Below are 44,783 nucleotides of genomic sequence, written 5' to 3'. Positions count from 1 at the left end.
GGTGTGCATCTGTGTTCGCCTTTCAAAACATTTCTTTCTGTGAAATCGTAGCGACTTTAAACCCATGCGTACTGTGGAATAAGCACACCACAGACGCAGAGAATTCGCTACAAACCATGAAAAATCGTACTAAGGACGATGATTTCCTGAGTTATTACCCTGAAGCTTGTTGTACTTACCTGGATATTTCTTGTAAAAATAACTTTCCATCACTTGTAACGCCATAGGTCCAGCAACACTACCGCCGCCACCACCAGAATGTTCTGCAAATGCGACAACCAAAATTTCTGGTTTATCGGCGGGAGCATAACCACCAAACCATGCATGATTGGCTTTGACACCGTGACGTAACCAAGCTTCGGCGGTTCCTGTTTTACCAGCTACAGGAGGAAGAGTCGGTACATTTAAAGCTTTACCCGTACCTTCACTTACCACCTTGCGTAGTCCATCCCGCAGAACTCGGACTGTGGAGGCTTTCATGTTGACTGGCTCACGCCAAGATTTGGCTTGCTTGTTGTCTTCAAGTAAATGGGGTTGAACTCTGTAACCACCATTAGCAGGTACAGCAAACATCACAGCAACTTGCAAAGGAGTGGCAAGTAGCGCTCCTTGACCAATTGACATATTCACAGAATCACCTACAGTCCAAGGCATTTTCCAGACTTTGCGTTTCCATGCTTCATCAGGAACAAAACCTTTTGATTCCTCTGAGGTAAATTCAAACCCAGTTTTTTTACCAAACCCATACTTGCGCGTCCATTCAATTAAAGTCGGGCCACCAACTCTAGCACCAACTTGATAGAAAAAGGTATCGCTACTCATCGCGATCGCTCGTGCAAATCCCAATGGTCCAAATCCAGCATGGTTCCACTCATTAAAACGAGTACCGCCAAAATTTAGATAACCATAGGTTGGTAGTATTGTGTCAGGAGAAAATTCACCCGACTCTAACCCGGCGGTAGTAGTGACAATTTTAAATGTACTTGCTGGGGGATAGGCTCTCAAAGCACGATTGAGTAAGGGATGATTTGCACCCAACAAAATTTCTTCCAATTCTTTTTGGGAAGCTTTTGGCTTGGAGAAAACATTGGGGTCAAAGGTAGGGTGAGACACCATTGCTAAGATTGCACCATTGTAGGGGTTCATGGCGATGATAGTTCCATTGCGATCGCCTAAAGCTTTTGCTGCTGCCATTTGTAAATCCGCATCTAGGGTTAATCGCAGATCCTCACCAGCTTTTGCCTGTTTCTGTCCCAAAATCCGTAATGGACGCCCGCTACCATCTACTTCCAATTGCTGACCACCCCATTCACCCCGGAGTAAGTCCTCATAAGCCTTCTCAACTCCCATCTGACCAATCACATCTCCGAGACGGTAGCCTTCGTCTCTTTTTTGTTGCAACTGTTCGGGTGTCAATTCCCGAGTATAACCTAGTACATGGGCAAATTCTTTTCCATGTGGATAATAACGAACTGCATCCGTATGTATTTCTACATTATCTAGTTCGCTTTCATACTCTTTTAAGGCAGTAATTTCATCTAAACTTAAATCGTGTTTGATCCGCACTAATCCAGAATAGTTAGGTTCTTTCTTAGCTTCTTCAAGTTTCTTTTCTATCTCATCTAAGGGGATATGAAGAATTTGAGATAAACGCGGCCCTACTCTCGACCATGAATCCTTATTCTTGTGAGCCATCGGCCACAAATATACAGAATGAGGATAGCGAGTAGTAGCTAAAAGTTTGCCATTGCGGTCAAAAATATTACCCCGTTCTGGTTGTTTGTGTAAAAGCCGAATTCGATTAGACTCAGCCCTTTCTCGGAGAGTGGGGCCTTGAACAATTTGCAAATACACCAACCGCGCTAGAATACCGTTTGTCATTAAGAGGGTAAACACAATCAAAAAGATAGACTGTACACCCCGTCCAACGGTACGTGATTGCTTATTATTGCTGGCTAGAGGAGATTGTAATAAGGACATACTATTAACTTTAATTACGACTCACTTGATTCTGTATACGATTACGCTCTATTACTACCCGTATTGAAAGAAAATAATTCGAGTAGTGTAGACTTGGTATTTTTTCCCGGTATAGAATAAACCAAAATATGGTTCAGTATGGAAGCCAATAGACTATAATAATTTGTTTTTTTACAAAAAAATAAGGTTCATTTGTCACTTTCGACAAATCTCGCAGAAAAACCTTGCTTCTAAGTTCTTAATATTGTCTGTATTTTGGCGCATTCCTGAAAACTCTAAAATGACTTACAGTAAAGCTGCTCCAGTTGTAAATCCCCCAAAAAGTAAAAATTTACCTCTGAGTTTGGCTGTAAGTTTTATTATTATTTTATTTCTTTTAATTTTTCAGGATAATGCTACCGTCATTCCTATTTTGGGGTTTCATGGTGTAATTAATAATAAAAATTCTGTTACCCAGCTTGAACAAGGTAGAATGCATTATCCCCAAAAAAATTTAGAAAGATTTTTAGAATACCTGCTGATTAACGATTATTGGTTTATAACTTCACAAGATTTATATGAAATTTTATCAAATCAAAATCATACAAATTCAGATTTATTTGTGAAGAAAAAGCCTATTATGATTTCTTTTGACGATGGCTATAGAACAGTATACACAAATTTACTACCTGTATTAAAAAAACTAGAAAAAAAATATGGCAAGAAAGTAAAAGTAGTTTTGTTTATCAATCCAGGTGCTTTATCTAAGAAAAGTAGTGTTAATTCCACTAATCTAAGTTGTCAGGAGTTAAGAGATGGATTACAACAAGGTTTTTATGATATTCAATCTCATGGATTAAATCATAAAGATTTAACAAGACTAAGTAATAAAAACTTGATCGAGGAATTACTAGAATCCCAGAATGAATTAAGAAAATGTACACATGATTTAGATCCGCAGCAAAAAGTAGCTTCTCATTTTGCGTATCCTTATGGTGCTTATAATCAACGAGTCCAAAAATATGTATCTAAATATTATTTATCAGGGTATTTATACAATAATAAGATTTTAAATAGAAGTTTTTTAAAAAATCAGTATGAAATACCTCGTTTAACAGTTAATCGACAAGAATCAGTCCAAGATTTAATAGAAAAATTTGATACAACATTCAACGAAAAATCAATGAAATTTCTAGATAAAAAATTGAATTAAGAAAAAATAAAAGCTGAAGAGTAGCAAGAATTAAAATTCTCTTTTTATCTGTGTGTATCGGTGTGTATCGGTGGTTGAGTTTTCAACAAGATTATGGGGCAATGAGGGGGTAATGATTATCGAACACAGATGAACACAGATGAACACCGATTCGATGACTGGGTTGTCTTTTTATCGGTGTGTATCGGTGTGTATCGGTGGTCGAGTTTTCAACAAGATTATGGGGCAATGAGGGGGTAATGATTATCGAACACAGATGAACACAGATGAACACCGATTCGATGACTGGGTTGTCTTTTTATCGGTGTGTATCGGTATCGATGTGTAAACCTCTTTTTCAATTAACGATCAATCACCAACCACCAACAACTAACAAATATTAAGGTACTTCCATCGAAATCAAACCATTCTCCGGCAAATAATTGCAAAAACGCCCTTCATCTGCAAACGCTAGAATTAAGCGCAGGGTATAGTCTGGTGGCACTTGTAAATCAGCCCACGGAATCGCAATCTCTAAACAACGGTCTAAAGCAACTTGCGCCCGACTAGTACGAGGATGCCATTGATAATGTTCCCCTGCTTCCCGAAATTGAACCGATTGCGTCAGTAAATTGATTTCTAAATGATGATGGAATAGGTAATTCACTGGTGCAATATCTGGCACTTCCGCTAAGGGAATAGGGCTATTGTGCATCGTCTTGTCAGGATAAAACCACAGCAAATTTAACTCTGGTGGCAAATCCTGTCCTGGCTGACTACCTGCTTTGAAGTCTAGCCTCAGATACAAATTCAAGTGATCTACCCCATACCACAGACGTTGGATGACGCTGCTGTTGTGCATTGTTCCCCGTGCGCCACCTATTTCGATACGTCCAGCTTTATCCCAGTCTTGTTCATCTCCTTTACCGTCTATATTGGGATGAATAAAGCTTTCTGGACGATGATCTGTGCGTGCAGCATGAACTTCTACAGGCTGACGTAAGTAGGGAGGTATGGGTTCATTTAAAGCTTTGTAAATACCACACAGATGTTCGCGAAATAATTGATCGAAAATCGCGTCTTGGTTGGAAGAATGCCCTTCACCAAACCACCAAAACCAGTCAGAACCTTCTGCTGCGTACAATGCTTCCCAAACTGCTGGGTTGTTTTCTTCGGTTGCTTCTGGATGATTTGCTAAGGTGGCACGTGCCTGTGTCAAGTAATCCCAAGCACGATTTTTGGCAGGATCACCAATCCAAGTGGTAAAACTACCATCTACCCAAGAACCACTGTGTAGTTGTTTTCCAGGAATAGTTGCTGTTGGTGGGTACTGTTCGAGGAATTCTGAGACGGTGACGAGTTTGAGATGTGGTTCTCGTTCTAGGGTTGCATACAAAGCTTCTAAAAAGGGTTTGCCATCTTGAGCATAAAATTCCCAACAATTTTCGCCGTCTAAGGCGATGGTGACTAACCAAGGTTGTTCGCTTTGATGTTCTCTTTGCATTTTTGCGATCGCTTGCAGGTGTCCTACCAAGTCGGCGGCTGCTTGTTTCGGTGGCATGGAACCATAGGTAAAGCCAATTAAATCTGATAATCTATGGTCACGGAAGACGATCGCTAAATCACCGGCAGGGGTTTCTAAACGGTACGGTCGATACAATAACTCTGGTTGTTGCACATTTCCCGCCCCGTCCCGGTGGAAAAAGTGTCGCAGCGTCCATCCCAGGACAGCTTCATCTGAGCAAATCCACTTAAATCCTTGTTTGACAATATACGGTAAAATTTCTGGGCTAACTGACTGTTCCGAGGGCCATAGACCACGGGGTTCTTGCCCAAATCTATCTATGTATAAATTCCAAGCTTTTTGTAAATGTCGGGGAATATCTTCTGGCCACTGAAATCGATACTGAGGCAATGTCATATTTGGTACAGCTACTCTGCCGGAATCAGTATCAGCAAGTAAGGGCAAAATCGGGTGAGTGTAGGGCGAAGTGAGTACTTCAATTTGCCCTGTTTGTTGCATTTTCCGATGTTGGGGGATAATGCGGCTAATGATGTCTCGTTGTTTAGAATAAATACGCTGGCGATCGCTTAAAGTAAAATTTCGACCTTGTTTTAACCACGCAGCAATTTCTGGGTCATCCCAAAACAAGGGATCAATCCAAGCCAAATTGTGCCAAGCCAATAAATCGCTATAATCTTGTGCTTGCCAATTTTCCAAACACCAAGCTTGTCCTTTCTCTTGCTTTTGCCTATATAACTCACTATAGCGGGGATGAGGATCAATCATCGTATGATGATTGGCATCAAAAAAGTGTTGGATAATAAATTCTCGCTGTTGCTGAGTGAGTTGTTCTGTGGGTGTGAGACTAACTTCTAAGTAAGGATCAAAAGCTGCACCAGCGATATAATCTTCTAGTTGTAAGATTAGTGATGGTACTAAATTCACGGTTTGGTGTAACTTAGGATACCTCTCTAAAAGCAGTACTAAATCCAGATAATCCTTAGTACCGTGTAGACGTACCCAAGGCAAGCGATAATTCTGAGACAAAGAAAGCGAAACGCCGCTGCGGGATTTATACAGCGGCTGATGTTGATGCCAGATAAAAGCGATGTAGAGCAGATGAGACATAGGCTTATTTGGGCATGGGACATGAGGATCGGCATTGGGTGTTGGGCATTGGATATTGGGCATCGGGTATTGGGCATCGGGCATAGTAATATCCCAATTACCAATTACCCATTACCAATTACCCATTACCAATTACCAATTACCCATTACCCATTCCTAAATTACTTGCTCAACTTCTGCAATTTCAGGAATCATTTCCTTGAGACGACGTTCAATACCCATTCTCAAGGTCATTGTGGAACTTGGGCAAGAACCGCAAGCGCCTTGCAACCGCAGTTTAACAATGGGGCCATCGAGTTCTACAAGTTCCACGTTACCACCATCAGACATCAGATAAGGGCGCATCTCATCCAAAACAGTTTCTACGTTGTCAGCTGTCAATTCCATTTTTCAGACCTCATTTTGAGCAGAAATATTTATTTCTATATTTGTTAACTACATCCTAGTACAAGAAGGGTGGGGATTAGGGAAGTGTGGGGTGATGGGGGGCAATGGGGAGAGTATGAGGAGTATGTAGACGCGTAGCGGCTTAAGGTAAGGGTGGGGTAGAGGAATTACCACTAACTACTAACCACTAACAAACAACAATCAACCACTAATTAAGAACAATATTTGAGTACTTGAAATCAGTATTAGTAGTATTTTTGTCATCTATATACTCTTGCACAACTTGCTTGGTCATGATATAATAGTCGCCTATTTTCTCATAGGTATCTTCAAACTTCAGAATGCTGGTGACTTTGTTGGTTTGAGTGTTGCGGAAAGTAGCCTGATAGGAAATGGGAATATAGCCTTCACCTGTATCCAAACTTTTATAAGTATCAATTACAAAAGCCATACGACCCATTGTTCGATTTACCTGACAAACTTGCTTATCCCGGATTTTGTAATTAGAATCTATTGAGTTGCCCTTGACCAAAATTTCCACTGCATCGGTGTTGTCTCTTTCACCGAGAACGAATTCGTGATTGCCGTGTGACTCCTCAAAAGAAATACGTTGGCGGTGAGTGACCATATCCTGTAATTGAGTGTAAATACCTTCTGCAACTTGCTGATCACTGACTCTTGTAACTTCTATACTCATGTCGTGGTTAATGCGAACTTGACCTGTGTAAACCTCCGCACCCTGCACCACTTGTACATCTGCACTGTAACCGGGAAAGTTTTTGTCCCAAGTGTAACGGCTTTCGTAAGCAGTTTGGAATAACTTGCGGGCTGTGTCTGGAGTTGTCATACCACCACATTGACTTCACTTTTCTTAGTTTAATCCGCTTTGTAGTGTCCAGAGTCAATAGTCAATTGTTTTAACTGGTAACAATTGACGATGGACAATTAGCAATTGACAAATGACTATTCTTGTGCATTGACCTCACTTGGTGAAACCATCACTGGTTGCTGATACAGTGGTACATTGAAAGTTACTGTGGAGCCAAGCCCTTCACCCAAGCTATAAAAATGTACTTCTCCACCCATAGCTTCTACAAGTTTTTGAGAAATGACTAGTCCTAAACCTGTACCACCATATTGACGAGTGCGGGAACCATCCACTTGTGAAAATAGTTGAAACAGTTTGTCTTGTTGATCTAGAGAAACGCCAATACCAGTATCTGCCACACGTACTTTTACCATGCCGGGGAATTCTCGGTCTTGAAATATTATTGTTTTGCGAACTACATCGGCGTTGACAGTCACACCACCTTCGTGGGTAAATTTAATGGCGTTGCCGACTAAATTCAGCATTACTTGCTTGAGGCGTTGGTAGTCACCGTAGACAAGAATATCATCCGATGTATCTGGCAAATGCATCTGGAAGCTCAGGTTTTTTTGTTCGGCTTGCAAGCGCATAAAGTTGCCTACATCGCTGAAGAGTTCTGCAATACTGACTGGCACTAGTTCCAGTTCCATTTTGTCTGCTTCGATTTTGGCAAAGTCTAAAATGTCACTGATGACATCCAGCAGATGGAGTGATGATTTATGAGCCTCCAATATAAACTGCTTTTGTTCCTCTGGATCATCAGCCATTCCGTCCAAAATTAATTTTAAAAAGCCGATCATCCCGTTCAGCGGCGTTCTAATTTCGTGGGACACGTTAGCGAGAAACTCACTTTTGAGGCGGGATGCTTCTTCTGCTTGTTGGCGTGCGGCTTCTAGTTCTCTATACAAAGTCGCATGAGCGATCGCAGTCCCTAACTGATCTGCCACTTCTTTTGCTAGTTCAAGTTCTGTGGCTGTTACACCATAACATTTATCGCACAGAGTCACAGCAATCAATCCGTTGGGCTGATCTTGATAGCAGGTTGCTACTACCAACATTGTTTCTTGCCCAAATAGCGGATGTTTGGGGTTTTCTTCTAAAATTGGTTCTAGGGTAGTCAAAGCTCTAGCAAATGCTGGCTCAGCAGCAATATCCACTTCTAAACCCAACACAGAACTTAATGCTGGTTGACGATACTCTGCTATTACCTTGAGTTTGTTATTTGACGGTTGGTATGGACAAATAATTGAACGCTTCAGTTGTAGCAGTTCTCCTAAACTATCAACCGTTTGTTGCCAAATTATATCCAAATCTAGAGTGCGGCGGATATTTCTGGTAATTTGCGTTACCAATTGTTGATTTTGCTGTGAACGTAAGGCTAATTCCAATTCTGTGGTGCTTTGTGCGATCGCTTCCATTTCTGTTTTGTTGACTGTAGCTTGTAGTAGCCGTCCAATCACCAAAACAGCGATCGCAGGATTACCCAACGTCGGCAAAATTGGGCTAATAATTAACTCCAACTCTATCAACTGCTCTTGATAGCGAAACCAGTATTGACACTTTTCTGGCACTAAAGTTGTAAGTATCCGGTGCAACCTTTCTAGGTAAGCAACCTTATCTACTGGGGCAAAAACCGCATCGACATTGGCATCAACAACTTGCTGAGGATCAATACCGAACCTTTGGCAGTGTTGCCAATGAAAGGAAAGATATCGCCCTATCCCATCTTGCGTATACACCAACTCGGCTCCGAAATTGGCTGATGAGCCATTAGCGTTACTGGTAAAAGTTTCCAGATGTTCAGACACAAAATTTGGCTGTTGGGAATTAGCAGCAATACTCATGACTCGAGTTGGATAAGACAAATGGCAACCCAAAAAATATTTTTGGCTGAAGCTGTTTATAGCTTGGCATAAATTTTTACAGCTTTAGCACTTTTGATGAGTAAATTTTTGGCTGACAGCCTTAGAAAATATACACTTTCTCACTCTCCCTTAACACTTAATTTTTTCTCTCATGTAGTTACTAATCATTCCATTCGCCTCGTGGTGGTACTGGCATACGTCTAGGAGTGCGTGTAAGTTCATCATCTCTGGGAACTTCACCTCGTAACCACTGACGAATTGCCACTTCAATTACTTTACTGGGGTCATTGGTTAAATGGCGAATTTGCTCCACCAAATCAGAGTCTAGACGAATTGCAATTTCTACCTTATCGGCTGGAGATTCTTCCACGTCGGTAATCTTATCTTTCATATTCATAGTTTCTAACTCTCAATTCGTTTATCAAAAGCTTTGTGATGAGCTTGTTTTTGGTTCTAGGCAATTGTCACCTGCAATCAGCTTCTTTTGTCTGCATTTTGCAGTTCTAGATGTTTATTGTACGCTCCCAACCGATCAATACCAGATGCCATAGATAGACCTTTATATTTTGTCAATATTAGTGGTTATTTGTTGGTGGTTAGTGGTTAGTTAATGATCTACTACTTCTCACACTCCCCACCTCCCCACCTCCCCACACTCCCCCTTAACCTTTCTCCTCCAATTACACCGTCTGAGCTAAGAAACCATTAAAATACGTTAAGTATATTTCTGTTTAACCTTGGTTGCTGCTAAAGCAAAAAAGTATTATGACTGACGTTCCCGCAGTTCGTATTCGGAATTTTTGTATTATTGCTCACATTGACCATGGCAAATCTACTCTTGCTGACCGCTTGCTGCAAGTTACTGGCACGGTGGACGATCGCTTAATGAAAGAACAGTTCCTTGACAATATGGATCTGGAACGGGAGCGCGGCATTACCATTAAGCTGCAAGCAGCCCGGATGAACTACACGGCAAAAGATGGTCAGCAGTATGTACTAAATCTAATTGATACTCCTGGTCATGTGGATTTTTCGTATGAAGTATCCCGCAGTCTGGCAGCTTGCGAAGGTGCATTGTTGGTAGTAGATGCTTCCCAAGGTGTAGAAGCACAAACTCTTGCCAATGTTTATTTAGCACTAGAACACAACCTGGAAATTATTCCGGTGTTGAATAAAATTGACTTACCGGGAGCAGAACCAGATAGAGTCATTGGAGAAATTGAAGAAATTATTGGCTTGGATTGCAGTGGTGCGATTCTTGCTTCTGCCAAAGAGGGAATTGGGATTGATGAAATTTTAGAAGCGATTGTAGAACGTATTCCACCACCACGAAATACAGTCAACGAACCTTTAAGAGCATTGATTTTTGATAGCTACTATGACAGCTACCGGGGTGTAATTGTATATTTCCGGGTGATGGATGGGACTTTGAAGAAAGGCGATCGCATTTACCTGATGGCGTCTGGCAAGGAGTACGAAATTGACGAGTTAGGTGTACTTTCTCCCAACCAAAAGCAAGTTACAGACTTACACGCTGGAGAAGTCGGTTACTTGGCAGCAGCCATTAAAGCTGTAGCTGATGCCCGTGTCGGCGACACTATTACCCTGACTAATGCCAAGGCTGCTGAACCCCTATCTGGTTACAAAGAAGCTAATCCAATGGTGTTCTGTGGCATGTTTCCCATCGATGCAGACCAATTTGAGGACTTGCGGGAAGCATTAGAAAAGCTCAAACTCAATGATGCAGCCTTGCATTATGAACCAGAAACTTCTAGTGCGATGGGTTTTGGCTTTCGTTGTGGTTTCTTGGGATTGCTGCACATGGAAATTGTGCAAGAACGCTTGGAACGAGAATACAACCTAGATTTAATTATTACTGCCCCTTCAGTAGTTTATCGAGTTACCACCAACAAAGGCGAAGTACTCTACATCGATAACCCCAGTCACTTACCCCCTCCCAACGAACGAGAGAAAATAGAAGAACCCTATGTCCAAGTAGAAATGATTACACCAGAGACTTACGTAGGTACTCTGATGGAATTATCACAAAACCGACGTGGTGTGTTTAAAGATATGAAATATCTCACCCAAGGACGTACCACCCTGACTTACGAATTACCCTTGGCAGAAGTCGTCACTGACTTTTTTGATCAGATGAAATCGCGATCGCGTGGTTATGCCAGTATGGAATATCACCTGATCGGCTACCGCGAGAATCCTTTGGTGAAGCTAGATATCATGATTAACGGCGAACCAGTTGATTCTTTGGCGATGATTGTCCACCGTGATAAAGCCTATGGTGTTGGGCGTTCAATGGCTGAGAAGTTAAAAGAACTCATTCCTCGCCATCAATTCAAAGTGCCAATTCAAGCCGCTATTGGTAGCAAGATAATTGCCAGTGAACACATTCCCGCTTTACGAAAAGACGTACTTGCCAAGTGTTACGGTGGTGACATTAGCCGGAAGAAAAAACTGTTACAGAAGCAAGCCAAGGGTAAAAAGCGGATGAAAGCTGTAGGTACAGTTGATGTTCCCCAAGAAGCTTTTATGGCAGTGTTGCGGTTGGATCAGCAGTAATGCTTGCAAAAAAAGGGTGTAGGAGTGTAAGGGTGTGGGGATGTAGGAAGAGCCAAATTTTCATGTTTGGTTGTGGGATTTTCCCATAATTGACTCTCTTGAAAATAGGGATTGGGGAGCAACTTAACAGCAAACCCATAATCCATCGGTGTGCATCGGTGTACCCTGCGGGAAGCCGCCCTTACGGGCGTCTACATCCGTGTTCGTTTTATTTTTAATCAAATGGTCGCTGGTGTAGCGACCAAGCCTGTGGGGAAAGGTACTGGATTGGGTTTATCAATCAGTTATCAGATTGTGACGGAAAAACATCATGGTAGGCTTTACTGTAATACAACGCCAGGACAAGGTACAAAGTTTGTGATTGAAATTCCAATTCGGCAATTCAGCCATGCTGCTGCTTGATGATAAAAATGCTCGATCAACATCAAACACCTTTATTAGACACCTTAAAAGTTTGTGCTGAACATCCCCATGCACCTTTTTACACTCCAGGACATAAACGAGGTGTGGGAGTTTCCCAGAAAATAGCTGATGTTTTTGGTAAAACTGTATTTCGCCACGATTTACCAGAATTAACAGAGTTAGATAATCTGTTTGCACCAGCAGGCGTGATTCAACAAGCACAAGAATTAGCAGCAGAAGTCTTCGGTGCTGCACAAACATGGTTTCTTGTCAATGGTTCTACTTGTGGAATTCAGGCAGCAATTCTTGCTACTTGCGGCGCTGGCGATAAAATTATTCTGCCACGCAATGTTCATTCCTCTGCGATCGCAGGATTAATTCTCTCTGGAGCCATACCAATTTTTGTCAATCCAGAATACGACCCTGTTTTAGATATTGCTCACAGTATCACTCCCAGCGCAGTAGCAGCAGCACTCTTGGAGCATCCCGACGCCAAAGCCGTGTTCATGGTTTATCCTACATACTACGGTGTTTGTGGAGATGTCAGAGCGATCGCCCAAATTACCCACCAATACAATATTCCTTTACTGGTAGACGAAGCCCACGGCGCACATTTTGCTTTTCATCCCCAACTACCCACCCCGGCTTTAAAAGCAGGTGCAGATTTATCTGTACAATCGATTCATAAAACCTTGGGTGCAATGACTCAAGCATCAATGTTACATATCCAAGGTGAGAGGATAGTTCGCGATCGCCTCAACAAAGCTTTGCAGCTAGTACAATCTACTAGTCCTAGTTATTTACTCTTAGCTTCCTTGGATGCCGCCCGTCAACAAATGGCGCTGCACGGGAAAGAGTTAATGTCTCACACACTGCAACTTGCCGAGGAGGCGAGAACTAGAATTACACAAATTCCCGGATTGTCGATTTTACAAAGCCCCCCTTTGCAAGGGAAGTTGGGAAAATCCCCTGGTTTTATAACATTAGATCAAACACGCTTGAGTGTAAATGTTTCCGGTTTAGGTATAACAGGCTTTACTGCCGAAGAAATTCTCAATGAGCAGCTCAGTGTAACTGCGGAATTTGCTTCTTTGCAACATCTCACATTTATTATCAGTTTGGGCAACACCCAAGAAGACATGGAGCAGTTGGTACAAGCTTTTACTAAACTTACTGAGATCACCTCACCCTCCAGCCCCCTCTCCCATAAAGCAGAGGGGGAGAAAATATGGGATGATGTTTTTACTATGGGAGATTTTGCGCGTATCTCGCCTCGTGAAGCTTTTTTTGCTGCGACAGAAGTATTACCAATACTAGAAACTACTGGACGTATTTGTGCTGAAATCCTCTGTCCTTATCCCCCCGGTATTCCTGTGTTAATGCCAGGAGAAGTTATTACTAAACATGCGTTGGAATATTTGCAACAAATCCAGGCTATGGGAGGATTTATTAGCGGTTGTGCGGATAATAGTTTAAGTACAATTACAGTTGTTAAGAGTAAATTTTGATTGCTCTGTATTTAGGAGTGTTTGTCTAACAACTTTTGAAGGCTTGGCTCAGATCTTGCACCTAATTTTTCTTCTGCCAATAAATAAATCTCCAGAGTATTGAGTTCAAGTAATATCAAGTTCGGCTAATTGCTTACAATATTATACTTCGCTGTTGGATATCGGGCATTGGGCATTGGAAAATTATCAGTATCTTGATTACCAATTACCCATTACCCATTACCAATTACCAACCCGTGGGAGAGTATAGGTACGTAAGCGAACATGATATTAGCTAATTAAAATCTTGCCCAATCTGTGCCTTTCCAAAAACCAAAAAATAGAAATGCAGATACTAAAGCACCAAGAATCCATTTCGTAGAGGTCTTGATTAAGCTTAGACCACGCAAAGATTGGGTAGCTTCTGCTTGCTCCTTGATTTGTACTTTTGCTCTAGAAACTTGAGACAAAAGTTGATCCTTTAGTTCTTCTGGTTTTTTACCATATAGGGAACCACCCCGGCTTTTTAAAAGATCATCTAATTGTTCAGGAGTCGCTTGACTAAGTTGCTTTTGTAACTGTTCAGCACGAGAAATTTGCTGTGTAGATATATTATTGATTTGGGCAATATTTTCTTTATTAAGCCGAATAGTATTAACAATCCCTAAAGGTATCATTAATATAAACAACGCTGAAAACAATATAGTCAGCCAAGACAATAATTTTAAAACGGGAAATTCCCATCTATTGCGCGAATGCAATTCACCATAAAAAATTAGTGCCAACCCAATTAAAGGTACAGGTACACGTTCAACTATTGCTCCTATAGTTTGTAATTCCCAAGCAGGGTTGAAAAAGTTTGATGGCAGAAAAATTGCTACCCAATCAAACACAGATAATATCAATAGGCCATAGCCTAGCGATCGCACAATAGTTAATGAACTTTCCTGCGTTAAAACAAATTGGTGGGAAGCAGATGTTTCAATTTTTGATTTAGTCATAACTTATTGTAAAAAATCACAACAATTCTAAAAGACAAAACTTTAAGGTTTATGCAAACGAGAATGCCAGTATTTATGCCAAGAAAACCAGGCAGATTCCAGGACTTGATAAGTAGCTTCTGGGGAAGAATTTCTTAAGGGAATCGACAAATGTGACCAAAGACAGTGCTCGTCTTTTATTACCTGTTTTTGAGCAAATAACCAAGACAATAAAAGTTCCCAAGATAGGTTGTTTGGGCGTTGACTTTGGTTAAATTGGGTATTCGTAAAAGTGCTATAACCTTGCAGGTTAATACAAGCACTTAGGAAGGCTGTTTGTTGTTCAACTCCTAATCCGTAATAGCCTACACCTTCTCTTTTTCGTACGATGACAGATGATGAAATCTGAGTATATTTTTTAATCAGTTGATTAACATCTCCTATTTTTACATAACGCATTTCAATTTCTAAAGGTAAATCTCTATGAATATATTGATAGTTCCTTTGAACTAACAATTCAGAATTATTTTGTATCTGCTGAGATAAATCTCTGCTAGATTTTAGTTGCCACTGGGGTAAATTTACAACTTCTGGAAAAACAAAATCATCGACTGTGCTTTTGTCTCGTTTGGGCAGCAGTGTAACCTGTCCCAATACAAATAACACGTTACTAAGGCATAATATTAACAATAAAATACGAATTTTTTTCCAATTCATCATATCTTAATTATGACAACTTAGAATCTTGATTTTTAGATTCATTGTGTCCAATTAAAAACCAACAGAATAAACCAAAAATTAGTACAGAAATTATTGAAAATAAAAGAGAGCCATTTCCACTATGCCAGTAATCAAAAGCATTCATATTATCTTTTGCTACGATGACAGTCATCAGTGCCACTCGTCCAGCATTCATCATAAATCCCACCGTAGCAGCGACAATTGGAACCAATACTTTGTACTGCCAACTCTGAGGAAAGACTAGCAGAAAAAGTATTGCTAAACCCAACATTTGGGAAATTAATTCTACACCAGAACAACCACGAAGTACTTCTACACTGCCATTTGGTAGATAAATATTGATTCCAGTAAGAGTGACATCAAAACCGATGTACCAAAGTATAAAAGCTGATGATTTGGCAGTGAGTAATGTAATCTTATAAATAGCCCATTCTGGTAATAGCTTGGGTATACTGAGAAAAAGCAGGGTTATTAACTCACCGATGTATTGCTTTAGTCCTTGAAAACCAGAAGCTATTAAAGCAAGACCTAAGCCAAAAATAAAGGGTGAAGCATACAAAAAACCTCCAAAGCTATTCATAGATGCACTTCTGATCAGTGCTATCCAGATGAAAGCTAAACCCAAAAAACTGGATAAAATGTCACTTTCAAGACTTAGATTGTCTCGTTTTTCCCAAACTATAAAAGATACAGCCGCCCAAGACAAAAAACTAGTACCGAATAGGTTAGTATTTTCCGCTTTCCAAACCAGGGTTAGATGAATTGCAATTAAACCTGAACCTATTGTTAATAGCCAGAACTGTGGATGAGCCAGTCGTATGACTGTAGCCAGTTGATTAGTTTTCATTATCTAATTTAGTGGCAGCTTTCCGAGCAATTTTGTAAAACTTGGATTTTTCAGGTAATATTTTTAGATTGAGCTAAACAACTTCTAAAAATAACTTATTGTTTTATATTTTTTTGTTGCTTGAATTTTCGATGTAAAGCCAAACCCATTCCACCTGCTGCTAACGAACCAAATATAGTTATAGGTTCAGGGACAGGTTTAGTTTTTTTATTAAAAGAAAAGTTATCCATTGCAAAATGCGTACCTTTTCCGTTGTAGCCAGCGTTATTACCACCAGAAGATGTAAACCTTAAATAATCTATTCCCAAAAAATCAAATCTAAATAGTGTAGGAGCTTGGGTATTTAAAAGAACTGTCTGTGAATACTTTCTTTGCCCTGATTCTCCTCCTATAAAACCTTCTACTAACACAGTCAAATTCTCATTCCAAGCAGCTGTTAAATAAGCACTATTAAAATCGAAAATATCATCAACAGTACTTATAGCAACAGTTTTTTCAAAGCCATTATAGGCTACGTTTTCTGGTGATACTGTGCCATTAACATAGCCAGAAGGAGTAAAAGAGGTTGTATTGAGGTAATAAAAGTTTTCCCAATTCAATCCAGCATAGCCGTTAGCAATTGGATTTTGAGATCCAGGTAAATCGTCAAAGGTAATAGTAACAGCTTGAGCTTGTTTTGTATGAGCGATCGCAGCTGCAATACCAAAAGATACAGCTATTGTTGCAATCTTCAGCAACTTCTTTGTTGACTGAAATTTGCTCAGTGTTATACCTGAACTAGCTTTGTCTCGCGTCTTTGCGAATTGAAACCCTATCATTAAACTCACTCCCACAACATGACAAAAAGTGATGGTAGACTTTCCCTGGAGTGAGATTTGTAATTACCCTTGAGCTGCTGCAATTTCAAAATTACAGCTACAGCGCTTAACTCTCCTGTCGGGTTCTATACAGAAGGACTTAATATAATATATACTGTGAAGCCTACAGATTGCTTAACTTGTTAATTTTTCCAAGAATTCAAGTAATAAGCGATACTAATCATATAGTATAAATAAAACTTCACCACTAAAGTTTACAAAAACTTTACAGTTAAAACTTGTTAATTTGTGTCGGACGTAAGATTTGACAAGCTCCTTACAAATATAACTTGCCTAGACAGCTAGATAAATTTTTTATAAAGCGAAAATAATTGCTGACAATGGAGTATGCGATCGCAAGCAATGGGGAGATGATGCAGATGCGATCGAAAGCACAACAAGACCATTTTCTGGTAGTACTGGTATTGCTAATGCTATTGATTTTGCAGTTAATCTTCTCAACACCAATGATTACGATGGTACAAGGAGAGTCATTGATATATCAGGTGATGGCGTTGAAAATGTTAGCTCAGATGATGGTTTAAAAACAGCACGAGATAATGCAGTTCAAGCAGGGATTATCATCAACGGTCTACCGATTTTGACCGGAGATCCAGATCTTGATGACTACTACCAGCGAATGATTTCTCAGACTTTGGTAACGCTGTCACCCAAAAAATTGGACGTGAAATTAAGCCTGACCAACCAGTCCCTGAACCGATAACTATCCTTGGTTCCCTTGCTGCTGGTGGTATAGGTGTTGTCTTGCGTCGCAAAAAGAAGCAAAAAGACACTGGTAATACCGTTTCACTATAGGTTTGATACATTTAGCCACCAACGAGACAAAGAGGACAAGGTGAAATGGTATAACGTGTAAATCTGCTTAAAAATCTACTTGATTTGTAATTTGATCAAGCAAAAAAAGAGGGTGGTAATACACACCCTCGTTTCATGTCTATATTATTGACATTCCCAATTTACTTGTTACGACCACCCAACCACTTAGCAGCAGCAAGTCCGACAATGGCTCCCACAATCGGGTTACTGAGGAACTTGATGATAGCTGGCTGTTCTGCTAATACTTCCCGGAAAATGTCGGGATGGTTGTGATATGCAAAAGAAGCGAGTCTGCTGACATCATCCGCACTCATGCGGTTGGGGTTGTGGGTAGAAAGTCCTAGTTGTTGCTCAAGATGACGCTCATCCAATCCTCTTTGCTTCAGGTGTTTGAAAAAGGCGCGTGCGACATCATCTCTTTCGTTGGGTTTAATATTAGCGATCGCCTTTTGTAATTCCGGCTCCATTTGGCTAGGAGGAATGCTGCTGGAATTAAAAGAGCGTTCAAACATTTGGCGACGCTGGGAAGGCGTTGTACGCTGAGCAAAATCATCAAAGCTTTGATACTCTTGTGATACATCACCGCTGGGAGCATCATCAAGAGATTCTACATTACCCTGAGCCAAATCTCTCATTATTTGGCGTTTATACTCTTCACTGCTACTCACTTTATCAATCTCCTTTTCTTATCCTTGCTGGTAGTTGGTGGTTGATTGTTGGTTGTTAGGACACCAAACAACAAACAACAATCCCTAGCTGTACTGAACTTGATTGCTTTGGACGTCGTATCGAGCCGTCAAAATCAGCTGCTTGTCGGGTGCGTATACCAAAACCGTCAAATCTTGATTAGGAAAATTTTTCCGAAAACCTTCAACTAGAGATCTTGTCAAGGTTCGCACTTCGTTAGGACGAACTTGTGGAGAAATAACGACACCTAACTTGTTGTTATCACGAACATAAGCATCTGTGACTAATCCCCGAGATGTTTGCACAACCCAGTTACCAAAAGATTGTCCAGCTGCGGTGTTTCCCCGCTCTAATTGTGCGTAAGCTACATCTCGACCAACTACTGGTGGATTTGTGGTACGGTCAACTTGGGCAACGTTACCACCACAAGCAGTAGTAATAGTTAAAACTAAAATTAAAACAACAGCCGTGACAAGTTTACGACTCTGCTGTAGCAGACTCATTTTTGTTTCCTCCTCAATAAATACTGTTAGAGAACTAACAATATGTTTTATTTATTTTCATTAGCAGTTTGTAATCTATACATTTGGCTCTGAATAATAAGTCCGCTTCAGCGGACTTATCATCTCAATCAACATCTTTTTAGAATTTGAGCCAGTTTAGCTAATCGCTCTTTTATAAAAGAGAATGCACCCTGTTTGTTTAATTCTGCACTGTGAATTGCATGGTTAGTCAATTCAGTACGCCTTGAACTAAACTTCAAGGCTTATAGCCAAAGTCTATCAAAATAAACTGATATTCATATTCGGTAGACTTTGGCTCACTTGAACTTTTAGCTACGAAATTTATTTCTTGGCAAACTCAAAAGCTATTCCGAAATCTTAGTCAAGATTTTTCTTGATATTATCTTTGACATCTTCTACAGAGTGACGTACTTCACTTTCTGCTTGCTTGGCTTTTCCTTCTGCTTTATCTTCTGGATCGCCAGTAACATTTCCCCGTGCTTCTTGTGCTTTACCTTCTACATTTTTAGCTGTAGCTTTTGCTCTATCTTCTAAACTCATTTCTTTCTCCTGGTTTTATATAATTATTCAGTTTCAAAGCTGTTGGAAAGTTGATAATTAACTTTGATTTTTTTAGCTTTGATGTTTATAAATTAGCGAATGATTTTGACTTTAGCCTTCTTTCCACAGGTATATTAGTTTCTATACTCCAGGAGAGATAAGTAAATTATTAGTGAGATATTAACAATCAATCAAGAACTCAAAATATTTCATAAAAAACCCGCCTTTCCTAGAAAAGCGGGTTAGAAATTATATAAATATAATTGTTTTCACTAATCAAGATAACCCATCAAAAATTCGGAATCATCAATAACATTTGATGCTACTGGACGATTACCCATCACAGAGTAAGTTTCAGAAATTACCAGAGAGCTGGAGGCGATGGGGCGAATTCCAGATAAATTGATGGTATCAACTACATGGATTGTGTTTGCGGTAATAGGACGCACACCCATAATGTTCATTGTTTCTACAACTTGTAAGCTACTGGTGCTAATAGGACGTACACCAGCAATTGAAACTGTCTCTGCTACTTGCAAATCGCTAGCAGCGATCGGACGTACTCCAGAAATAGCAAGTGTATCAGTTACTTCTAATTTACCGGACGAATCCGCTTGAGTTACGAGATTACTATCTTGTTCGTTTGAGCTTTGCGTTTTGTTATTTTCGACGTCCACTGTATTTTCCCCCTTTGATTTGGCACGTTGGCGAGGACTTACTGCCTTACCATTACTGCTAACGGCCATATGCTCATACCTCTAGATTGTTAAGTATTTTTTACAAAAATTCAACAGAAGTGAAGTTTTTCCTATAAATTAAAGTTTAACTTTAAAAAATATTGTATATGTATAGGGTTGTTTAAAATCTACACATAAGTAAAAATCAACAAGTTAGGGATGAGGAATGGGGAGTGTGTAGACGCAACAGCGGCTTCTTGTAAGAGTAGAGTGTAATATTTCCCTTGTCCCCCTTGTCTCTCTTCCGATTGGTGATCGCCGATCCTCAATCCCCAGTCTCTATTCGCTACTATGAGATAGGTATTTAGGGTATTTAGAGCAAAACTACATGACAAAATTTTGTCTTCAAGCACCCTTCAATCCAACAGGCGATCAGCCACAAGCGATCGCACAGCTAGTTAGTAGTATCCAAGCTCACAATCGTTATCAAACATTACTGGGAGCAACTGGAACCGGAAAGACATTTACAGTTGCATCAGTGATAGAAAAAGTCGGTAAACCGACTCTGGTACTGGCGCACAACAAAACCCTTGCAGCCCAGCTTTGTAACGAGTTACGAGAATTCTTTCCCAACAACGCTGTTGAGTACTTCGTCAGTTACTACGATTATTATCAACCAGAAGCCTACATTCCGGTTACCGATACCTATATTGAAAAAACAGCCTCTATCAACGATGAGATAGACATGTTGCGACACTCAGCCACGCGATCGCTCTTTGAACGTCGTGATGTCATCGTTGTTGCATCCATTAGTTGTATTTACGGTTTGGGAATTCCCTCAGAATACCTCAAAGCTGCCATTCCTTTCCAAGTCGGAATGGAAGTAGATCAAAGGCAGATTTTGCGAAATTTGGCATCAGTACAATATAGCCGCAATGATACAGAAATTGGTCGGGGACGTTTTCGTGTCCGGGGTGATGTCCTAGAAATCGGTCCAGCCTACGAAGATCGGATTATTCGCATTGAGTTTTTTGGTGATGAAATTGACGCCATTCGTTACGTCGATCCAGTCACGGGTGAAATTCTTCAAAGTTTACAAGCAGTGAATCTTTATCCGGCGCGTCACTTCGTGACACCAGAAGAAAGATTAGAAGAAGCCTGTGATGCGATCGCCCAAGAATTAAAAGAGCGCAAAGCAGAATTAGAATCAGCCGGGAAATTACTCGAAGCGCAAAGAATAGATCAACGTACCCGTTACGATTTAGAAATGTTGCGCCAAGTGGGTTACTGCAACGGCGTAGAAAACTATTCTCGCCATTTAGCAGGAAGACAAGCCGGAGAACCACCAGAATGTTTAATTGATTATTTCCCCAAAGATTGGCTATTAGTTATTGATGAATCTCACGTTACCGTACCACAAATTCGCGGTATGTATAACGGCGATCAAGCTAGAAAAAAAGTGTTAATTGAGCATGGTTTTCGCTTACCTAGCGCTGCTGATAACCGACCTTTAAAAGCAGAAGAATTTTGGTCAAAAGTTAACCAGTGTATTTTTGTTTCTGCGACTCCAGGAGAATGGGAATTAGAAGTTTCCGACGGACACATAGCAGAGCAAATCATTCGACCAACCGGCGTCCTTGATCCAGAAATTATCGTCCGTCCTACAGAAGGACAAATTGATGATTTACTAGGTGAAATTAAAGATCGAGTAGACCGCCACGAACGAGTGTTAATTACCACATTAACTAAAAGAATGGCGGAAGATTTAACAGATTATCTGCAAGAAAATAGTATTCGAGTCAGGTATTTACATTCAGAAATTAACTCGATTGAAAGAATAGAAATTATCCAAAACTTGCGCGATGCTAACTTTGATGTCTTAGTTGGTGTCAACTTATTACGTGAAGGTTTAGATTTGCCAGAAGTTTCTCTGGTAGCAATTTTAGATGCAGACAAAGAAGGATTTTTACGTGCAGAACGATCCTTAATTCAAACTATCGGAAGAGCAGCGCGTCACGTGCGGGGACAAGCGATTATGTATGCAGATAATCTCACCGATAGCATGATTAAAGCCATTGAAGAAACCGAACGCCGTCGGGGAATTCAAATGGCGTATAACAAGATGCACGGAATTACACCACAACCAATAGTAAAGAAATCGAGTAACGCAATTTTGTCTTTTTTAGAAGTATCAAGAAGGTTAAATGCTCAAGAATTAGAAACAGTCGATCAACATCTAGACGAATTACCGTTAGAAAATATTCCAGAATTGATAACTCAATTAGAAGCACAAATGAAAGAAGCGGCGAAGAAACTAGAGTTTGAAGAAGCGGCGAAGTTACGCGATCGCATTAAGCATCTGCGGGATAAATTGGTAGGACGTTAAATGATAAATTTTGAACACTGCATTTTTATTCTCTAAATCTGATGAATCCTCGCTTTGCTGCTAAACCGCCTTGAAAGGAAATTCCAAGGCTTATAGCTAAAACCTACTGAAGTAGACAAAACTGCATATTTTGATCCACTTAAGTGGACTTAGGCTATTAGCCCGGAACTTTAGTTCTGGGCAGTATTGTATTGTAACAGCGATAAATCATCTGTGTTTATCGCCTTGCACTGTGTTCGCTTAATCATCAAACCCATTACCCTAACGCCGAAACCAAGAACGAACCCAACACCAAAATTCGGGACTAGACATCATAACTGGTGCTTGCGGTTGTGAAAGACGCTCAATCCTATTTTTGCAACGTTGAACCATTGCATCAAGTCCCATTGCTTAGTAAAGTTCACAAGCGTTACGATAAGCACCGATCGCTCTGATTGGCGGTTGACGTTTTCTAAAGTCAGACCTAGATTAAACCAAGCAATAGCTTGTCCAGTTTTATTATTTGTTTGTATAGCTGCGAATCCAAGGTGAAGTAACATTGGTATTACTGTCATAACTCAAGCTGGTAGTATTCCCCCTAGAGTTTGCAGTTTGCGTTGTGCTATTTCCTGATGTTTCTGCTAGAATTTGACGCACTTGAGCATCACTCAAGTTAGGGTTGGCGCTAAGCATCAAAGCAACTACACCCGCAACGTGGGGAGTCGCCATTGATGTACCGCTATAGGATGCATATTCATTACCTGGAAGTGTAGAGTAGACATTGACACCAGGAGCTGTAACGTAAGCAAGTTGGTCTGCTCCCGCACGGTTAGAGAAGTCTGCAAGATTTTTATTTTGATCTACCGCACCAACAGCAAGCCCATAGTTTTTCGCATAACGGGCAGGATAAGCTGGTTGTGAACCACCATCATTTCCAGCTGCCATGACAACAATAACACCTTTGCTGCTGGCATATTCAATCGCTTTTTGCAGTGTATCGTTAGAACGACCGCCGCCTAAACTCAAGTTAATCACATCAGCGCCATTATCTACAGCGTAATAAATACCATTAGCGATCGCACTATAAGAACCTGAGCCTTCATCATCTAAAACTTTCACTGGCATAATTTTGGAATTATAGGCAATACCAGTGACACCATAACCATTGTTGACTCCTGCAATAGTACCAGAGACGTGAGTACCATGACCATTAACATCTAAAGTACTATTGTTGTTGCCGTCAAAATTCCAACCGTAGTAATCATCAATATAGCCGTTGCCGTCATCATCTTTGCCGTTACCAGGAATTTCCTTGCTGTTCGTCCAGATATTAGAACTTAAGTCTTGGTGGTTATAGTCTACCCCAGTATCTAAAACAGCCACAACCACACCTTGACCAGTGTATCCCTTCGCCCAGGTTTCTGGTGCTTTTACCAAATCAGCCCCCCAGTTGTTTCCACCCAAGTCAGGAACATCTACAAAAGGTTTTTCACCAATGGCTTTAGCCACTGCTGCGGAAGCGTTAATTAAACCATAGCCAGAGTCGGGACTATATCCTCCACTTGCTGTGTTGGTAATCGTAATTTCCCGCGCCAAAACATTATTTGTATTACTAATTTCTAGGACATTATCCAAAGCATCCGCTCTGTACAATATATAGTAGTTTCCAGCAGCAAGATCGCTATCGATAGTCACATTTTGAGATTGAGAGGTAGAACTACCAGCCCCAAGACTACCAAGCCAGCTCCAACCTAAAAGAGAGTCATCACTACTAATGTTTTTGTCTTTAGAAATATAAAAATCTGTATAGTTAAATCCAGAAGTATTTTTACCTTTATTTTTCACCTGATAAGAAATTTGAATAGTGCTGCCGGCAGCAGCTACACTAGGAGCAAATGCATTTTGTACTACTAAATCTGCTTTGGTTGCTTGAGATGATACAGATTTTTTTGATTTGCGATCTTTTCCTCGCTGTTCACTAACATCTGGTTCTAGAGTATTTTCTGTTGTATGAAAGCTACTACGACTACTGTAAAAGTAGCGTTCATTTGGAGAACTAAAATTATCTACTGAATATTTAGGAGTAATATTTAGCCCTTTATCATCAAACAAGTTCTGATTATGATTTTGAATGGGCATAATTATTTTCTCCTTTGGAAAACTTTTAAAGCATTGAATTATCTCCCTCCTTGACAATAATTACTATATAAATATGATGTAAAATGCTAATGATTTTACAAATAATGTTGTTTTCATGCATTAATTCAAGAGATGCAAACAAAAACTTAAAAATTGTATATTGAATAACTCAAATAATGTAGCAATTACTTGATTTTTCTTCATTTCAAATTTAGAATAGTCCAAGTATTTTGAGAAAACGAACACAGATGAACACAGATGCACACGGATAATTCCATCTGTGTTTATCGGTGTGTATCGGTGTTCGACTTTTACAAAAGATCGTGGCTAAGTCGAGGGGTTTATAAGTATCGAACACAGATGAACACAGATGCACACGGATAATTCCATCTGTGTTTATCTGTGTGTATCGGTGTTCGACTTTTACAAAAGATCGTGGCTAAGTCGAGGGGTTTATAAGTATCGAACACAGATGAACACAGATGCACACGGATAATTCCATCTGTGTTCGATTTATAAAATATGATGTTTGGTCAAAACTTTGATTTACATCAAAAAATTACACAATATTATTAATTGTCGCATCCCAATAACTAAAATTTGCCTCAATCTGATTCCAGGAAAGCTCGATAATACCTGGTTTAGAGGTGCCATTTTCGACACCCCAAGGATTAAACAGTGTAAACATCTGAGTAGCAGAATTGTAACCTATTAATGCGTAAGCATGACTAGCAATAATATTTGCATCTACCACTGTTGATTTTGTCGTCAAACCAATCATTTGACCAAAATTGAAAGCATTTACGATTGAGTTAAAATTGAGAAGATTGGCGAGAGAAGTGTTTAATCCTGTGATGTTTGTGAGGGCATCACTAACATAACCACCATTACCAATGCCATTATAAGAATTGGTATTATCTTGATAAATCCATCCAGATTCGTTTAGTTGAGCGTAGGCTTTTTCAGCTAATGCTACCCATAATTCATTAGCAGAGTTTCCGTAGTAATTGTCTTTGCTAGCGTAAACAAAATATCCTTCTTGATTGGTGGGCAAATATCTATCTACCGTCACGTAATCAGCAATACTATTGTTGTAAAAACGCACGGTGAAAGTTTGATCACCGTTATCGATAAACATATTCTCAATCATGCTAGATGAACGGAAAGCAGTTGCTGCTAAACCTGTGAGAAAAAAGCAGTCATTAATACTACCTTGTTTAATATCTTGATAAGTAATACCATTTTGAAACAAAGAACCATGAGCGTATTGATAATTATAAGAAGTTGTGGGGCGATCGCTACCTAAAAACCACTTACTAATTAAGTTCTCAATGTGAATATCACTGCTACCTGCATACAAGTTACCTAGCGCCTTACCTTGATAAGTTTGATTAGCTAGGTCATAATTAACGACTTTATGAGATAAAATGCGTACATACTCTGGCATTCCTAAGAAAGAGGAATTATTGACTAGTGTACGCAAGTCTGTTAATTCAGTACCATCAACTACACTGCTGTCTTTTGCTTCCCGGAGGATAGCAATCATATCGTTGCGATCGAGGATATGATCTGTAAAGTGCCACCTTGCAGCCTCACGTATACCTGCATCTTGAATGTTAAGGTCAAACCAGTCTTGAGTAAGAACAGGTACAATACTAAAACTGGTTTGGATACTTTCCGTACTAGCACCAGATTTATCGTAGGCTTTTGCAGATAATAAATAGTTGCCAGCACTAAGACCAGATAAACTGTATTCAAAACTGGCGTAGCGGTTATCGTTACTGTTGGCAATGAAATTCACCGCATCACCGATATTTTGCCATTCACCACCGTCTTTTTGCAACCAAAAATCTATCCGTGCTAAATCAGCTGCACCATTACCATCAAAGACACTAGCATTTGTCAGGCTGACTGTTTCACCTCGTTGGTAACTGGTTTTACTGGTGCTTAATTGTAAAGATTGTGGTGCTTCGTTGCCAGAAACTTTTAAGTTGTAGTAAGTACTCTTTTTCTTATTGACTCGGTAAACTCTAATATAGTAAGTGCCAGCATCTAAAGTTGCGCTAATTGTCTCTGCCTTCTTTTTACGGTTGTAAGAACCCGCGATCACAGAACCATTACTATTTAGCAATTGTAAATTAGCATCGGCTGACAGACCATCAACAATTAGATTCAAGCTACTACGACTACTTACATTGAAGCTGTAATAATCGTTTTTATCACCCTTTCCTACCCAATCTGTAAAGGTTTGATTGATATAATTGATATTTAAATTTCTAGAATTATTTAAATTGTTACCTGCAAAATCTGCTGGCATAATTCTTCTTTATGTAGGTTAATTTTCATCAAATTTGGCAGCAGCAAATTTCAAATCCTTGCCTTCGAAGGATTTTGATTTGTTAGATTTGACAGCTACATTTATATGCTGCTGTCGAGCTCAGTAAAATCGGTATGTAAAAATTACGTATTTTTTAAAACTTTAATCTTCAATTACTTAAGTAATAATATTGTTTTAAAGTTAGTAAAAAAATCAGACCGCAAAATGTGACCGAAAACCCTATTCTTGAGTAGCGTTAATTCATCAATTACCGTGACTTTGGTTCTGTTCTGCGTAAGTCGTCCTGTGAAAATAATCTTTCATACCTATTCAGGAAGATTACGCCTCTACTTTTGGAATATTTAATAAATATATAGGTGTTTGCACCATTGATGCTTTATATTTAGCCAGAGAGTCTCATATCAAGTTCGGCTAATTACTTAAAGTATTATAAGTATTATGCTTCCACAGTTGGTAATTGAGGAAAAGGTAAGGTTTACTCTGAACTCCCAAGCAGCTAAGTGGAGAAGCTGAACAAGAGGTATAGCAGTCTAGCCAAATAAACGTTGTTTATATTCCTTGCTCAACTGGTACACATAAACATTAAACTTAATATTCCAGCGATCGCATTACCTCTAGCTTAAAAACCAACTATTATGTCTAAGGTTCTCGTCTCCGATCCAATTGACCAAGCCGGGATTGACATCTTATCCCAAGTTGCCACTGTTGATGTCAAAACAGGCTTAAAACCAGAAGAATTAGTTAAAATCATTGGTGAATATGATGCCCTGATGATTCGTTCTGGAACGCGCGTCACCAAAGAAATCATCGAAGCTGGGACGCAGCTAAAAATTATTGGACGCGCTGGTGTAGGCGTAGATAATGTCGATGTAGCCGCCGCCACTCGTCAGGGGATTGTAGTTGTCAACTCTCCAGAAGGAAACACCATCGCTGCTGCTGAACACGCATTGGCGATGATGTTGTCTTTATCTCGTCATATTCCTGACGCCAACGCTTCTGTAAAACGCGGCGAATGGGATCGTAAAAGCTTTGTGGGTGCTGAAGTCTACAAAAAAACTATCGGCATTGTTGGTTTGGGTAAAATAGGTTCCCATGTAGCTGCTGTTGCCAAAGCAATGGGAATGAAATTGCTGGCTTATGATCCGTTTATTTCCACAGAAAGAGCCGAACAGCTTGGCTGTCAGCTAGTGGATATGGATTTATTGGTGCAGCAAGCAGACTACATTACCCTACACATCCCCAAAACTCCAGAAACCACCCATTTAATTAATGCCACTATGTTGGCAAAAATGAAACCCACCACCAGAATTATCAACTGCGCTCGTGGTGGCATAATTGATGAAGAAGCTCTCGCAACTGCCATTAAAGAGGGTAAAATTGCTGGTGCTGCCCTTGATGTCTTTGAGTCTGAACCACTAGGAGAATCTAGCTTAAGGTCTTTAGGTAAAGAAGTCATCCTCACTCCCCACTTAGGTGCTTCCACAACAGAGGCGCAAGTGAACGTAGCTATTGATGTTGCGGAACAAATTCGGGATGTACTGTTGGGTTTACCAGCGCGATCGGCGGTGAATATTCCGGGATTAGGACCAGATGTCTTAGAAGAACTCAAACCCTACATGCAGTTAGCCGAAACCTTGGGTAATCTCGTCGGACAATTAGCAGGCGGTAGAGTAGAATTGCTCAACGTCAGATTGCAAGGCGAACTAGCCACTAATAAAAGTCAGCCGTTGGTAGTAGCATCCCTCAAAGGACTACTTTTCCAAGCACTGCGAGAACGGGTAAACTATGTTAATGCCAGCATCGAAGCCAAAGAACGGGGAATCCGCGTCATTGAAACCCGGGATGCAGCAATCAAAGACTATGCTGGTTCAATACATTTAGAGGCTACTGGTTCATTGGGTACTCATGCTGTTACAGGCGCTTTGTTAGGCGACGGAGAAATCCGCCTCACCAACCTAGACGGTTTCCCCATCAACGTCCCCCCCAGCCATCACATGCTGTTCACCGTACACCGAGATATGCCAGGAATCATTGGTAAACTTGGTTCCCTACTAGGTAGCTTTAATGTCAATATTGCCAGTATGCAGGTAGGGCGTAAAATCGTTCGCGGTGATGCGGTGATGGTTCTCAGTCTTGATGATCCCTTACCCGATGGCATTTTGAGCGAGATTACCAAAGTACCTGGAATCCGGGATGCGTACACAGTAACACTCTAATCAATTTTGGATTTTGGATTTTGGATTAGGGATTGTTAGTAGTTAGTTGTAGCCCTTTGGTGGTGTAATGTATTTTTCTTGGTGTCTTGGTGTCTTTGTGGTGAAAAAATTAAGTTTTGAACCACCAAGGCTCTAAGACACAAAGGTGAAAATACAAAAATTCAGGAAATTAGTTGAGGATTTTTACCCACCTTGAATTAGTTGCGGAATTTTCTATCACCTGCTAATTGCTATTCACTACTTACTAACTAATAACTAGTCTCTTGCAATCTAAAATCTAAAATCTAAAATCTAAAATCCTATGGTTAAGACTTGGTGGGAATTACAAATTCTTTGTGAACCAGAATTAGAAGATAGTGTCTTTTGGCGGCTGGGAAGTTTTGGCTGTCGTGGTACAGCAAGTGAAAAAAAAGGAAATCAAATTCTGGTGAGGGGTTATTTGCCGGTATTTCAAGCGCAGCTATTGGATTTAGCTGCGCTATCGTTGTGGTTACGCCAAGACGCTTTGTGTATGGAAATGGCTCCCCCGACAATACATTGGCAGTTAATTGACGAACAAGATTGGGCAAGTAGTTGGAAACAATACTGGCTACCACAGGAAATAGGCGATCGCTTTTTGATTAATCCCGCTTGGTATCCCACGCCAGAAAATAGCGATCGCATAATTATCCGCCTCGATCCTGGTATGGCTTTTGGTACGGGGAACCACGCCACAACTCAATTGTGTTTGGAATCCTTGGAAATGCGGCTAAGTGATTCCCTATTATCCCCTGCAACAGGAGAACAGGGAGGTGCGGTAATTGCAGATATTGGTTGTGGTTCTGGTATCCTTTCAATAGGGGCGCTATTACTAGGAGCAAAGCAAGTCTATGCGGTAGATACTGACCCTTTAGCAGTGCAATCAACCCAAGAAAATCTCTTACTCAATGGCATTGATAAAGAACGCTTGGTTGTGGCACAAGGTAGTGTAGACGTTGCAGCAAAACTACTCACTGCACCAGTAGATGGTATAGTATGCAACATCCTAGCTGATGTAATTATCGAACTGGTTCCCCAAATGAGTGCGATCGCTAAACCTAGCAGTTGGGGTATCTTCAGTGGTATCTTAGTCGAGCAATCGAAAGCCGTTGCCGATACTTTAGAAAAAAATGGTTGGGTGGTGGCTACTTTGTGGAAACGCAAAGAATGGTGTTGCTTGAACGTGCGCCGTTCTTAAACTGGAGATAGGAGTAGCGATCGCTCCTAATTGGAGGCTTGGTAGATCATGGTACAACAACTCACGCCCGACACAACACCAGAGCTAGTCTACCCGGAAAGCGACGGGAAGCCAATGGCTGATAATACAAAACAATTTCGTTGGATTGTCACGATTAAAGAAAATTTAGAAATTTTATTTGCATCACAAAGTGATGTATTTATTGCTGGAGACTTGCTGTGGTATCCAGTAGAGGGAAATAACAAACTTTGCCAAGCACCTGATGTTATGGTCGTTTTTGGTAGACCAAAAGCAGATAGAGGTTCTTATTTACAGTGGAAAGAAAATAATATTGCTCCCCAAGTAGTGTTTGAAATTCTCTCACCCAGCAATACAACCAAAGAGATGACAAATAAGCTTCTGTTTTATCAACGTTATGGTGTTGAAGAATATTATATTTACAATCCAGACACTTTGGAATTAACTGGTTTGTTACGTTCTGGAGATGACTTAGAAATTATTGAAGAGATGAATGGTTGGGTGAGTCCCCGATTGGGAGTGCGGTTTGTACTGACACCTGAAACTTTAGAAATTTATCGTCCCGATGGACAAAGATTTCTCACACCCGTAGAATTAGACCAAGTCCGGGAAAAGGAACGCCAACGTGCCGAACAGGAACGCCAACAGAAAGAAGCAGCACTACAGCAACTTGAACAAGAACAACAGCGTTATCAAGAATTGTTGGCGAGATTACGAGAAAAGGGGATTGATCCAGAAAAGTTGTAATTAGTTGAAGAATAAGCGATCGCATCTTCTCACTATTCCTCAAAGTGTTCCAAATTTTGTCATTAATTTCTATTAAAAGTGTACCAATTGGTTCTTCAAACAAAACTATTTGAACAGATTTAGGCTATGAGGGTTGAACTTCAGTTCAAGGCGTACTCAGGGCGAGGTAAAAGATATGGGTTGAGGCATGAAGTGAGATTATGATTTTATTCCTGAAAAATTCCTTCTAGTTTTTGTCTGCCAACTCCTTCTTTTTCTATGGATATTTTGCCACTTTTAACGTACAGAATTTGAGAAGAATTCAACCATTGGGAATCAAAAGCACCCAAATGAGTAGTAGTAATTATTGTCTGAAAACGGTCTTGAATTGTATCAAGTAATTGATTTTGACGAGAAGGATCTAGTTCCGCTAAAACATCATCAAGAAGTAGCAGTGGTGGTTCTCCTACAACCTCTTCAATTAATTGCAATTCAGCTAATTTTAAAGCTAGTACGAGGGTTCTTTGCTGACCTTGAGAACCGTATTGACGAGCTGGTGTTTGATTAATTGTTAATTCTATTTCGTCTCGATGTGGTCCAACGAGAGTAGTACCTTGGTGCAATTCCGCAATAGTTCTTTGCTGAAGCTTTTCTAGCAAGGCTTGTTGCACTTTTTCTGAGTGATTTTGCTCTAAAGGAACGTTGGGTGAGTATTTGATTTGCAAAATTTCTTTACTGCCACTAATGCTAGCGTGCCACTTTTTGGCTATGGGAGCGAGTCGCTGTATAGCTCTTTCCCGACGCCTAATCACCCGTGTACCTGCTGTAGCTAGCTGTACATCCCATATAGCTAATTCAGATTGTAGAGACGTTGTGTACAACTTCTCTGCATTGCGTTTCAAAAAGGCGTTACGCTGACGTAATATTTGGTGATATTGTTGTAAGATATGGGCGTATATTGGTTCTAGTTGAATCAATAAAGTATCTAGCCAGTGACGCCGACCTTCTGGGCCGCCACGTACCAGGTCTAAGTCCAAGCTAGAAAATTGTACGGCATTCAGGACACCGAGAAAGTCCATTTGTCGCCGGAGATTTTCACCATTGAGGTTAACAGTACGGCGACCATTACGACGCAAAATTAAATTGAGAGTGCTAATGCCAGTTTCTCGTTTGAGAGAAGCACTAATTTGAGCAAGTTCTTCTGCTTCTTGCACTAAATCGCGATCGCGAAAAGTACGATGCGATCGCAATGTAGCTAATAACTCCACCGCCTCCAACAAATTAGATTTTCCCTGAGCATTATTGCCCACCAAAATCGTTTTGGGAGCAGTAAACTCAACCTGCTGCTCTTGATAGTTGCGAAAGTGTCGGAGGTGGAGGGTTTTTAAATACATAGGGGAGCGTGGGGAGTAGGGGAAGTAGGGGGAGTATGAGGAGTAGGGGGAGTATGAGGAGTAGGGGGAGTATGAGGAGTATGGGAAGAAAATAGTACTATAACTTCTGACAACCCCCACACTCCTCACACTCCTCACACCTCTCACACCCCTCACACCGTCTTCTTGCCCATCAACCGGAAGACAATCTTTTCAAGTTCAATCCACACAAACATTAAGGCGCTGAAACCAAGACAAATCCCCAATTCCGGCAAAGAAATATAGTCAGTCCCAAAGAAATTACGGAGGGGAGGGACATAAACCAGCATCAGTTGCAAGATTGTGGTTAAAACGACTGCCCCTAATACGTAAGGATTGGAAAACGGATTCATCTCTATTGTCAGTCGGCTGTTAGAGCGAATTGCGATCGCATGACCCATTTGGGCAAGACACAGCGAAGTAAATACCATTGTCTTCCATCGATCTGGACTCAGCCCATTGCCTTGGATGCTGGTAGAATGATTGTACGCCCACATCATCAAAATAATGGTAATGAACGCGAAAATAATCCCGATCCGAATCATATAAGAACCCAAGCCTCTAGCAAAAATGCTTTCACGCGGACTGAAGGGGGGACGCTTCATGACATCTGGTTCGGGCGGTTCTACAGCTAACGCTAAGGCTGGTAAACCGTCTGTCACCAAGTTCATCCAGAGAATTTGGAGGGGTGTGAGGGGAACTCCTCCTAATCCCAAGATGGGTGCAGCTGCGATTGTCAGAACTTCACCGATGTTACTACCGAGAATATACTTAATAAAACGGCGGATATTGGTGTAAACAACCCGGCCTTCCTCAGTAGCAGCAACAATAGTAGCGAAGTTATCATCTAGTAGCACCATATCTGCTGCCTCTTTACTCACATCAGTGCCGGTGATACCCATCGCAATACCAATGTCAGCTTGTTTGAGGGCTGGAGCATCGTTGACACCATCACCAGTCATCGCGACGAATCTGCCGCGACGCTGTAAAGCTTGGACAATTCGCAGTTTGTGTTCTGGGGCAACTCGAGCATAAATACTTACCAAGTCAACATTTTGCTCTAGGTCTTGGTCGCTCATCCGTTGCAGTTCTTGACCAGTCAGGGCCCGATCGCCTGGTTGGGCAATTCCTAAATCAGTAGCGATCGCTCGGGCTGTTAACTGGTGATCACCAGTAATCATAATCGGTCGAATGCCTGCTTCGCGGCACTCTTGTACCGCCGCCCTCACTTCTGGACGGGGTGCATCCAGCATCCCCACTAAGCCCAACCAGACTAATTCTTGTTCGGATGTCTCATCTGAACCTTGGCTTGGAATTTCCGCCAGGGGTTTATAAGCAAAACCTAATACCCGCAAACCATTAGAAGCCATGCGATCGTTTTCGGCTAATATCTCATCTCGCTGGTTTTGAGTTAGGGGAATAGTGCTATTACCTACATAAAGTTGAGTACAACGAGCCAAAATTAACTCTGGTGAGCCTTTGGTAAACATTAAATAGCCATGGGAGTTCACCAAATGGCTGATGATCGGATCAACATCACTTAAAGGCGAAACACCTGTTTCTACTTGTTCAACCCTACAAATTACACTCATCCGCTTTCTTTCTGAAGAAAACGGAAACTCACCCACCCGAGGCAATTTACTATCCCACTGGTCTTTTTCAATTCCTCCTTTGGCTGCTAATGTCACCAAAGCCCCTTCTGTCGGGTCTCCTAAAATAGTCCACTGTCCTTGTTGCTGTTGTAAGACAGAATCATTACAAACAGCACAGGCTACTAATAAAGCTTGTAGTTCTCGGTAATCTTGTACCTCAACTTTATTATTTTGCAGTTGAAACTCGCCTTTAGGAGCGTAACCTTCTCCTGTAACGCGGAATTCTTGATGATTGCAAGTTTTTTCACTCGGATTAGAGCTAGAAGCGTTTGTGTAGACAGATTGCACTACCATCTTGTTCTGAGTCAAAGTCCCGGTTTTATCAGAACAGATTGTAGTTACAGAACCGAGAGTTTCTACTGCTGGCAGTTTGCGAATTAAAGCATTGCGTCGTACCATGCGTTGAGTTCCCAAAGCTAGGGTAACGGTGATCACAGCAGGTAGACCTTCTGGCACGACCGCCACTGCCATACTTAAAGAAACTTCCAATAATTCTGTTAAGTTACCACCACGCAGCAACCCCACAATTACAACAATGGCTACCAAAACCAAAGAACCTGTCACCAGGACATTACCTAGCTGAGTCATCCGTTGTTGTAACGGTGTAGGTTCACTTTCCACCGACTGCAACATGGCAGCAATTTTGCCGAGTTCGGTTTTCATCCCAGTGTTGGTGACTAGAACTTTGCCCCGTCCTTGGACAACTTCTGTACCTTGAAAAACCGAATTGATGCGATCGCCTATTCCTGTCTCTTCAGGTAATGTGGTTTCTGCCTGTTTGTTAACCGCTTGGGCTTCACCTGTGAGTGCCGATTCTCGGATTTGCAAGTTAGACACTTCCAACAAGCGTCCATCTGCTGCTACTTGCATCCCTGCTTCTATGAGCATCACATCCCCCGGTACTAAATCCTTAGCTGCCACCTCTGTTGGTTTACCATCACGAATGACGCGGACGTTGGGAGAAGAGAGTTTTTTCAGCGCTGCGAGGGCTTTTTCAGCACGGCTTTCTTGAACATAGCCAAGGATGCCATTGAGGACCACAATTGCTAAGATTGCGATCGTGTCTTTAAATGGTACTTCCCCCGCTTTTAACTCGTTGTTTTGCAGAGCCAGCAAGTCTAAAATCCCGGAAACAATTGCTACAGCGATCAGCATCAACAACATGATGTTTTTGAACTGATCGACCAAAATTTCCCAGGCACTGCGACCACCAGTTTCCTCAAGTTCGTTCGGGCCGTATTGTTCCAATCGCTGTTGCGCTTCTTGAGGTGATAAGCCAGTGTCTGCATTCGTGGAGAGCAGTTCTATTGCTTTATCAACTTCTAAACTATGCCAAACGGTAGTTGAATCAGGCAGAGAATGAGCAGACATCGTGTAGGTTACAGGAAATGGTTACAAAATTCGATCATAATTTAGTGATAGCCAGAAAAACCATCAACTAAAGTTACATTAGGGATATTGCTAACAAGCGTTAACATCAGGTGTGATTTTTCACATTTCCCTACTTTTTTTACGGCATTATCTAAGTGTTATTGCTAAGGTAACTGCTTTTTATAGCACATATTTTTGATAGTTGTGAGTAATAGAAGTTGGGAGTGGAATTGCACAAAACATATCAAAATACATCCTAGTCGTGCTAAATCTTTAGGTACATTAGTTTAATATGAATTTTGCTCTTCCCAGTTTGACCGCTAGCCAGATGTTCGGGCAAAAAACAATTCGACCAATTGGTGCTGCCATTTTGAGTGGCATTGCTTTCTTCCAGGATACTCTGATTGCTATTGATTCTCCTAAAGGGTATCTGCTGCAAATAGATCCTGCCACTGACAACACAAAAATTCTCAATCCTCACCAAAGCAAGGAATTTACAGATGTCACTGGTTTGGCAATTTGGGAAGATACTCTCTGGGTGACAAGGGGTAACAGTGTTTATTTATGTAAATGGAATTCTTGGGGGCTGGAACATTTTGTCACTTTGCCTTACCCTGCTAATGGCATTGCTGTCTGGGAATCAACAGTTTATGTCAGTTGCCAAAAATTGGGAGATATTGTGATTTTTAATCGCGATACCCGCAAAGAAATTACCAGATTTTATGCTCCTGGTGTGGGCGTAGAAAATTTGGCTGTGACTGATGAAATTCTTTGGGCTTGCGATGCAACAGAACAAAGCGTTTACTGCATGGATAGAGCTACAGGGGAAGTTCAATTTAGTGTACTAACACCATTTGAATCTCCTACAGGTATAGCAGTACAAACAGAGAAAAATACAGGTCAACAAACTCTCTATGTCGCCTACGCTTCTGAAGAACCTTATGTGCGCGATAACCCGAATGCTGACCCAAATCATGAACTAGCATATCGCGATCGCACGTTTATTCACCCACTCTACTATCGTTATTTCCCAGAAAAGCGCTACGCTCTTTCTAATGGCTATCTAATTGAAATGTCCTATGTGGAGGAAATAGCGCCGATTGAAGAGGTTTACTTACAAGACCTAGAATGGCGTATTGCCCTACCAAGCGACACAGATCGTCAAAAGGTCAAACATGTTGAACCTGTGGGACTGCCTTTTACAGAAGAAATTATAGATGGGCAACGGGTGGCTGTGTTTAAATTCGATGCTCTGACCCCCGGTGAACGGCACATGTTTGGCTGGAAGGCGGTCTTAGAAGTCCGAGGTATTAAATATCGTCTCACTCCAACCGATGTAGAAGATATTCCTGAACTATCGCCAGAATACCAAACTCGCTATCTCGTAGATAATGATGAATTGGCAATGGATACTACCATTGTCCGCCGTGCTGCCCAAGAAGCAATTGGTACAGAAACCAATTTGCTAAGGAAAATGTACAGCATACGTAATTATGTCTACGACCAGTTGTCTTATGGTATAAAACCTTATATTGATACACCTGATCGAGTATTAGAAAGAGGTGTAGGTTCTTGTGGTGAATATGTAGGTGTGTTGTTGGCTTTGTGTCGTTTAAATGGCATAGCTTGTCGCACCGTCGGACGCTACAAATGTCCTACCTACGCAGAACACCAACATGTTCCTCTGCAACCAGATTACAATCATGTATGGTTAGAATTCTACATCCCTGGTTTTGGTTGGTTGCCAATGGAATCTAACCCTGATGATATTGGTAACAATGGGCCCTATCCCACACGGTTTTTTATGGGTTTGTGCTGGTATCACATTGAAATCGGTAAAGGTATTCCTTTTGAAACTATAACTAGTAAAGGTGTAAGGCTGACAAAAGAAGAAATTTCCATTGGTGAGTTGGCCATTAATCATATTCGCTTCACCATTTTGGGAGAGTTACCACCGTTTTAGCTAACTCCGGGTTTCATATAGCAATCCTATTTGATTCGTGAACAATCAGATCGCCCAGATCCCCGACTTTTCTAAAAAGTCGGGGATCTCTGGGGGATCTATAGGTGATCGCCATTCACACTCACAAAAAAGCGATCGCAAGCCTAATTTTTCCTCATGAAGACTAGACTGTTTGCGAAGCCTTAAAAGCAGAAAATTCACAGATAGAATTAAATGGGCAAAATCGACAGTGATACCCAGGATTGGGCGGAAATATTTGACTAAATTTCTGAGTCTGCTGCTGATATTTTTGCAAATCTTGTTGGTGCTTCTGAGCAATACTAGCTAACTCAAGCTCAATCAAATCTAATTCACTTTTGGTAACACTAATTAACTCCGATTTTTTGGAAAATTCTAAATTATAAAAGGAAGCTATAGCTTTGTGTCTGGGGTAAAGATAACGAGCCGCTAAAAGATAAACTAACGCCTGACGACGGTCAAAAGCAGATTTACCAGTTTTAAAATCTAAAATATGTAAATTGCCTGAAGATTCAATGAAAATACAGTCCATCGCCGCATAGAGGCGGAAACAATAATGCTTTTGATCAATTAATATTGGTTTGGGGAATCCCTCATCACCACGGGTTAACAAAACAATACGTTTCCCTGAAAGCAATGGTTTGTCGTGATATTTCTTCAAGATTTGCAACACACGCTGTTGCACTTCACTAGGTGAATTGCTCAATCTCAATAGCTCAGCAACTTTTTCTACACCGTCTGATTGATTTAGTAGATATCTGTGGTGATGAAATTCATAAACACCTTTTTGTGCTAGCAAGCCTATGCGCTGGGATGATGTAACTTTTGTCAGCAATGCTCTAACTTGGGGTTCATGTTGCCGTGCTTTAATATACCCCCGCCTCATTTGACAATGCCAACGTTGTTGCCCAGATGCTGGGGCAATTAGAGACCAAAGATGATAACTGGCAAAAGGTCGCTCGGGGGTTGACATTACTTAGTAACTGTGAGAGAAAAGACGGGGAATAATATTCGCTTACATAGGCTTTACTCATTTGCTAGCCAAGTGGCTAATCGTACTGCCATTTGTCACGGCAGATTCCTTATACGGTAAAAATTGCTGAGCATCATTTATGCAATGCTAGTAGTAAGTGACAAAGCTCCTTACTGAAATCCAGTTTCGAGCATTGAAATTTACTACTGATAGCCATCACCCAGCACCTGAGTATGGGATTAAATATATCCTTGACTGTGTTTTTGTTGCCACTCTAGAAATTACTAACTACCATTGTAAGCTTACCTCCAGTTAGAAAGGCAGGAGCTTTTGCAACATGGGTATCTATAGTAAATGTTTCTACTAGCCTTGTTTTGACAAAGTTTTGCAACAGTAATTTGAACCAATACCTTACGAATAGTTAAATTTTTTGTCTAAATATTAATTGTGACTTAATAATTACCACTTTTCTATAATCGTGTGGAGAAAGTCTTTGCTTTAGCAATTCGCCGCAAATCATCATGAAAACTTTTACTGCTCTACTGACAATAATAGTTCTTGTTTTTTGGATAATGGCTGTTGCCCTTCTGTCAGTACAAAACGCTACGCCAGTATCCTTACAATTTTTAGGCTTTCGATCCATTCAACTACCCGTAGGCTTATTACTGGCTTTGTGTGCTAGTGTGGGCATGATTGCCATGGGACTGCTACAACCATTATGGAGGTTAACTGCTTCTGAGCAAAGTTATTCCCCGGGACAAGATGACGCGGAATTTTTTGTCGATGAGGAAGATTTTTAAATCAGGTATCATATCATGTTCGCTTAAATACTTATACTGTCGCGTGGGCTGGTAATAGGTAATGGGTAATTGGTAATGGGAAAAACCAATGACCAACACCGAAGCATAATATCGTAAGCAATTAGTCGAACTTGATATCAGTTATCAGTGAATACTTTAGCGTCCTTGTGTGTGTAATGCATTAATTGCTGTAGCACACTTTTGTGTTATTGTTTCTAACTCTTCTTTATCCGTAGAACTGGGGGAAGCAATCAACTCACCAATTCTCACTGTTATGGGAACTGCACGAGGAATCACCATACCTTTTTCTTCTATTGCTTGTGTACCCCACAAACAAACTGGTAACAATGGTGCTTTGGCTTTGGCAGCGATCAACGCCGCACCTCGTTTTGGATCTGTGATGCGTCCGTCAGGAGTGCGAGTACCCTGTAAGAAAATACCGACAGCCCAGCCTTCGTTCAGATATTTTAAGGCTGCACGAATAGCAGTGCGATCGCTTGTTCCTCGGCTGACTGGGTAAGCACCATATAACTCAATGGCTTGTTTTAAAACTGGAATTTTAAAGAGTTCTTCTTTGGCCATGTATGCTACAGGACGGCGTACACAGTTGGAAACAATGGGTGGGTCATAATTACTGGCGTGGTTGCTTACCACCACCAAAGGGCCACTTAAGGGGACATTTTCTGCACCATAGATCTTGCCCCGAAAGTAAACATGTAGCATCGGACTAACAACAGACCACTTAAAGGCTTGATAGAGTAAGAGACTGGCTAACGGTTCGCGGTTTTTGCCCACAGAAGATAATTGAAATCAGACAAAATTAAGGATAAGCGATCGCCACTACTTTTGATCGTTAAACTTAGTTACTGGATAAATTACTAATTTCTCGACTCAAGCCTGAGGCTGCGACAACTGCAATTACCTTATGCTCATGGGAAAATTTTTAGTGCAAGAACTAAGCGAAGACCTTGATCAACAATCAACAGCGTTGCTGAATCAAAATATGAATTTACAATTTACGGGTGTGTAGATACGTGGCAATGCTACGTCTCCACTAAATTAGTAACTATAAGCCTTGTTTTATCTGTGGCGAAGTTGCGTAACCCAAAAATGCTTGAACTGCATCGTTAGGAGGATTTTTATAGACGTAAAATAGCCGACGTTGGTAAGGATATTGTGATGCACCTGGGTTTGTATTATTAACCGTCACAATACGCGCTGTACTTTCTAAGTTTGTATGTTCATATGTTGCGTAGCCAATACCATCGTTATTCAGTTCTGGAAGTGAACCTGTGGTTTCATCTTTGTTCAAAGTAATAAAATTAGCTCCTGTACCAAATCCAGATGTTCTGGATTTGGTGAAGAAAAATGAAACTGCTTGACTGCACAGTAAGGTCTAGAAGGAATATCTTCATCTATAGCCAAAAGAGTTTGCCCAAATGTACCTTTACCTAAGATACGAATTGGGCGATAGCGCATCCTCAACAATAGTTGAGAACCACAACTAGAGCAAATTTCTGCCCTATCTAAATTGTGAGGATTACGACATCCGGGATTTACGCACAGACTCATAAAAGCACGAATTACGTGCTTCCACTATAGATAGTGAAAGTTAAGAAAGGGTTAAGTAGATAGTTCTGCAAGATTACGCATATTCTCTAAAATTAAATCCGAGCAAGTACGTTTAATCAAACCAGTTAATACGTTACCAGGGCCAATTTCCACCACTCGCTCAATCCCATTTTCTGGTAGCGCCAGTGCAATTTCTCGCCAGCGTACTCCCCCTGTCATTTGTTGGATGAGGCGTTGCTTTAAAATTTCTGCTTCTGTGGCTGGAGTTGGTTCAATATTAGATAAAACAGGCACTTTTGCTTTATGAAATTCTACTGAGGCTAATATTTCTTGAAACTGTGTTGAAGCTTCTGCCATTAAAGGTGAATGAAACGCACCAGATACTTTTAAAGGAACTGCACGTTTTGCTTTAACTTGAGATATGACTGCTTGTACGGCTGTGGGTGTGCCAGAAATGACAACTTGAGCAGGGCTATTATCATTTGCCACAACTACATCAGGGGTTTCGGCAATCACTTTTTCTAGTTGTTCGCGGTCAAAATTCATCAAAGCCACCATCATTCCACCAACAGCACTGTCCATCAGTTCGGCACGGCGTTTTACCAAGCGTAACCCCGCAGACCATTCAAACACGCCAGCAACATACAGAGCAATGTATTCTCCCAAACTGTGGCCAGCAACTAAATCTGGTTGTTGTTTTTCCTGTAGGAGATCAGCCAGAATGCTTTCTACTACATATAAACAAGGCTGAGTGTAGATAGTATGCGATAGCTTGTCGGCATCATTTTGACAAATTTCAATCACCGACCAGCCTAAGATTTCTTCGGCTTGAGCAAATTTATCTTTTGCTAAAGGTATATTGATTAAATCCATTCCCATTCCCAATGATTGGGAACCTTGTCCGGGAAACACCCATGCAGTTTTGGTCATTAGTCAAGTGTCAACAGTCAAGTGTTAATAAATTTTGTTGGTATTTGGTAGTTGCTGGTTGTCTGGAAAATGCAACAAACAACAACTAACAAACAAAAAACAACTACTATCTATCTTCCCCATTGAAAAATTGCAGCCCCCCATGTTAAGCCAGCACCAAAACCTGAGGCGGCAATAATGTCATTAGGCTTAATTTTGTTCTGTCGTATTGCTTCATCCAAAGCCAGGGGGATAGAGGCGGCAGAAGTATTGCCATAGTAAGCCAAATTACTAATCACTTTTTGTTCCGGGATGTTCAAGCGCTGGGCAACAGCATCTAGAATGCGCTGATTAGCTTGATGCAATAGGAGCCAGTCTATTTCCTCTACACTGAGGTTGGCGCGAAACAAAGCTTTATCAATAACTTCTGGCACTTGTTGGACGGCGAAGCGGTAAACTTCTTTACCATTCATGGTGATCGGCTGGAAATTGCCTCTACCAACCACAACACCCGGGAGTAATTCTGTGGCGTCAGGTGTGTAGGGAAGGTTTAGGCAATCGTTTTGAGTGCCGTCACTTCTGAGTTCAAATCCCAGTAAGCGATCGCTATCATTTGCCTGCAATACTACCGCCCCAGCAGCATCGCCAAATAGTACACAGGTGCGTCGGTCTTGCCAGTCTACCCAACGAGAGAGAATGTCTGCTCCAATCAGTAAAACATTTTGATATACACCAGTTCTAATAAATTGGGCTGCTGTTACTAATCCAAATACAAAACCTGAACAGGCTGCTGTCATATCAAATGCTACAGCTCTTGTTGCTCCTAGTTTGGCTTGAATTTGACAGGCGCTGCCAAATAAGTCATCAGGCGTAGAGGTTGCCAGTAAAATCAGGTCTAACTGTTGCGGTGTAATGCCAGCCATCGCGATCGCCGCCTCACCAGCGGCAGTGGCAAGATCTGTTAGAGATTCACCTACATTTGCCAAACGCCGTTGACGAATTCCTGTTCTTGTGGTAATCCATTCGTCTGATGTTTCAACCAGTTCCATCAGCCCTTGGTTATCCAGAAAAGTAGCTGGTACTGCTGAGCCACTTCCTGTAATTGCGATTCCTAATGTTTGCACTCCGGGTTCTCCCAAGCTATTGGCGATTTTGTCATTTGTTTTGTTGTTAGTTGGGTGTGGTTGGTTGTTTGTTGTTTATTCCAACCAACTAGCATCAACTAACAAAGAACAAACATGACTATTGACTGTTTTCGGGCAATAGTTGCCCGGAGGATTTACTTTGATATTTAGATTGAATTCTTTGCAGCACCTGGTTATCCACTGCTTCTTTTGCTAATCGAATGGCATTATAAATTGAAGGTGCTTGAGAACTACCATGACCAATAATACAAATGCCGTCAACACCCAAGAGCAAAGCACCTCCGTGTTCTGCATGGTCTATTCGCTGTTTAATCCGCTTTAAATTCGGTTTTAAAATTGCTGTACCGAGTTGACCATGCAATCCCTGGGGTAATTCTTCCCTGACGATTTGCAGCATCACTTCTCCGACCGCTTCGGCAAATTTCAGCAAGACATTGCCTACGAACCCGTCACAGACAATCACATCAAATTGACCGGAGAGGACATCGCGTCCTTCAGCATTGCCGACAAAGGCTATCTGAGAATTTTCCCGCAGTAGTTGATGGGCGCGCACAGCTGCATCATTGCCTTTGCAGTCTTCCTCACCAATGTTCAATAAACCGACTTTCGGTTCCGGAACACCCAAGACATACTGACTATAAACCGACCCCATAACAGCAAACTGCTCTAAAAATTTTGGACGACAGTCTACATTGGCGCCGACATCAAGTATCAGTACTTGTTTGCTGGCTATCATTGTGGGAAACACCGCACCAATTGCTGGACGATCAATTCCCGGCAGTCGTCCCAAGCGGAGCAATGCTGCTGCCATTGCTGCGCCTGAGTGACCGGCAGAAATCACAGCATCTGCCTGCCCCTGCTTGACTAAATCCATCGCCACGTTGATCGAAGCCTTGGGTTTGCGTCTGATAGCGCTTAAAGGCTCCTCATCCATCGCGATCGCGTCCTCAGCCGGAACGATCTGCACCTGCCCCAAATTAGTTTTTGGTGGCAGCACTGCTTCAATTTGTTGGGGATCACCCACCAACAAGACTTCCACGCCCAACTCATCCCTAGCTCGCAGTGCGCCAGCGACGATTTCACCGGGTGCGTGATCCCCTCCCATTGCGTCAATTGCGATTCGTACGCAAGTCGATCCCATTGCTCAGAGCTTCTAGAAACCTTACAAATTTTACCAGATGCCTCTGCTGAAAGTAGTAGATTGCTGGCTGCCAATTCGCATCCGTCAATTCCAGACTGAAGGGAAAAAGTATAAATTAGATAATCAAACTACGGATAAACCCGATGGTTTGTATTTACTTTATCCTTCTTTTTTGTCTTTTCTGCTTTCAACAAAGCAACTAACAAGCCCAACATAGCATGAATTACTCCCCACACCCACTGAATAGACAACGTACAGTGGTTTGTTGTTGTTTGTTGGTTGTTAGTGGTTGATTGTTGGTGAGATAAAATCTTACAAAAATAATAATGAGTGCAGCTTGGCAAAAAACTACGCAGTCAAAAAGAACTAAAAAGCCTAAAATACATCCTTTATAGCCTTTTTGCTTGCAGTAGCATATTTGCATAAATATGAGGAGTGAAGAATGCTGGAATTAATTGGTTCAGGTTTAGTTTCAATGTGGCTGGAAATGGCTGGAGTACAAATCAAGCCTTTGGAACCGATGGATGTTTTAGCTTGGCAAAGTAACCCCAGCTTAATTGTTGCTCCTGATCCAAATCCAGCTGGAGTCACTACAGTGCAACAGTATCTCCAAGGGCTAGCAACATCGAGATTAGTCGCAGCCAACACAGTCCAAAGTCAAGGGATTTGGATACAATCAGGGCCAATACTAATGGCAAATCACCAAGGTACAATTCCTTTGCCTGCGGCCTCATTAACTAAAATAGCGAC

At 41.1% G+C, this 44,783-nt stretch carries 36 protein-coding genes and 1 pseudogene (1 of these 37 only partly in view); 12 read left to right on the top strand and 25 right to left on the bottom strand.

Features of this window, described 5'->3' with window-relative positions:
* Nucleotides 1-129 precede the first annotated feature (129 nt).
* Nucleotides 130-1,980 carry a penicillin-binding protein 2 gene (gene mrdA, locus UYK_RS0114135; RefSeq protein WP_009457145.1) on the bottom strand — a complete coding sequence of 617 codons (1,851 nt, stop codon included), beginning with the start codon at nt 1,978-1,980 and terminating at the stop codon, nt 130-132.
* 280 nt (nt 1,981-2,260) lie between these two features.
* Between mrdA and UYK_RS0114130 the strand changes: the two genes are divergently transcribed.
* Nucleotides 2,261-3,172 carry a polysaccharide deacetylase family protein gene (locus UYK_RS0114130; protein ID WP_009457146.1) on the top strand — a complete coding sequence of 304 codons (912 nt, stop codon included), beginning with the start codon at nt 2,261-2,263 and terminating at the stop codon, nt 3,170-3,172.
* 379 nt (nt 3,173-3,551) lie between these two features.
* Here the strand turns inward: UYK_RS0114130 and UYK_RS0114125 are convergent, their stop codons facing one another.
* From UYK_RS0114125 to UYK_RS0114105, 5 genes are all read right to left on the bottom strand, one after another.
* Complete coding sequence (locus tag UYK_RS0114125) at nt 3,552-5,783, bottom strand: glycoside hydrolase family 57 protein (protein ID WP_016871617.1); 2,232 nt, start codon at nt 5,781-5,783, stop codon at nt 3,552-3,554.
* A 156-nt stretch (nt 5,784-5,939) separates the two neighbouring features.
* Nucleotides 5,940-6,170, bottom strand: a complete 231-nt coding sequence (locus UYK_RS0114120; RefSeq protein ID WP_009457148.1) for a NifU family protein — start codon at nt 6,168-6,170, stop codon at nt 5,940-5,942.
* A gap of 208 nt (nt 6,171-6,378) precedes the next feature.
* The gene (locus UYK_RS0114115) at nt 6,379-7,017 is read right to left on the bottom strand and encodes a DUF3386 domain-containing protein (protein ID WP_009457149.1); all 639 of its coding nucleotides are present in this window, start codon (nt 7,015-7,017) and stop codon (nt 6,379-6,381) included.
* 116 nt (nt 7,018-7,133) lie between these two features.
* Entirely contained in the window at nt 7,134-8,882 is a 1,749-nt protein-coding gene (locus UYK_RS0114110) for an ATP-binding protein (protein WP_009457150.1), read from the bottom strand.
* A gap of 181 nt (nt 8,883-9,063) precedes the next feature.
* Nucleotides 9,064-9,300 carry a hypothetical protein gene (locus UYK_RS0114105; protein WP_009457151.1) on the bottom strand — a complete coding sequence of 79 codons (237 nt, stop codon included), beginning with the start codon at nt 9,298-9,300 and terminating at the stop codon, nt 9,064-9,066.
* A 368-nt stretch (nt 9,301-9,668) separates the two neighbouring features.
* Here UYK_RS0114105 and lepA point away from each other — a divergent pair, with 368 nt between their 5' ends.
* The 3 genes and pseudogenes from lepA (at nt 9,669) to UYK_RS0114090 (ending at nt 13,390) form a co-directional block, all read left to right on the top strand.
* A complete protein-coding gene (gene lepA, locus UYK_RS0114100) occupies nt 9,669-11,480 on the top strand; it encodes a translation elongation factor 4 (protein WP_009457152.1) in 1,812 nt (603 codons plus the stop codon).
* 240 nt (nt 11,481-11,720) lie between these two features.
* Nucleotides 11,721-11,882: pseudogene (locus UYK_RS27310) on the top strand (ATP-binding protein); the annotation flags it as partial.
* A gap of 8 nt (nt 11,883-11,890) precedes the next feature.
* The gene (locus UYK_RS0114090; protein WP_026086470.1) at nt 11,891-13,390 is read left to right on the top strand and encodes an aminotransferase class I/II-fold pyridoxal phosphate-dependent enzyme; all 1,500 of its coding nucleotides are present in this window, start codon (nt 11,891-11,893) and stop codon (nt 13,388-13,390) included.
* 278 nt (nt 13,391-13,668) lie between these two features.
* On the opposite strand, the gene hpsJ-A is transcribed toward UYK_RS0114090, so the two are convergent.
* From hpsJ-A to UYK_RS0114070, 4 genes are all read right to left on the bottom strand, one after another.
* Complete coding sequence (hpsJ-A, locus tag UYK_RS0114085) at nt 13,669-14,370, bottom strand: HpsJ-like protein, cyanoexosortase A-associated (protein ID WP_009457155.1); 702 nt, start codon at nt 14,368-14,370, stop codon at nt 13,669-13,671.
* A gap of 42 nt (nt 14,371-14,412) precedes the next feature.
* Nucleotides 14,413-15,069 carry a cyanoexosortase A system-associated protein gene (locus UYK_RS0114080; protein ID WP_009457156.1) on the bottom strand — a complete coding sequence of 219 codons (657 nt, stop codon included), beginning with the start codon at nt 15,067-15,069 and terminating at the stop codon, nt 14,413-14,415.
* Between the two features lie 7 nt (nt 15,070-15,076).
* Complete coding sequence (gene crtA / locus UYK_RS0114075) at nt 15,077-15,937, bottom strand: cyanoexosortase A (RefSeq protein ID WP_009457157.1); 861 nt, start codon at nt 15,935-15,937, stop codon at nt 15,077-15,079.
* A 95-nt stretch (nt 15,938-16,032) separates the two neighbouring features.
* The gene (locus tag UYK_RS0114070; protein WP_235182333.1) at nt 16,033-16,674 is read right to left on the bottom strand and encodes a PEP-CTERM sorting domain-containing protein; all 642 of its coding nucleotides are present in this window, start codon (nt 16,672-16,674) and stop codon (nt 16,033-16,035) included.
* Between the two features lie 430 nt (nt 16,675-17,104).
* Between UYK_RS0114070 and UYK_RS27785 the strand changes: the two genes are divergently transcribed.
* Nucleotides 17,105-17,518: a DUF1194 domain-containing protein gene (locus tag UYK_RS27785; RefSeq protein ID WP_083819808.1), complete on the top strand. Its 414-nt coding sequence runs from the start codon at nt 17,105-17,107 to the stop codon at nt 17,516-17,518.
* Nucleotides 17,519-17,771: 253 nt separating this feature from the next.
* On the opposite strand, the gene UYK_RS0114060 is transcribed toward UYK_RS27785, so the two are convergent.
* The 4 genes from UYK_RS0114060 to UYK_RS0114045 form a co-directional block, all read right to left on the bottom strand.
* Entirely contained in the window at nt 17,772-18,299 is a 528-nt protein-coding gene (locus UYK_RS0114060; protein WP_009457161.1) for a hypothetical protein, read from the bottom strand.
* 84 nt (nt 18,300-18,383) lie between these two features.
* A complete protein-coding gene (locus tag UYK_RS0114055) occupies nt 18,384-18,821 on the bottom strand; it encodes a hypothetical protein (protein ID WP_009457162.1) in 438 nt (145 codons plus the stop codon).
* Nucleotides 18,822-19,199: 378 nt separating this feature from the next.
* Entirely contained in the window at nt 19,200-19,382 is a 183-nt protein-coding gene (locus UYK_RS0114050) for a CsbD family protein (RefSeq protein ID WP_009457163.1), read from the bottom strand.
* A gap of 272 nt (nt 19,383-19,654) precedes the next feature.
* Nucleotides 19,655-20,128, bottom strand: a complete 474-nt coding sequence (locus UYK_RS0114045) for a hypothetical protein (RefSeq protein ID WP_009457164.1) — start codon at nt 20,126-20,128, stop codon at nt 19,655-19,657.
* 319 nt (nt 20,129-20,447) lie between these two features.
* Between UYK_RS0114045 and uvrB the strand changes: the two genes are divergently transcribed.
* Nucleotides 20,448-22,445, top strand: a complete 1,998-nt coding sequence (uvrB, locus tag UYK_RS0114040; RefSeq protein WP_009457165.1) for an excinuclease ABC subunit UvrB — start codon at nt 20,448-20,450, stop codon at nt 22,443-22,445.
* 498 nt (nt 22,446-22,943) lie between these two features.
* Here uvrB and UYK_RS0114030 read toward each other — a convergent pair whose 3' ends face one another.
* Together UYK_RS0114030 and UYK_RS0114025 are read right to left on the bottom strand one after the other, a co-directional pair.
* On the bottom strand, nt 22,944-24,563 hold the full coding sequence (locus UYK_RS0114030) for a S8 family serine peptidase (protein ID WP_016871613.1): 1,620 nt from the start codon (nt 24,561-24,563) through the stop codon (nt 22,944-22,946).
* Between the two features lie 559 nt (nt 24,564-25,122).
* Nucleotides 25,123-26,880, bottom strand: coding sequence for a C2 family cysteine protease (locus UYK_RS0114025; RefSeq protein ID WP_009457168.1), 1,758 nt, complete (start codon nt 26,878-26,880; stop codon nt 25,123-25,125).
* Between the two features lie 656 nt (nt 26,881-27,536).
* Here UYK_RS0114025 and serA point away from each other — a divergent pair.
* From serA to UYK_RS0114010, 3 genes are all read left to right on the top strand, one after another.
* A complete protein-coding gene (gene serA / locus UYK_RS0114020; RefSeq protein ID WP_009457169.1) occupies nt 27,537-29,117 on the top strand; it encodes a phosphoglycerate dehydrogenase in 1,581 nt (526 codons plus the stop codon).
* A 301-nt stretch (nt 29,118-29,418) separates the two neighbouring features.
* On the top strand, nt 29,419-30,333 hold the full coding sequence (prmA, locus tag UYK_RS0114015) for a 50S ribosomal protein L11 methyltransferase (RefSeq protein ID WP_009457170.1): 915 nt from the start codon (nt 29,419-29,421) through the stop codon (nt 30,331-30,333).
* Nucleotides 30,334-30,381: 48 nt separating this feature from the next.
* Nucleotides 30,382-31,098: a Uma2 family endonuclease gene (locus UYK_RS0114010; protein ID WP_009457171.1), complete on the top strand. Its 717-nt coding sequence runs from the start codon at nt 30,382-30,384 to the stop codon at nt 31,096-31,098.
* A 206-nt stretch (nt 31,099-31,304) separates the two neighbouring features.
* Here the strand turns inward: UYK_RS0114010 and recF are convergent, their stop codons facing one another.
* Both recF and UYK_RS0114000 read right to left on the bottom strand, forming a co-directional pair.
* A complete protein-coding gene (gene recF / locus UYK_RS0114005) occupies nt 31,305-32,471 on the bottom strand; it encodes a DNA replication/repair protein RecF (protein ID WP_016871612.1) in 1,167 nt (388 codons plus the stop codon).
* Nucleotides 32,472-32,623: 152 nt separating this feature from the next.
* Entirely contained in the window at nt 32,624-35,512 is a 2,889-nt protein-coding gene (locus UYK_RS0114000; protein WP_009457173.1) for a cation-translocating P-type ATPase, read from the bottom strand.
* Nucleotides 35,513-35,804: 292 nt separating this feature from the next.
* Between UYK_RS0114000 and UYK_RS0113995 the strand changes: the two genes are divergently transcribed.
* Nucleotides 35,805-37,475 (top strand): transglutaminase-like domain-containing protein, encoded by a 1,671-nt coding sequence (locus UYK_RS0113995; RefSeq protein ID WP_009457174.1) that lies wholly within the window; start codon nt 35,805-35,807, stop codon nt 37,473-37,475.
* Between the two features lie 163 nt (nt 37,476-37,638).
* Here UYK_RS0113995 and UYK_RS0113990 read toward each other — a convergent pair whose 3' ends face one another.
* Nucleotides 37,639-38,466: a PD-(D/E)XK nuclease family protein gene (locus UYK_RS0113990; RefSeq protein WP_009457175.1), complete on the bottom strand. Its 828-nt coding sequence runs from the start codon at nt 38,464-38,466 to the stop codon at nt 37,639-37,641.
* A 521-nt stretch (nt 38,467-38,987) separates the two neighbouring features.
* Between UYK_RS0113990 and UYK_RS0113985 the strand changes: the two genes are divergently transcribed.
* Nucleotides 38,988-39,266, top strand: coding sequence for a LapA family protein (locus tag UYK_RS0113985; RefSeq protein WP_016871611.1), 279 nt, complete (start codon nt 38,988-38,990; stop codon nt 39,264-39,266).
* Between the two features lie 156 nt (nt 39,267-39,422).
* Here UYK_RS0113985 and UYK_RS0113980 read toward each other — a convergent pair whose 3' ends face one another.
* From UYK_RS0113980 to plsX, 6 genes are all read right to left on the bottom strand, one after another.
* Complete coding sequence (locus UYK_RS0113980; protein ID WP_009457177.1) at nt 39,423-40,061, bottom strand: lysophospholipid acyltransferase family protein; 639 nt, start codon at nt 40,059-40,061, stop codon at nt 39,423-39,425.
* Nucleotides 40,062-40,332: 271 nt separating this feature from the next.
* On the bottom strand, nt 40,333-40,578 hold the full coding sequence (locus UYK_RS0113970) for a type 2 periplasmic-binding domain-containing protein (protein WP_009457178.1): 246 nt from the start codon (nt 40,576-40,578) through the stop codon (nt 40,333-40,335).
* Nucleotides 40,575-40,838: a 4-Cys prefix domain-containing protein gene (locus UYK_RS26170; RefSeq protein WP_026086468.1), complete on the bottom strand. Its 264-nt coding sequence runs from the start codon at nt 40,836-40,838 to the stop codon at nt 40,575-40,577. The genes UYK_RS0113970 and UYK_RS26170 overlap by 4 nt, the downstream gene beginning before the upstream one ends.
* 51 nt (nt 40,839-40,889) lie before the next feature.
* A complete protein-coding gene (gene fabD, locus UYK_RS0113960; protein WP_009457180.1) occupies nt 40,890-41,768 on the bottom strand; it encodes an ACP S-malonyltransferase in 879 nt (292 codons plus the stop codon).
* A 110-nt stretch (nt 41,769-41,878) separates the two neighbouring features.
* Nucleotides 41,879-42,871, bottom strand: coding sequence for a beta-ketoacyl-ACP synthase 3 (locus UYK_RS0113955; RefSeq protein ID WP_009457181.1), 993 nt, complete (start codon nt 42,869-42,871; stop codon nt 41,879-41,881).
* Nucleotides 42,872-42,989: 118 nt separating this feature from the next.
* Complete coding sequence (gene plsX / locus UYK_RS0113950; RefSeq protein ID WP_009457182.1) at nt 42,990-44,033, bottom strand: phosphate acyltransferase PlsX; 1,044 nt, start codon at nt 44,031-44,033, stop codon at nt 42,990-42,992.
* Between the two features lie 442 nt (nt 44,034-44,475).
* Here plsX and UYK_RS0113940 point away from each other — a divergent pair, with 442 nt between their 5' ends.
* Nucleotides 44,476-44,783, top strand: the beginning of a protein-coding gene (locus tag UYK_RS0113940) for a D-alanyl-D-alanine carboxypeptidase (protein WP_016871606.1). 1,015 nt of this gene lie beyond the right edge of the window; only the first 308 of its 1,323 coding nucleotides appear in the window; the start codon lies at nt 44,476-44,478; the stop codon falls past the right edge of the window.

The organism is Fischerella thermalis PCC 7521 (genome assembly GCF_000317225.1).
GTDB classification, from domain to species: Bacteria; Cyanobacteriota; Cyanobacteriia; order Cyanobacteriales; family Nostocaceae; genus Fischerella; species Fischerella thermalis.
The sequence above is the reverse complement of the archived record's forward strand: the minus strand, read 5'-3'. Positions and strand labels throughout refer to the sequence as shown.

Coding starts and splice junctions, on each gene's coding strand:
- mrdA (WP_009457145.1), bottom strand. CDS start 1,980: ATGTCCTTATTACAATCTCCTCTAGCCAGCAATAATAAGCAATCACGT.
- UYK_RS0114130 (WP_009457146.1), top strand. CDS start 2,261: ATGACTTACAGTAAAGCTGCTCCAGTTGTAAATCCCCCAAAAAGTAAA.
- UYK_RS0114125 (WP_016871617.1), bottom strand. CDS start 5,783: ATGTCTCATCTGCTCTACATCGCTTTTATCTGGCATCAACATCAGCCG.
- UYK_RS0114120 (WP_009457148.1), bottom strand. CDS start 6,170: ATGGAATTGACAGCTGACAACGTAGAAACTGTTTTGGATGAGATGCGC.
- UYK_RS0114115 (WP_009457149.1), bottom strand. CDS start 7,017: ATGACAACTCCAGACACAGCCCGCAAGTTATTCCAAACTGCTTACGAA.
- UYK_RS0114110 (WP_009457150.1), bottom strand. CDS start 8,882: ATGAGTATTGCTGCTAATTCCCAACAGCCAAATTTTGTGTCTGAACAT.
- UYK_RS0114105 (WP_009457151.1), bottom strand. CDS start 9,300: ATGAATATGAAAGATAAGATTACCGACGTGGAAGAATCTCCAGCCGAT.
- lepA (WP_009457152.1), top strand. CDS start 9,669: ATGACTGACGTTCCCGCAGTTCGTATTCGGAATTTTTGTATTATTGCT.
- UYK_RS0114090 (WP_026086470.1), top strand. CDS start 11,891: ATGCTCGATCAACATCAAACACCTTTATTAGACACCTTAAAAGTTTGT.
- hpsJ-A (WP_009457155.1), bottom strand. CDS start 14,370: ATGACTAAATCAAAAATTGAAACATCTGCTTCCCACCAATTTGTTTTA.
- UYK_RS0114080 (WP_009457156.1), bottom strand. CDS start 15,069: ATGATGAATTGGAAAAAAATTCGTATTTTATTGTTAATATTATGCCTT.
- crtA (WP_009457157.1), bottom strand. CDS start 15,937: ATGAAAACTAATCAACTGGCTACAGTCATACGACTGGCTCATCCACAG.
- UYK_RS0114055 (WP_009457162.1), bottom strand. CDS start 18,821: ATGAGTCTGCTACAGCAGAGTCGTAAACTTGTCACGGCTGTTGTTTTA.
- UYK_RS0114050 (WP_009457163.1), bottom strand. CDS start 19,382: ATGAGTTTAGAAGATAGAGCAAAAGCTACAGCTAAAAATGTAGAAGGT.
- UYK_RS0114045 (WP_009457164.1), bottom strand. CDS start 20,128: ATGGCCGTTAGCAGTAATGGTAAGGCAGTAAGTCCTCGCCAACGTGCC.
- uvrB (WP_009457165.1), top strand. CDS start 20,448: ATGACAAAATTTTGTCTTCAAGCACCCTTCAATCCAACAGGCGATCAG.
- UYK_RS0114030 (WP_016871613.1), bottom strand. CDS start 24,563: ATGCCCATTCAAAATCATAATCAGAACTTGTTTGATGATAAAGGGCTA.
- UYK_RS0114025 (WP_009457168.1), bottom strand. CDS start 26,880: ATGCCAGCAGATTTTGCAGGTAACAATTTAAATAATTCTAGAAATTTA.
- serA (WP_009457169.1), top strand. CDS start 27,537: ATGTCTAAGGTTCTCGTCTCCGATCCAATTGACCAAGCCGGGATTGAC.
- prmA (WP_009457170.1), top strand. CDS start 29,419: ATGGTTAAGACTTGGTGGGAATTACAAATTCTTTGTGAACCAGAATTA.
- UYK_RS0114010 (WP_009457171.1), top strand. CDS start 30,382: ATGGTACAACAACTCACGCCCGACACAACACCAGAGCTAGTCTACCCG.
- recF (WP_016871612.1), bottom strand. CDS start 32,471: ATGTATTTAAAAACCCTCCACCTCCGACACTTTCGCAACTATCAAGAG.
- UYK_RS0114000 (WP_009457173.1), bottom strand. CDS start 35,512: ATGTCTGCTCATTCTCTGCCTGATTCAACTACCGTTTGGCATAGTTTA.
- UYK_RS0113995 (WP_009457174.1), top strand. CDS start 35,805: ATGAATTTTGCTCTTCCCAGTTTGACCGCTAGCCAGATGTTCGGGCAA.
- UYK_RS0113990 (WP_009457175.1), bottom strand. CDS start 38,466: ATGTCAACCCCCGAGCGACCTTTTGCCAGTTATCATCTTTGGTCTCTA.
- UYK_RS0113985 (WP_016871611.1), top strand. CDS start 38,988: ATGAAAACTTTTACTGCTCTACTGACAATAATAGTTCTTGTTTTTTGG.
- UYK_RS26170 (WP_026086468.1), bottom strand. CDS start 40,838: ATGAGTCTGTGCGTAAATCCCGGATGTCGTAATCCTCACAATTTAGAT.
- fabD (WP_009457180.1), bottom strand. CDS start 41,768: ATGACCAAAACTGCATGGGTGTTTCCCGGACAAGGTTCCCAATCATTG.
- plsX (WP_009457182.1), bottom strand. CDS start 44,033: ATGGGATCGACTTGCGTACGAATCGCAATTGACGCAATGGGAGGGGAT.